Raw genomic sequence first — 56,039 nt, forward strand, 5'->3', positions numbered from 1 at the left:
CCCGGAAGCTAAGCCCTCCAGCGCCGATGGTACTGCACTCGTGAGGGTGTGGGAGAGTAGGACGCCGCCGAACAATCATTCCTGAAGGGGTCCCGGATACGTCCGGGACCCCTTCAGGCATTTCCGGGGAGCGATCACCGACCCGAAGCTACTCCCGGGTAGATAAGTCTCGTCCCGCGTGGCACCATCTCCTGCCATGTCGGGAACTTCGGACAGCGGCACCGCGAACAACGGGGCCTCGGTTGTGTTACTCGAGGACGGCACGCTCCTGAACGTCGTCCAGGCCGGAGCGGTGGATGCCCCGGTCACGGTGCTCTTCACGCACGGCTACGCGCTGGACCACCGCACCTGGGGCAGGCAGTTCGAGCTGCTGCCCGCGGTGCTCGACCAGCAGGTCCGGCTGATCTCCTACGACCACCGCGGGCACGGCAAGTCCGGGGAAGCGACCGAGGAGACTGCCACCGTCGAGCAGCTCGGAGACGACCTGGCGCAGGTCATCGAGCAGCTGACCCCAGCATCGACGGTTGTGCTCGTGGGTCATTCGATGGGCGGCATGGCGATCATGGCCCTCGCGGAGCGCAGGCAGCGGCTGTTCGGGCAGCGGGTCGGCGGTGTGGCATTCGTGTCCACGTCGGCGGGCGGGGCCGCGGAGGTGCAGCTCGGACTGCCGACGCTGGCCGGGAAACTCGTGCAGGAACTGGAGAACGTGTTCGGGCCCTTGGTGCGCAAGGTCCGTGAGCGCATCGAGCCCGTCAAGACCGCCGGGCTGCGATGGTGGCTCTTCGGCGACGGCCCGCGCGACGAGGACGTGGCGATCACCGCCGAGATGGTGTGGTCGCAGTGGCCGGAGACAGTCGCGCTGTTCCGCCCCGCGTTCGACCGGCACGACCGGACCGCGGCCCTCACTGTCATCCAGGGCAAGCCCGTCGTGGTGATGGCGGGGGAGAAGGACAAGCTCTGCCCCGCCTCGCACGTGTCGAAGATCGCCGAGATCTGCGGCGGAGGCGAGGAAGTGGTGATGCGGGGCGCCGGGCACATGCTCCCGCTGGAGCGCGCGGAGGACGTGACCGCGCAGATCGCCGACCTCGTCCGCCGCGCGAGCTCCTAGTTCACGAGCGGGTCACGAGCGCTCGGCCAGCCACTCGCGGACGACGATGCGGGCGTCGTGCACCTGGCTCTTCACCGTGCCGACCGGCACGGCCATGTGCTCGGCGATCTCGGCGTAGGTCAGCCGGGAGACGTCGCGCAGGACGAACGCCGCCGCGATCCGCGGGCGCTCGGCCTCCAGGCGCTCCAACGCGTCGAGCAGGTCGATCCGCGAGCCGGCGATGACGCTCGTCGTCCTCGGATCGGGCCGCGTCGCGAGGACGGTGTCATCGCTGATCTGCTTGTCGGCGCGGCGTTTGAGCGAGCGGTAGGTGCTCAGCGCGCTGTTGGAGACCACGGTGTGCAGCCAGGTGCTGAACTTGCTGCGCCACTCGAAGCCCGGCAGTTTCTCGGCGACCCGGAGCAGCGCGTCCTGGCACGCCTCCTCGGCGTCCTGGCGGCAGGGCAGGTAGCGGCCGCAGTGCCGGAGCACTCCGGGCTGGATGCTGCGGAGCAGTTCGTCCAGGGCTGAATGGTCGCCGTCGCTGACCCGTCTGGCCAACGCCTCTGCATCCTGATCGCCTAGCATGGCGCTGAGAATATCGAGGAGGCCCGGGATCGACTCAACACCCATGCCCGACCCCGTGAACGGTACTTTGTTCGGCCGCTACCGGGTGTCGGGGCTGCTGGGCACGGGCGCGTTCGCGTCGGTGTGGCGGGCGGAGGACGACGCGCTGGACGCCCCGGTGGCGATCAAGGTCCTCGCCGACAACTGGGCGCGCCACCTGGATGTGCGGGAACGGTTCGTCAGCGAGGCGAAGTTGTTGCGGCTGGCCGATTCCGACCGCATCCTGCGCGTGCTGGACATCGGCGAGCTGCCGGACGGGCGGCCGTACTTCGTGACGGTGCTGGCCGACGGTGGCAGCCTGGAGGACCGCATCGCCGACGGCGAGCTGACCCAGGACGAGGCGCTGGCGGTGCTGGTCGAGGTCGCCGAGGCGGTGTGCGTCCTGCACGAGCTGGACATCGTGCACCGGGACCTCAAGCCCTCGAACGTGCTGATCCACCGCGACCGGGTGCTCCTGGCCGACCTCGGGCTGGCCAAGGCGCTCGCTCAGGGGTCGGGGTTGACGCAGGTGGCCGGATCACCCGGGTACATGGCGCCCGAGCAGGCGCGCGGCGGCGCCGTCGTGGACGAGCGCACCGACGTGTACGGGCTCGGCGCGCTGGCGCACCGGCTCCTGGCGGGCGAGACCGTGGGGGAGTCGGGAACGAAGCTTCAAGGTAGGCTCGGTCGAGCCGTTCGCCGCGCCCTTCAGGCTGATCCTGATCGCCGCTGGCCGAGCGCGCGCGCCTTCGCCGATGAGCTGCGCGCGGTGGCCGGGGGCGAGAAAGCTTTGTCGCGGCGGAGTTTCGTGCTCCCCGGAGTGGCGGCGGTGAGCGTGCTCGGGCTCGTGGCGGCGCTGTTCTACTGGCAGCAGGAGCCGCCGGTGAAACCGGAGGCCGGTTCGCCGACGCCGGTCACGGCGCCGCCGGTGGACCCGGCGCTGTGCCGGGCGAGCGACGTTCGGGTGTTCGACAACGGTGACTCCTTCGAGCCGTTGGAGATGACCCGCAAGGTGATGGAGCTGTACTTCGCCTCGGACAAGCGGCAGTGCAAGATCTTCGGCAGGCTCCAGGACGTGCGGTTCGTGCGGGCGGACGGCACGGTGATCCCGCTGCGCTACGGCGACGGCCAGGGCGAGCCGCACGAGGTGGAGGTCGGCGAGGGCGGCTGGGCCGCGGTGAACCTGGGCTGGTCGGTCGATGCCAAGAACGGCAAGCCCGCGATACCCGCCCGGCTGGAGTTCCGGCTGCCGGGAACGTTGGACCTGGTGTCCTTCCCGTGGCAGAAGGGCCCGGTCGGCGATTTCAGCCAGGTCGAGGTCGGCCCGGTCGTCATGGCAGCCAACTAGTCCGCGTCCTCCAAGCCCCCGCCCGCACTCCGCCCACCAAGTAAACTCTGTCCCATGCCCCACACGCGCCCGTCCACCCCATCCCCCGCGCGCGCCGTCTAGAGAACCCCGTTTCGTACTCATAACGGGAAAAAGAGCGCTCCAAAAACCCGTTTTGAGTACGAAACGGGAGTTTGGGCTGCCCAGGTGATGTTGTGGGGGGTGAGCGCGGGGGGCGTTGCGGGCGTTGGGGGGCACTGGCGGGATGCGGGGTGGTCCCCAACCAACTTCCCGGTCGTGGCATCACAGGGGTGTCAGCATCACCGGCACCTGGGGGAGAAGTTGTGGACCGTCCACTGTGTAGCGCCGTCCGGCTGAGCGAGGGGCAGTGGGAGGGCGGCGCGTTCTCGCGAACGGGTCAGGCGATGCGGCTCAGGCGATGATGCCGGGGAGCATCTGGTTGGGCCGGTAGCGGCGACGGAGCCAGATCTTGCGGGTGCCGTCGGAGAACAGCAGGACCCTGGCCAGCTCCCAACCGGAGAACTCCGCGTGCAGCGCGAGCTGGGTCATGGCCGTCTTGCGGGAGATGCCCGGCGGTAGCCGCAGCGGGCGGTACTCCCAGTCCCCGTCATGAACGACGCTCGATCCCGCGAGCAGATCTTCGTTCACCGATCCGTTGTTGCCCTCGTCGCTCACGGTTGCACCACCTGGATCCCTTCCCGGTCCGCGGACGCGACGAAGACCTTGCCGCTGTCCGGGTCGACGGCGACCGAGTCCGGCTGGCGAACGGTGCGGAAGCGGTGCTTCTCCACCGGTTCGCCGCCCGCGACGTGGAAACCGACGACCTCGTTGCGTTCGGTGAGCGTGATCCACGCGAGATCACGTTTGGCGTCGTAGGCGATCCCGTACGGGGTGCCGGGCACCGGGAACCGCTGCTTCATCAGGAAGGGGCTCGACGAGAAGGCGAGCAGCTCGCCGCCCCTGGTGTCGATCACGAGCGCGCGGCCGAAGCGGTCGGTGACGGCGTTGGTGGCGCCGTCACCCGCCCGGAGCGCGGAGGCGACCCTGCCCTCGGCGACGTTGACTTCGAGGAGCGCGGTGCGGTTGGAGTCCAGTACCAGCGCGTCGTTCTCGGCGCCGCGCAGGACCGCGGTCGGCGCGAAGAAGCCGGTGATCTCGCGGGCGACCTTCCCGCCGTCGAGCACCGCGACGGCGTTGCGGTTCCTGAGCGAGACCACCGTCTGTCCATTCACGACGGTCGCGCCGCTGGGGGCGCCCTCGACGGTGAACTTCTCGGTACCGCCGGTGCGAACGTCGAGGCGCACCAGGGTGTTCGCCGAGGGGATGGCGGCGAAGAGCGCGCCGTCGCCCGCAGGGCTGAGCGCGGTCACCTTGTCCGGAACCGCGACGACTCGCGGCGGCGACTGCGGACTGTCCACGGAGAACAGCCGGATCTCCTTGGCGTCCATGGCGACCGCGAGCGTGCGGGTGGTGGTGTCCAGCGCCAGCACGCGGGCCGGTCCGTCCAGCGGCAGCACGGTTCCGGTGGGGGACGAGCTCGCAGGGGAGGCAGCGGGCAGCGGTGCCACCAGTTCGTCACCGACCAGCAGCGGGTCCGTGGGCGTCCGGTCCGGTGCGCAGGCGCTCAGCGCGAGGGCTCCAATGACGACGGGCACCACTGCCACCGCACGGCGACGCAATCCGACCTCCTCCGGCGAGGCCGGGGTGTACCCGGCCTACATGTACTGGATACCAGGATCCACCACGCCAGGGGGAGGGTCACGCTCGGGCACCCGGTTGGCACAGGGGTGGGACTGAGCCGTGATCATCCGCACCGCGTCCACGATGGCCTGCGGATCTTCCTGGTGGACGTGGTGGCCGAGCGCGTTCGCCCGCCGCAGCACGCCGTTCGTGCTGAGCCGCGCCAGCGCCGTCTGAGCTGCCGTCCAGCCCGCGCCGACCGCGGCCGCCAGTTCCTCCGGCATGTACTCGCTCCAGCCGTTCTGGTCGCGCGTGACGACCATCAACGGAAGATCATCGAGCCCGGGATCTGCCCGTAGCACCGCGTTGTTGTGCTCGGCGGCCTCGTTCTCCAGTCGAACGGCGTCGGCGGTGTCGAATGCGGGAAGCACGTCGGCGTTGGCCGCCCACCAGTCGAGCATTTCCTGTGGCATGAAGCTGTTCTGGTCTTCGTGGGCGGGATCGACGAGCACCAGGCCGCACACGTCCGCGCGGTGGAGCTGCGCGAAGCGACGGGCGTAGTGCGCGCCGAGCGAGTGCCCGACCAGCACATACGGCTTCGGCAGGTCAGTGGCGGCGAGCAGTGCCACCGCGTCGGAGACGATCCGGTCGGCGGTACGCGGCGCGGTGTCGGCGTCGCTGTCGCCGTATCCGGCGCGGTCGTAGGCGATCACCGAGGTGAACTCGCCGATCGCGTCCAGCACGTCGTGCCATTCGGAACTGCTGCTCGCCGAGCCCGTTTCGATGACGACGGTCGGAGTGCCGTTGCGCCTCCAGCGGGCGTGCAGGCGGCGGCCCTGTCGGTCGATATCGACGAGCTTTTCTTCGGTCATGCGGCGAGAATCCGTGGTTGACGTCGCGTCAAGTCAAGCCGTCAAGTCAAGCCGAGGAGGAGTGATGACCTGGTCCACAGCGCGGTTCGCCCGGCTGTGCGGGGTCACTTCGCGGACGCTGCGGCATTACGACGCGATCGGCCTGCTGCGGCCGGTCGCGACCGGCACGGGCGGAGTGCGGCACTACGGCGAGGCGGAGCGCGTCCGGCTGCTGGAGATCCTGCGGCTGCGCGGGATGGGGCTGGACCTGGACACCGTTGCCAGGGTGGTCTCCGGTGCCGCCGACGAGGCCCTTGTGCTGCGGCGGCATCTCGCCTCGTTGACCGCTGAGCGGGAGCGGCTGGCCGCCCTGACCTCGTCGGTGGACGAGGTCGTCGGCGAGCTGGAGCGCAGCGGCGAGTACATGGTGTGGTCGGCGGACTCGGCACGGCAGCGGCGCTACGAGGACGTGATCGCGCGGCGGTTCGGCGCGTTCGAGCCGGTCCTCCCCGATGGCGGGTCTGTGGTGGAGGACCGGCTGGTGGAGCTGATGAAGGCCGGGCACGGCGCGGGCGACCCGGCTGTGCGCGCGGTGATCGCCGACCACCATCGGATGATCACCGCTTTCTGGACGCCGGACGCGGAGTCCTACGCCGCGCTGGGCAGGCTCTACGCGGACGATCCGGAGTTCCGGCGGCGCTACGACTCGTGGCACCCGGGGCTGGCCGAGTTCCTCCGGGACGCGATGGCCGCGTACGTCACCAGGTGACGGGAACGGATTCCGGGCCGCGGTCGGTGGCGGAGAGCGCGCTCCACGGGATCTCGGTGACGGGCGTGGCGAGGCGCAGGCCGGGCAGCTTGGCGGCGAGGGTGCGCAGCGCGGCGTCGATCTCGACCCGGGCGAGGGAGGCGCCGAGGCAGTGGTGTGCTCCGCGGCCGAAGCTCATGTGCGGCAACGCTTTCCGGTTCGGGTCCTGGTTGGCGGCTTCGAGCTTGACGTGGACCTGGTCGCCCTTGGCGATGAGCGTGCCCGCGATCTCGACGTCCTCGTGCGCCCAGCGCGGCATCGGGTTGCCGATGATTCCGCCGAGGCGGTCGATGACCTCGTCGAGCGGGCGCGGTCCTTCCTCGATGAGCTGGATCGCCGCGACGCAGATGGCGTTGCGGGCGGTCTGGTAGCCCGCCAGCACGAGGGTGGCCACCATGCCGATCAGCTCGTTGTCGTCGAGCCGCCCGTTGTCGTCGTCGCGGACCTCGATGAGCCTGCTGAGCAGGTCTTCGCCCGGCTCGTCGCGTTTGGCGGCGATGAGCTTGGCGGAGTAGGCGCCGAACTCGTGCCACGCGGTGCCGTCCCCGGCGTTGACCCGGTCGGCCAGCTCCTGGAAGAGCGCGCGGTCGGCGAGGGTGACGCCGAGCAGTTCGCTGATCACCGCGATGGACAGCGGGGTGGCTAGGTCCTCGACGAGGTCGGCGGTGCGGCCGCGGGCGATCATGGCGTCGACGAGTTCGGCGGCGCGTTCCTCGATGAGTGGGCGCAGGGCCTCGATCGCGCGCGGAGTGAACGCCTTGGTCACCAGGCGGCGCAGGCGGGTGTGGGTGGCGCCGTCCTGGAACAGCGTGTCGTTGCCCGTGCTGTCCATTCCCGCGGGTGCCATGCCGAAGCGCGCGTCGCTGAGCACGGCTGCGGCCGCGTCGTAGGAGGTCACCAGCCACGCGGGCATGCCTTCGGCGGTGGTGACCTTGGCGACCGGGCAGGTGGCGCGGAGTTCGGCGTACCCGGGCGGGGGTGCGGTGGGGTCGGGCTGCGGGAAGGGCAGCTGGCGGGTCATCGGGACCTCCTCGGTGTTACGTTACGACTGCAACGTAAAAGTTCACCGGAAGGATGTCAATACGACCGCAATGTGAAAAGATGCGGCCATGCCGAAGCGGGTCGACCACGCCGAACGCCGGGAACAGCTCGCCGAGGCGCTGCTGCGGATCGTGGCCGACCGCGGCCTTGAGGCGGTGAGCCTGCGACACGTGGGCGCCGAGGCCGGGGTGACCTCCGGCATGGTCCAGCACTACTTCCGCAGCAAGGACGAGCTGATGGCCTTCGCCCTGGAGGTGGTCAGCGAGCGCGTGCAGGCGCGCGCCGCGGCGGCGATGACCGGCGCCGATTCGGCGCGGGCGGAGGTCCGCGCGCTGGTGATCTCACTGCTGCCGCTGGATGAGCCACGTCGGCTGGAGGGGCGGGTGGCACTCGCGTTCGTGTCGTACTCGACGATCCGGCCGGAGCTGGCGGCGGCGCTGCAGCAGAACACCACGGGGATGCGCGAGCACTTCGCCGAGCAGATCCGGCAGGTGTGGACGGAGGAGACCCGGCTCGGCATGACGCCGCTCCAGGCGGCGACCGGCCTGTTGGCCCTGGTGGAGGGTCTGGGCATGCACCTGCTCGGTGAGCACTACGCGCCGGAGGAGGCGGTGAGTGTGCTCGACGCGCACCTGGAGCTGCTGTTCGGTCAGTCCATGCGACGTTCGGGATAGGTGATCGTCGGGGCGCTGACGTCGTCGAGCGCGGCGCGGATCGCCCTGGGGAGTTCGAGGTCTTCTGCGGCGAGGCAGCCCGTGAGCTGGCCGGTGTCCTTGGGGCCGATGACCGGCGCGATCACGCCGGGGCGGTCGCGCACCCACGCCAGGGCCACGCACAGCGGTGACGTGCCCAGCCCGTCCGCGGCCGTCACCACGGCTTGGACGATGCGCGCGGCGCGCTCGGTGCGGTGGTGCTCGACGTAGCGGGAGAAGTTCTGCGAGGCCGCGCGGGAGTCGGCCGGGGTGCCGTTGCGGTACTTGCCGGTCAGCACGCCGCGACCGAGCGGGGCCCAGGGGAGCAGGCCGAGGCCGTGGTGCAGGGCGGCGGGGACCACCTCGCGCTCGACCCCGCGCTCCAGCAGCGAGTACTCGACCTGGGTGGAGATCAGCGGGTGGTGGGCGGGTTTGGCGGCTTGCAGGGTGGCCGCGGTGGCGAGCTGCCAGCCGGAGTAGTTGGAGATGCCCACGTAGCGGACCTTGCCGCTGGCGATCGCCGCGTCCAGGGCGGCGAGGGTCTCCTGGATCGGCGTGGAGGCGTCCCACGCGTGCAGCTGCCAGAGGTCGATGTGGTCGACCTTTAGCCTGGCCAGGGAGCCGTCGAGCGCGGTGAGCAGCGCGCCGCGGGAGGCGCCGCCGCCGAAGGGGCCCTCGGTGCGGCGGGCGACGGCCTTGGTCGCCAGCACGATGTTCTCGCGGGGGACCACGTCGCCGATCAGTCCACCGAGGACGGTCTCGCTCTCGCCGTCGTTGTAGACGTCCGCGGTGTCCACGAAGGAACCGCCCGCGTCGACGAACGCGGTCAGCTGGCTGGCGGCCTCCTCGGCCGGGGTGTCCTGGCCCCAGGTCATGGTGCCCAGTCCCAGTCTGGACACCCGCAGGCCGCTGTGGCCGAGCTGTCGATGCTCCACAAGGGGAGCCTAGACAGTGCGCCCGCCGTGGGCGTGGTTATCCCGCGCGCGGGGCGCGTCTCCCCCTTCAGGTGACGCGGGTCACGTGGACCTTCCCGTCTTGTTACCGGTGAGTAGTGTCACTCCGGTGCGACTTGGACTGAACCTGGGCTACTGGGGCGCCGGCAACGACGCTGACAACCTCGAACTCGCCAAGGAGGCCGACAAGCTCGGCTACTCCGTGGTGTGGGCCGCGGAGGCGTACGGCTCCGACGCGCCGACCGTGCTGTCGTGGGTGGCGGCGCAGACCGAACGCGTCGACGTCGGCAGCGCGGTCATGCAGATTCCCGCGCGCACCCCGGCGATGACGGCGATGACCGCGGCCACGCTGGACACCTTGTCGGGCGGGCGGTTCCGGCTCGGCCTCGGCGTGTCCGGGCCGCAGGTCTCGGAGGGCTGGCACGGCGTGCGCTTCGACAAGCCGCTGGGCCGGACCAGGGAGTACGTCGACGTGGTGCGCTCGGCGCTGCGCCGGGAGCGGCTGACCTACGACGGCGAGCACTACACGCTGCCGCTGCCGGACGGCCCCGGCAAGGCGGTCAAGCTGACCGTGCACCCGGTGCGCGAGGAGATCCCCGTCTACCTCGCCGCGGTCGGGCCGAGGAACCTGGAACTGGCCGGGGAGATCGGCGACGGCTGGCTGGCGATCTTCTTCTCGCCCGAGCACTTCGCCGAGCCCCTGGCGCAGGTGCGCGCCGGGCGGGAGAAGGCGGGCAAGACGCTGGAGGGCTTCGACGTCGTGCCGACCGTCCCGCTGGTGATCGGCGACGACTGGAAGACCTGCGCCGACAGCGTGCGGGCCTACTCGGCGCTCTACATCGGCGGCATGGGCTCCAGGAAGAAGAACTTCTACAAGGAGCTGGCCACCCGGATGGGGTACGGCGCCGCGGCACAGGAAATTCAGGAGAAGTTCCTCGCCAAGGACTACCTCGGCGCGGCCGCCGCTGTTCCCCTTGAGTTCATCGATCAGACCTCGTTGCTCGGACCCCCCGAGCGGGTCGCCGATCGGATGCAGGCGATGGCCGACGCGGGGGTCACCACCCTGTCCGTCTCCGTGATGTTGCAGGATCACGAGCAGGGCAAGGCGGCTCTGCGTACGGCCGTCGACGCATTGGAGAAGTCAGGGGTCGCGTAAGTGGACTGGGTGCAGGCACTGGTACTGGGCGTTGTTCAAGGACTCACCGAGTTCCTGCCCATCTCGTCCTCCGCCCATCTGCGCATCACCTCGGAGCTGTTCTTCGACAGTGACGCCGGGGCCTCGTTCACCGCTGTCACCCAGCTGGGGACCGAGGCCGCGGTGCTCATCTACTTCGCCAAGGACATCTGGCGGCTGCTGAGCACGTGGTTCCGCGGTTTCACCGACGCGAGCGTCCGGCGCACCGCGGACTACCGGATCGCCTGGTACGTGGTGATCGGCACGCTCCCGATCGGCGTGCTCGGCTACCTGTTCAAGGACGAGATCCGCACCTCGGCGCGCAACCTGTGGCTCGTCGCCACCACCCTGATCGTCTTCGCCGTCCTGCTCGGGCTCGCCGAGCGGTTCGGTCGGCAGCGCCGCACCGTCGAGCAGATGACCATGAAGGACGGCGTGATCATGGGCTGCGCGCAGGCGATGGCCCTGGTCCCCGGCGTGTCCAGGTCCGGGGGCACGATCACCGCGGGTCTGGCCATCGGGCTCACCCGCGAGGCCGCGACCCGGTACTCGTTCCTGCTGGCCATCCCCGCCGTGGTGGCTTCCGGCGTGTTCAGCATCCCCGACGTCTTCGAACGCGGCGGAGCCGGGCTCCAGCCCAGTGTCGCCCAGATGATCGTCGCCACCGCGATCGCGTTCGCCATCGGCTACGCCACCATCGCGTGGCTGCTGCGCTACGTCGCCAAGCACAGCGTGTACGTCTTCGTCTGGTACCGGATCGCGCTCGGCCTGTTCCTGTTCGCGATGCTCGGCGCGGGCGCGATCAACGCGGTGTAAGGACTCCGTAAGGCGCTAACCAGTGCAAATGCGGCGTTCGTCGCGCTAGAAATTCCCTATGCGCCAGTTGTTGCGAAAGCGGTGGGTCCAGGCCGGGTTGGCCGTCGGAGTGGTCGTCCTCGTCGTCGGGCTGTGGTTGTTCCAGCCGTGGCGGCTGTTCACCAGCAGCACCATCGACGAGGCCCTGCCCATGGCACCCGTCGCGTCCGCCCCGCCCACGCCTACGTCCACCACTGCCCCGACGAGCACTGCGTCGTCTTCAAGCACAGTGCCTTCTCCGAGTACCGCGCCGTCTACGAGCGCCGCGCCACCGTCCCAGCCGAAGCCGACCACGGTCGAGCTGGCCTCCGGTGCGTTCGTCACCCAGGAGCACAAGACCACCGGCACCGCGAAGGTGCTGACGCTGGCTGACGGCAACCGGGTGTTGCGTTTGGAGGGACTGGCCACATCGGACGGTCCCGACCTGCACGTGTGGCTCACCGATGCCACCGCTGGCGGGTCCTGGGGCAAGTACGACGACGGCCGCTCCGTGAAGCTCGGCGCCCTCAAGGCCACCCACGGCAACCAGAACTACGCCATCCCGGCCAAGGCCGAGCTGGGCGGGCTGCGCAGCGTCGTCATCTGGTGCGACCGGTTCAACGTGGCCTTCGGCTCCGCGCCGCTGTCTCTCTAGTGTCAGAATGGCTTGTGACCGAACAGATTCACCCCGACCGCGTCCGTCACGCGCTGCGCTCGGTGCGCGCCGCCGCCTACTCCGTCGAGGTCACCTCGGCGGGCACGACGCTCGCCCTGGTGATGTCCGCGAGTCCGGCGGGGCGGCGCAACGCGGCGGAGAAGATCGTCGGCTTGCTCGACGCCGCCGGGCTGCGCCTGGCCACCGATGATCCCGTGGGGGAGTTGACCAACGAGCGGCACGGCTTCCTGGTTGCCAGCGTGGGATCGGCTTGACCTGGGGCCCCTCGCGCGTGCCGAGGGCCTGCCGGACGGGCACGGGAGGAACCCGGCCCTCGCGCGCGAGCGTATGGCACGCGCACCCCAGGTAAAGCCTCCGTTCAGTTGCGCCCCTTAGCTTCCAGACCGGGGTGTCCGTCCACTGTGGACGTCCCAGCGTTATAGCACCAATGGGCAGTCCACCCTGATGTTCCGCAACGGCACTTGATCAGGGTCGATCCACTTCGGCGGGATGAAGCTCGGTATCCCGTGCTCGAAGATGATCACCCAGTCTTGTGCGTGGATCACGTGATGGTGGTACACGCACAGCAGGACGAGGTTGTCGAGATTGGTCGGTCCTCCGTCGATCCAATGCACCACATGGTGAGCTTCCGTCCATGCCGGGGGCCGATCACATCCGGGGAAGGCGCATCCCTTGTCCCGCACCGCGAGTGCTCGTCGTTGGCCGCCAGCTGCGCGGCGAGTAGATCCTTGATTGCTTTGGTATCCAACATGATCACACCTCCCTTCGAGGGATACGCCCATTATATCGGGTTCTCTGAGGGGCACAAATCCGTTGTGCCACAAGGAAAAACCCAGGCGCCACCCCGCCGCAGGCCGCACACGAAACAGTCGGCTTTACCTGGGGAGCGCGTGCCATACGCTCGTCGCGAGGGCCGGGGTTTCATCCCGTGCCCCCGTGAGGCCCAAGGGCACGCGCAAGGGGCCCCAGGTCAAGCCGACCCCCAGGCTGGAAGCCCAGCGCCCCACGCTGGAAGTTCAGCCGACTCCACTGGAAGTCCAGCCACGCAAGCTGGAAGCCCAGCCCCGCTAGAAGTCGCAAGCCGCACAACCGAAACAGTTCGATCGTCGCCTTGCGTTCGGCGCACGGTGAAAAGGGTTGATTCACCCACGCTCGAAGGATTCGATCCGCGCCCATGCTGAAACCCCTGCACGCACTACTCGTGGGCCTGATGCTCGCGGGAACCCTCGCTCCGCCGGTCCAGGCGGACGAGCGCAACGACGCGGTCCGGGTCACCGGGACGAAGTGGCTCCGTGGCGGACAACCGTTCTTCCCGCACGGCTTCAACATGGTGGCACTGGCGACGCCGCGGAAGTGCATCGACGAAGGCAAAGCACCGGGCTGGGCGAAGCGCGCGCACGACACCTTCGCACAGCACGGCGACGCGGAACTTGCTGCGGCCAAAGGTAACTGGAGCGCTGACACGTTGCGATTCCAGGTCAGCCAGGTGGCGTTGGACCCGGAACATCCTTACTACGCGGATGGTTCCTACCTGACGTGGGTGAAGGCGGGTGTGGCCAAGGCGCGTGCGGCTGGGTTCACGGTGGTCCTGTCGATGCAGGATCAGGTGGCGACGTGCGGGGACGTGAACTTCATGCCGTCGCAGCGGACGATCCGGTCCTGGAAGACGCTCGCCCCGAACTTCACGGGTGATCACGGGGTGTTGTTCGAGCTGTTCAACGAGCCGCGCAACGATACGTCGGAGGCGGGCTGGAAGCAGTGGCGCGACGGTGACGGCGCCGCAGTGGTCGGGCACCAGCAGCTCGTGGACACGGTGCGCGGGCTCGGCGCGCGGAATGTCTTGCTGGTCAACGGGGCGGCGTTGGCTGAGCGGTTCGAGGGGATGTGGCCGCACCGGCTGAACGACCCGGTGGGGCAGCTGGCGTATGCGACGCATCCGTACTACTGGCACTTCGCGGCGAACAACACCGTTGAGCGCAATCGAGTGCGCTGGGAGGAGCGGTTCGCGTACGTCCTCGACCGTGGCGCGCCGATGATCGTCACGGAGTGGAACGCGCACCACGACGCGTGCCGGGCCGGGATGCCGGGCATGGTGGAGCCGTTCCTGAGCTATCTGCGGGAGCGCGGGATTCCGTTGCTCACCCACGCTTTCGATGTCGAGGGCACGATGGTGAAGGGGATGCACCCGAACTGGGAACCGACCACTTTGGACGGTTCGCGCTGTGTGAACAACGAGCCGGTGCGCGGGCCGGACGCGGGCGGCAACGTTCGCGATCGCTTCCGGACCTGGTGAGGGGTGACCGTGGCGCGAATCGGTAGGCGCACCCTCATGAAGCTGTCGGCGGTGGCTTTGCTGATGAGGGAAGAGGGAGTCACCAAGCTCCAGCCGGTGATGAACAACGACACGTTCCCGGAGCAGACCGGCGAGACCTACCACGGCGCGAACCTGCACGAGGCGAGCGGGATCGTGGCCAGCCACCAGCATCCCGGGGTGTTCTGGATCATCAGGGACGGCATCGGCAATCCCGATCCAGTGCGCATCGGCTACCGCCGGACCGTCCTCGCGGTGCGGTTCGACCAGGGCTCCGGGAAGCTCGTTCGCTGGCCCGAAGCGGTTGCGCAGACCTCGTGCGACGGCTACGTGAAGTACGTCTACCTCAAGCGCTCCGACGGCACCGCCGTGCCCAACATCGACATCGAGGACGTGGCGCTCGACCCGGCGAAGAAGTGCTTGTGGCTGGGCAATATCGGCAACAACCCGCACCAGGACAAACCGGGGGAGTTGTTCCGCTTCCCCGAGCCCGACCCGTTGCGGGACAACGAAGTCCGCGCTGATCTGGCTTATCGCTACTCGGCATCGGGGATCAACTCCGAGTCACTGTTCCTTGTGGACGGTGTGCCGCACCTGGTGGTGAAGACCGCGCCAAGCGGCTCGACGTTGCGGCAGGGACAGGTGTTGAAGCTCCCGGTTCCCGCCGATCCGGGCGCCGTCGTGGACGCGGTCCCGCTCTCCGTTCTCCAACCGCCCAACGGGATTCCGGAGCGCAACTACAAGCCGACCGGCGCGGATCTGCGTGACGGAAAGCTGTTGGTGGCAATGGCGAACGGTTGGCTCCGCTACGAAGCCGACTCCGCGTTGCACGGGGGCGCGCTGGTGGAGGCGTTGGCCTCCGCTCCGCCGAAGGTGCACCGCTACTGGGAACCCGATCATTCCCTCGTCGCCACCGAAGCCATCGCGTGGACACATCCGCCGCTGGCGGACTCGTTCCTGTCGTTGTCGGAGACCGGGCAGTTCCGGTGAGTCGAGGAGGGAGTGCGGTGAGCCCCATCAGCAGGAGGGCGATGCTGCTCGCCGCGATCGGCAGCGCCGGTCTCCCGTTGAGCGCGAAAGCCGCTGTGGCCAACAGCAATGGCGCGCTGTCGCCGGTGACGATGGCGATGCACCTGCATGCCTCGTTCAGCGAAGGCGTCGGGAGCATGGCCGGCCACCTCGACCAGGCGACGAAGCTCGGCGTGGACGTGGTGTGGTGGACCGACCACGACTTCCGCCTCATGGCGCACGGCTACCGCACCGCGGTCGGCTTCGAGGGCATGGAGGAAACCCAGGACGGCCGCTGGTGGCGGTGGGCCGAAGCCAAGGAGGGCACGCTCAGCGAAGCGTCCGGCCGCTTCGTCACCGAGCCGCGCTCACCCGACGAACCGGGCAAGGCGCTGGCGCTGAACGCGGTGGGCGACGGCACCCTCTGGTACACGGCATCGGCGTGGAACAGCACGTACAACACCTCGCTCGCGGACACCACGCTCAGCCTGGACGTGCTGGCCCAGGAGGTGGGGCCGGACGCGCAGCTGGTGCTGGAGGTCCTCGGGTCGCACCACCCGGCGACGGGCGGGCGTCCGGCGGGGCAGTACCGCGTCGAGTACCGCATCGGGGGCGTGAACAAGCTCCAGCGCTCGGCGAACGGACTGGTCGGAACCGTGCGGATGCCGATACCCAAGGGCGAGTGGACGCGCCTGACGTTCGCTCCGGTGCAGGACATCGCCGCGCTGTGGCCGGATCTGAACGCGGGCGACAACTCGCTGTTCCGGTTGCGGATCGGCGTGCGCTCGGCGAACAGCACACCGGCGGCGTTCGTGGTGGACCGCCTGCGCATCGGCCGAGCCCGGCGCGCGGGTGGCGACGCGCTCGCGCTGCGCCAGGAGATCATGGACCGCAACGCCGAGCGCTTCCCGGACGTGGTCCAGCGGTCGGCGTTGGAGGTCTCGCTGACCCGGCACCTCAACTGGTTCGGCGAGAACGTCGTGCTGCCGGACTACAGCGGCAAACCTCCGGTGAAGGACCCCTCGGAGGCGCTGGCGAAGCAGATGGTCGCGTTCATCCACTCCCACGGCGGGCTGGCCAGCTACAACCACCCGCTCGAAGGCGAGCTGAACACGCCGCAGAAGCTCGCCGCGGCGTTGATCACCAGCGGCAGGCTCGGCGGAGTCGACATCGTGGAGATCGGCTGCGGGATGGCGCTGCCGAAGCTGCTGCACGTGCTGGACGTGTCCGCGCGCAACGCGCTGTTCTTCACCGGGACGGGGGTCTCCGACGACCACGTCGGCAAGGACTGGGTGAACCAGAAGACCAACTGGATCACCGGCGTCTGGGCGGGCTCGTCGGGCACCGCGGACCTGCTCGGCGCGCTGCGGGGCGGGCGGGCGTGGTTCACCGACCCGCGGCGCTGGCGCGGCTCGCTGGAGGCCACGGTCAACGGGGCGAGCGCGATGGGCGGGGTGCTGCTGAGCTCCGCGAAGAAGGTGCCGCTGACGATCACCGTGACCGATGCGCCCGCCGACGGCACGATCGAGCTGGTCAGCGGTGTCGTCGACTACGCGGGCACCGGGCAGCTCGATCCGGCGACGACCAGCCGGAGCGTACGGGTGGCCGAGCTGACCGGCGGGCGGTGGAACCTCGACGTCGAGCCGGGCCGGGGCAGCTTCGTGCGCGCGGTGATGCGCGACGGCTCGGGCGAGGTCGCCGGGGTCGGCAACCCGACGTGGCTGTTGCCCGAGCCACCTGCGGGGGGAGTGCCGCGAGAGCGCGTGCTGCTCGGGTAGCGCGCGGCGTGTCTTAGGCTGATCGGCGTGGCTACCGTGATCCTGCTTCGACATGCGCGTTCCACCGCGAACGGCGCCGGGGTCCTCGCCGGGCGCACGCCGGGGGTCGGGCTGGCCGAGCGCGGCGAGGAGCAGGCGCTGGAGCTGGTCGACCGGCTCGCCGGGGTCCCGGTGGCCGGGCTGGTCCGGTCCCCGCTGCACCGCTGCGTGCAGACGTTGGAGCCGTTGGTGGCCAAGCTCGGCCTCACCCCGGTCGAGGAGCCCCGTCTGTCCGAAGTGGACTACGGCGACTGGACCGGCAAGGGCATCAAGGACCTGCTGGAGGAACCGCTGTGGAAGGTGGTGCAGCAGCACCCCTCCGCGGCGGTCTTCCCCGGCGGTGAGGGCCTCGCGGAGGTCCAGGCGCGCGCGGTGGCGGCGATCCGCGAGCACGACGCGCGGATGACCGCCGAGCACGGCGCGAACGCGGTGTGGATCGCGTGCAGCCACGGCGACGTGATCAAGTCGGTGCTGGCGGACGCGCTCGGCCTGCACCTGGACTCCTTCCAGCGGATCGTCGTCGAGCCGTGCTCGATGTCCGTGGTGACCTACACCGAGACCCGTCCGTACGTGCTGCGCGTCAACGACACCGGCGGAGACCTGTCCAGCCTCGTGCCGCGCGCGGACCCGGAGGCCATGGCGACCGCGCACGCCGCGGTGGGCGGTTCCACCACCTGAGCGCAGGCGAACGCTTGGCTGCTTCAGGCGTTCAGCGGAGCGACGGATAGGCCGGACGGACTCGAGAGTGTGCTCAGGTCGGGTGAGCGCAAAGGAGTCCACTGGTGACAACGTCGTCGGTTCTCATCGCCCTTGAAGACAGCCTCGACGGATCGGTGATCGCCGATCAGCTCAACCGGATCTGCGAGCACCTGCGGGAGGACGGGCACCAGATCGTGCGAGCCGCCACCGCGGAGGACGCGCTGGCCGTGGTGCAGAGCCGCGCCGATCTGACCGCGGTGCTGGTGAACTGGGACCTGCCGGACGACGAGACGAAGCGCGCGCCAGCCGAGGACGTGCTGAAGGCGCTCATGGGGAAGTTCTCGCGGTTGCCGGTGTTCTTGGTGGTCACCGACGCGTCGGTGGAGGAACTGCCGCTGTGGGTCTCCGAGGTCGTGTGCGGCTACGTGTGGCTGTTGGAGGACACGCCGGACTTCATCGCGGGCCGGATCGGCGTCGCGGCGCGGAACTACCTCGAAGCCGTTCTGCCGCCGTTCTTCAAGGAGCTGCGCCGTTTCGAGGACACCCACGAGTACTCCTGGCACACCCCCGCGCACGCGGGCGGGGTGGCGTTCTTGAAGTCACCGGTGGGGCGCGCGTACTTCGACTACTACGGCGAACGGTTGTTCCGAACCGACCTGTCGATCTCCGTGGCGGAGCTGGGCTCGCTGTTCGAGCACACCGGCCCGATCGGGGACTCCGAGCGCAACGCCGCGCGGGTGTTCGGGGCGGACATGACGTACTTCGTGCTGCACGGAGACTCGACGGGGGACCGGCTCGCCTTGCACGCCAGCATCGCCTACGACGAGCTGGTCCTCGTCGACCGCAACTGCCACAAGGCGATCTACCACGGGCTCACGCTCACCGGGGGCCGTCCGGTGTACCTGATCCCCACGCGGAACGGATTTGGCTTGATGGGGCCGATTCCGCCCTCCTCGATGACGTCCTCGGCGGTCGCGGACAGCATCGGCGCGAGCCCGTTCCGCGCGAACGCCGCCGCGCCGGACCCGGTGTACGCCGTGATCACCAACTCCACCTATGACGGCCTGTGCTACGACGCCGTCCGGGTGGCGGAGCTGCTGGGCGCGAGCGTGCCGCGGCTGCACCTGGACGAGGCGTGGTTCGCCTACGCGCGGTTCAACCCGCTCTACGCGCGTCGTTACGGCATGTCCGTGGACCCGGGGACGGTGGACGAGGAGCTGCGGCCGACGGTGCTGACCACGCAGTCCACGCACAAGCTGCTCGCCGCGCTGTCGCAGTGCGCCATGGTGCACGTGAAGAACTCGCCGAAGTCACCCGTGGAGCACCGGCAGTTCAACGAGAGCTTCATGATGCACGCGACGACCTCGCCGTCCTATCCGATGATCGCCGGGCTCGACGTCGCGGTGGGCATGATGGACGGGCCGAGCGGTTTGTGGCTCACCGACGAGGCGATCACCGAGGCCATCCGGTTCCGCCAGGCCGTCGTGCGCATCGGCCGCCGCATCGCAGCGGCGGGGGACCGGCCGGAGTGGTTCTTCGGGGTCTGGCAACCCGACCGGGTGACCGATCCGAGCACCGGCACCGACTACGCCTTCGCCGACGCGCCGGTGGAGCTGCTGCGCACCGAGCCGTCGTGCTGGACGCTCGCGCCCGGCGCGGACTGGCACGGCTTCGACGGCATGGAGGACGGCTACTGCCTGCTCGACCCGATCAAGGTCACCCTGGTGTGCCCCGGCGTGGACGCCTGCGGCCGCACCTCCGACCTGGGCATCCCGGCGCGCATCCTCACCGCCTACCTGGAGACCCGGCGCATCGTCGTGGAGAAGACCGACGCTTACACGTGCCTGATCCTGTTCTCGATGGGTATCACGAAGGGCAAGTGGGGCACTCTGCTCGACGCGTTGACCGACTTCAAGAACCTCTACGACGCTTCGGCGCCGGTCGCGGAGGTGCTGCCCGACCTCGTGAAGAGCCTCCCCGCGCGCTACGGCCACATGACGTTGCCGCAGCTGTGCGCGGAGATGCACGCGCAACTGCGCGGCTCGGAGCTGACCACGTTGCTGGACGACGCTTTCACCCACGCGCCCGAGGCCGTGCTGACCCCGGCGCAGACCTATCAGCGGCTGCTGCGCGGCGGGACCGAGCCCGTGCGGCTCGCCGAGCTGGCCGGGCGCACCGTGGCCACGCAGGTCGTGACGACGCCGCCGGGCATCCCCGTGCTCATGCCGGGGGAGAACGCGGGCGAGCACGACAGTCCGACGCTGCGCTACCTGCGGGTGCTGGAGGAGTTCGACCGCCGCTTCCCCGGCTTCCCCAGTGAGACCCACGGCGTGCACCGCGACGACGACGGCGACTACTGGATCACCTGTCTGCGCTGAGTCGGTCCCAGCCAGGGTTCGCCCGTCTTCAAGTACCCCCGACCCCGGCTGCTGAGGTCGTTAACCGCACCCAACCCTCACCGGGGTTGGGTGCGGTTAACGACCGTTCAGGCGGGGGTTCGGTGTACTTGAAGACCGTCCGACGTGGGCTGGGGCGGGGGTCAGTACTTCCAGTCGGCGCCCACGCCGCGGTACTGCTCCACGGGGATGGGTTGGGCGTCGGGGAGCATGCGGTCGGTGTAGAAGCGGCCGTGCAGGTGGTCCACCTCGTGCTGGACCAGGCGGGCCACCCCCTGGTTGAAGATCGTGATGCGGCGGGTGCCGTCGAGGTCCTGGTGCTCCACGTGCACGGTCAGCGGCCGGGGCACCATGCCGCGCACGTCGAAGAAGCTCAGGCAGCCCTCGTACTGCTCGTCGACCTCGTCGGAGGACTCGATCACCCTCGGGTTGAACAGGGTGATCACGTCCGCGCCCGCTGGCGGGCAGATCATCGCCGCGGCCCGGTCGATGCCGATCTGGTTCGCGGCGATGCCCATGCCCTTGCCGAAGACGTGCGCCCGCGCCACCCGCTTGGCGGCCGCCTGTAACTCCGAGACCACCCGCCGGGCGTCCTCGGCGTCGGCGGGCAGCGTGAACGGACGGGCGGGGCGCCGCAGCAGCGGCTCGTCGTGCTGGATCACGCCGAGCGAGCGCATCGTCTCGCTGGGCTTGGACTGTTTGGCCGCCGCCTCGGCGGGCCTGCGCCGGAAATGCCACTCCAACCGGTACCGAGCGTTCATCGGCGGGTCCTCCGTCGCCCAGGAGTAGATCCGTCGGTCTCCCTCGTGGTGGTCGGAGATGGCGGTGCGGAACGGCATCGAGTCCGCGGTCATCGACGTGTGCAGGCCCCACACCGAGGGGCCCAGCTCGGCGGGGAAGTCCAGCCGGATCGACAGCCGCTTCGTCGGCAGCCGCACGGCCCGCTGGAACCAGTTGCCCCACTTGTCGTCGCCGACCGCGTAGGTGTACTCGATCCACGTGCTCTCGCCCGGGTACAGCGGGAAGTGCCCGCTGTCGTTGGCGAAGAGCAACCACACCTCCTTGATCGCGTCCCGGTCGTGCTGCGGCACGAAGTGCATCGGCTCCGCCCGGTCCTCGCCCCACCACGCGTGGAGGTCTATTTCCTCCCACGTCAGCGGCTGGTCGCGGTAGAGCCGGTTGGACTGGTCCGGGCGGCCGGGGAAGCGGTCCACCGAAATGCGGATCAGGTAGCGGGTGATCGGATCAGCGCCGTTGTTGAACAGCTTGCGGCGCATCGTCGCCCGGTAGGTGTGGCCGTCGTAGTGCAGCTCGGCGTGGTCGTGCTCGACGACCAGGCTCCCGTGCGTCGGGTCGACCAGGTACTCCGGCGGCGACGGGGTCCTCGGGTGCGGTGGCTGGTGCCCCCGTGCCTGCTCGTAGCCCCGCCAGGCGCGGCGCAGCGCACCGCCCGCGCCCAGCGCGATGTCGGCGGCCTTGGCGAACTCCCGCGACGCGCGCTCGTGACCGCTCTCCACCTTGGACACGTAGGAGCGGCTGTAGCCCATGGCCTCGGCCAGCGCGGTCTTGGACAGCCCGCGCACGTCGCGCCAGCGGCGGAACTCCTCGACGAACGCGTCGTGGGGGAGTGCGAGGCCGGGCGCCAAGTCCTGATCTTCGGTCATCTCGCCTCCGTCTCGCACCGTGAGTGAGCGTGAGCGCTGCGTGAGTCCCTCTCAGCCTAGATCCAAACAGCGCCTCCGTGGTGTCCTCGTTTCCGAAGGGACAGCACGGGATCTGGACAAGTGAGGGAACTGCCTGACGGTGGTTCCGGATCGGAAGTGAACCGTGATCACCACGAGCACACGGGCCCGCTCGGCCCGCCGACTGGCCAGCCTGCTGGCGGCCCGCACCGGGGTGCACGTGGTCGTTCGCTACGACAGGCCGCTGCGGCGGTACTGGGTGGTGTGGTCGAACGGCCCGGACGAGGCCCGCATGCGGACCATCGCCCTGGCCAACGCGACCGTTGTCCCTGACCTTGATCTTGGCGAGCTCCTGTGGCACCGCAGTGTGTCCTAGGCCCCGGAAACCGCGGTGCCACGGTGAATCGCCAAGCAGAGGTGATCAGGGGGTTTCGGCGCCTGCGAACGCCGTATCGGGAAGGAACCCCCTGATCACCTCAGAGCACTACCGGCCTCGCCGCGACGGGGCAGCAGGGTCGCCACGGCGATGACGAGGAACGCCACCACCCCGCAGATCGTGTACAGGCTGTGGATGAAGTCGAGCGTGGAGAACGCGGCGTCGCTCTCGGGCACGCCCCACCAGATCACGCCCACGGAGCCGGGTGGCTCCTTGGCGTAGGGGTCGGGCCAGCACGCGGTCACCAGCACCAGGCTCACCGCGGCGGCGGCGTAGGTCCGTCGCGGTCCGGTGGGGCGCATCGCCTGGCTGATCAGCAGCACCAGGAACGGCGCGACCCACACCCAGTGGTGGTGCCAGGAGATCGGCGAGACCAGCAGCGCGGTCAGCGCCGTCATCAGCAGGCCGGGCAGTTCGAGGCCGCGGCGGCCGAACCGGGTCGCGACGAGGAGCCCGACGACACCGAAGACCGCAGACAGCGCGAGCCGGGTGACGTGCAGCGCGGGCTGGTCGAACTCGAACGCCTGACCGACCATGCCGTTGATGGACTGGTTGCCGTGCCAGAACAGGTAGGCGCCCATCCGCGAGCTGTCGGCGAAGCCGCCCGTCCAGAACTGCGCGGACTGCACGGGCAGGAACGCGGTGCCGATGGCGATCGTCGCGGCGAAGGTGCCCAGCGCGGTCAGCCCGGCCCGGACCCGCCCGGTGAGCAGCAGGTAGAGGATGAACACGCCGGGGATGAGCTTGACCGAGGCTGCCAGGCCGAGCGCCACGCCCTTGAACCGGTTCTCCTTCGGCAGCGCGAAGTCCAGCACCACCAGGCCCATCAGCAGCGCGTTGACCTGGCCGAAGGAGATGTTGGACTGGATCGGCTCCAGGTGCAGGGCCACCGCGCCGACCGCCAGCGTCAGCGCGAGGCGCCCGCGCGAGGCCGCGAACCCGGCGATCCCCCACGCGCACCAGATCGCCACGAGCACCGCGACCACGCTCAGCCCGGTCATCACCCACGGCACGCTGCCCATCGGCAACAGCGTCATGGCCGACGCGAACAGCGCGGCGAACGGGGAGTAGAGGAACGGCAGCCCCGCGTGGTTCTTGGTGTAGAGCTCGGTGTTGTCCCACAGTTCTTGGCCCGCGCTGTAGTAGACGCCGAGGTCGACCATGTGGGCGCGGTGCACCGGCCAGGTGAGCATGTCCGAGACGCGCAGGTAGAGCGAGAGCGCGAACAGCGCCACCGCCCCCACCAGCAGCCAGGACGGACAGGGCAATCGCCGCCGTGCTGGTGCCGGTTCGTCGTCTCGGGTGTCCGGCTCGGCCGGGCTGGTGCGCATCGGTGACCTTCCTGAAGGGGCGGGCGCATTCTCCCGCCGTCGCCCCCACGAGACCGATCGACCCCCCACCCAGTGGTCACATCACACCACGAAGGGCTTGAGATGCGTCGGTTCGTGAACCTTCGTCACGAGTCCGGCCGCGGCGACCTCGGCCCGGAACGCCGCCGGGCCCGCCGTGTTGACCGTCGCGGGCAGGTCGGGGGAGTCGAGCGGGGTGAGCATGTCGTCGTGATGGCTGGCCACCGTCAACGGCGGTGACCCGAGCGCCCTGATCAGCCGTGAGGGGTAGGCGTGGATCGGCTTCCACGAGGTCATGCTGGCGACCAGGACGTCCGGGGTGAGCCCGGCCAGCTCCCGCTCCGCGTAGTTGGTCGCGCCGAACAACAGCACCTCCCGCGACGTCCCGAAGGAGACCTGGAAGGCGAAGGTCTCGCCCTCGACCAGCTCGCCGAGCGTCCTGGGCCTGCGCGGCCGGTCGGTCAGCTCGCCGGGCAGCAGGTACGCGTGGTCGCCGGTCATCGAGTGCAGGCTGGGCACCGCCTGCACGCTCAGCCCGCCGAACTCCAGGTTCTCCCCGCCGCGGACGACGATCATCCGTTTCCGCGGCACGCCGCAGGCTTCGAGGAGGAACGAGGTGCCGCGCCCGCACACGACGCGCGCGCCGGGGAAGCGGGTCAGCAGGTGTGGCACGTCGGCCGAGTGGTCCCAGTGCCCGTGGCTGACCATGATCAGCTCGGGTGCCTCGGTGATCGTCCGGTCCACCAGGGCGGGCCGCGTCGCGAGGGGCGCGCGCTCGTCGATGGCCGAGCTGCCGGGAAGCCGGTACTCCATGCGGCTCAGGTACGGGTCGAAGAGCACCCGCCTGCCGTTCATGATCAGCTCCCAGCCGGCGACGCCGAGCCAGCGCAGGGTCACGCCGGGCCCGCTGAGCGGTTTCGGGTCGGCCGCCGCGCTGCCCGCCACGCTCGCGGTCAGGGCCGCGACGCCCGCGCCCCGGAACAGTCCACGTCTACTGACATGACTTGTGCACATGGCCCGAGCAGAACAGCGCGAAGTGGATCAAGTCCAACACCAATATCAGGACGATGCCGATATCGGATCGGATATCGTTGCTGTTCGTGGACCTGGTGCGGCATCTGCGGTACTTCCTGGCGGTGGCCGAGGAGCTGCACTTCGGCCGCGCCGCGCGCCGCCTGCACATGTCCCAGCCGCCGCTGTCGCAGCGCATCCAGCGCCTGGAGCACGAGCTGGGTGTGCGGCTGTTCGATCGCGCCGCCCGGCAGGTCCGGCTCACCGACGCGGGCGCGGCACTGCTGGTCGAGGCCCGCGAAGTCCTCGGGAGGGTCGATCACCTGCACACCGTCGCCGACCGGCTGCGGCGCGGGGAAGCGGGCGTGCTGCGCGGAGGCATGCTGCCCGACCTGCCCGGAGACGTGGTGGCCAGCCTCGTGTCCGAGTTCCGCGATCGCTGCCCCGACGTCCGGCTCACGCTGCGGGAGCTGACCACCGCCGAGCAGCTGCGCGCGCTGGCCGACCGCACGTTGGACGTGGGAGTGCTGCGGCATCCCTTTGACGCGCCGTGGCTGGACCAGGGCGAAGTGCTGAGCCAGCCGCTCGGGGTGCTGTGCCCACCGGGATGGCCACCGGGTCCGCTGCGGCTGGCCGACCTCGCCGGGCAGGAGTTGGTGATCTTCCCGAGGACGACCGCGCCCGCGTTGCACGACGAGCTGCTGTCCACGTGCGCACGGCACGGCTTCACCCCACGCGTGGTGCACGAGGCGGCCACCCCCGGTTTCGCGCTCGGCCTGGTGCTGGCGGGCGGAGCCGTCGCGCTGCACCACCTCGACTCCCCGGCTCCGCACCCGGACGTGCGGTGCCTCCCGCTCGTCGGCGCACCGCTGGCGTGGCGGACCTCGCCGGTGTGGCCACGCGGCAAGCACACTCCCGCGGTGGCCGCGTTCGCGGAGATCCTCACGGCACGCCTCACGCCCGCCGAACTCGCGCCCCGCCCACCCCTCCACCCCCGGCCCACCACGGAGTACCTGCCATGACGATCGAGAAGCGGGTGGCGGAGTGCTTCGCCGACGCCGGGGTGACGGGGTGGCTGCACGCCCGCGAGATCGACGGGGCCCGCGAGGTCGCGGTCGGCGCCGACACACCCGTGGTGCTGGCCAGCGTCTTCAAGCTCCCGCTGCTCGTCGCGGTGTTCCGGGCGGCGGAGACGGGTGAGGTGGATCCAGCCGGTCGAGTGACGCTCGACCCGGGGGAGCGCAGCGGCGGGCCGACCGGGATCGGCGCGATGTTCGACCAGGTCAGCATGTCCGTGCGGGATCTGGCGCTGCTCGCGATGTCGGTGTCGGACAACGCCGCGGCCGACGCGCTGGTGGACCTCGTCGGGTTCGAGGCGATCAACCACGTGACCGAGTCCCTCGGGCTGACCACCACATGCGTGGTGCAACGGAGCCGGGAGCTGACGGAGTCGATGGTGCGCGACGCCGGGGTCGCCGACGCGGCCGAGCTCGCGCCGCTGCTGACCGACCGCCGGGTGCTGCGGACGCTGAGCGCGTTGCGGCCGGAGAGCACCAATCGCAGCACGCCCCGCGAGATGACCGCGCTGCTCACCGCGCTGTGGCGGGACAAGGTGGCTTCGCCGGAGTCGTGCGCGGCGATGCGGCGGCTGCTCGGGTTGCAGGTGTGGCCACACCGGCTCGCGTCCGGGTTCCCCTTCGACGACGTCCGTGTCGCGGGCAAGACCGGCACGCTGCCGACGCTGCGCAACGAAGTAGGGGTTGTCGAGTACCCCGACGGGGGGCGCTACGCCGTGGCCGCGTTCACCTCCAGCGTGCGCACGTCGTTCACGCTGCCCGCCGCGGACGCCGTCATCGGCACCGCCGCGCGCCTCGCCGTAGATCACCTGCGCGCTGGTTAGCCCGCGCCCTGCAAGCCTCCCCAGCACTCCTTACACCAAGTAAACTCTGTCCCATGCCCCACACGCGCCCGTCCACCCCATCCCCCGCGGGCGCCGTCTAGAGAACCCCGTTTCGTACTCATAACGGGAAAAAGAGCGCTCCAAAAACCCGACAAGAGTACGAAACGGGTGTTTTGGGCTGCGCTGCTGATGTTCTGGGGGGCGTCACGATCGGTGGTAACCACGTACAGGACGCGGGGTTAGGTGATTGGCTAGACAAGGGTTGAATAGGGGTGAGAGTTACCACCTTGATCGACCCCGGCCTGCGCGGGAGTGGCTACGATCCCCGGCATGACGCTGCCCGAGCTGTCCCTTGCCACCGACTTTCCAGCGGTGAGCCGAGAGGACTGGCGCGCGCTGGTCGCAGGCGTGCTGCGGAAGTCCGGTGTGGACACTGAAGGGCTGGAGCGGCCCGAGGATCGCTTCGCACGGACCACTTATGACGGGATCACCGTCGCCCCGCTCTACACCACGGACGACCCCGCTCCCTCGGCCGGAGTGCCGGGGCTCGCGCCGTTCGTGCGCGGCGGCCAGGTGCGGCGCGACGGCTGGGATGTTCGGCAGCGGCACGGCTCGTCCGACGCGAAGGCGACCAACGACGCGGTCCTGGCGGACCTGGAGAACGGCGTCACCTCGCTGTGGCTGACCGTCGGCGAGCAGGGCCTGCCCATCCACAAGCTCGACGAGGCGCTGAACGGTGTCTACCTCGACCTCGCCGGTGTCGTCCTGGACGCGGGGGCCGACGCCGCCCGCGCCGCCGACGCGTTCCTCGCGCTGGCCGAGGACCCGAGCGGCAACCTGGGCTTCGATCCCCTGGGGCATGAGGCGAAGACCGGCGAGGCGGGTGATCTCGCGGAGGTCGCCGCCTACGCGAACCGCGCGCCGAACTTGCGGACGATCGTCGTCGACGCGTTGCCGTACCACGACGCGGGCGGCAGCGATGCGGAAGAACTGGGCTGCTCCCTGGCCGCGGCGGTGGCCTATCTCCGCGCGCTCGCCGACGCGGGACTGTCCATTGAGGACGCTTTCCGGCAGATCGAGTTCCGCTACGCCGCCACCGCCGACCAGTTCCTGACCATCGCGAAATTCCGCGCCGCACGGCGGTTGTGGGCTCGCGTGGGTGAGGTTTCGGGCGCTCCGGATGAACCGCAGCGGCAGCACGCGGTCACCTCGTCGGCGATGATGACCGCTCGCGATCCGTGGGTGAACATGCTGCGCACGACGCTCGCGACCTTCGCCGCGGGCGTCGGCGGCGCGGATTCCGTGACGGTGCAGCCATTTGACGCGTGTCTCGGCCTGCCGGACGACTTCTCCCGGCGCATCGCCCGCAACACGCAGTCCTTGCTGTTGGAGGAGTCCCACGTCGCGCGCGTGCTCGACCCGGCGGGCGGCTCCTACTACGTGGAGAAGCTGACCGACGAGCTCGCCAACGCCGCGTGGACGTGGTTCACCGAGATCGAGCGCGCGGGCGGGTTCGTCGCCGCGCTGCGCTCGGGCATGTTCGCCGAACGCCTCGACGCGACGTGGGCCAAGCGCCTCAAGCGGATCGCCCACCGCAAGGACGCGATCACCGGCGTCAGCGAGTTCCCCAACCTCGGTGAGAAGCTGCCTGTTCGCCCGCCCGCGCCGGCGGTGCCCGGTGGCGGTCTGCCCAGACGTCGCTACGCCGAGCCCTTCGAGCAGCTGCGCGACGCCGCCGACGCCGCACCGGTCCGGCCGCGGGTGTTCCTGGCGACGATCGGCACGGTCGCCGCCTACACCGCGCGGGCGACCTTCGCGGGCAACCTGTTCCAGGCCGGTGGCATCGAGACGCCCGCCGCCGGGCCGGGCACCGACCCCGCCGCCATCGCCAAGTCCTTTGTGGACAGTGGCGCGACGGTGGCCTGCCTGTGCGGGCACGACAAGGACTACGCCGAGCACGCCGAACCCGTCGCTCGCGCGCTGAAGGAGGCGGGCGCGCACACCGTGCTGCTCGCCGGGAAACCGGGGGAACGGGAGGGAGTCGACGGTTATGTGTACGCGGGCTGCGACGCCCTCGAAGTCCTCCGCATCACCCTGAGCCAGGCAGGAGCCCTCTGATGGCGCCGCACATCCCGGACTTCGGCAACCTCGACCTCGGCGGCGGCCCCGCGCCGGGGGCCCAGCAGTGGCGGGACCGGCTCGGCCAGGACCCCGCCGAGCTGCTCTGGGAAACGCCGGAAGGCATCCCGGTCCAGCCGCTCTACACGGCCGAAGACCTTGCCGGACTTGACTTCCTGAACACCTACCCGGGTGCGACGCCGTACCTGCGCGGGCCGTACCCGACGATGTACGTCAACCAGCCCTGGACGATCCGCCAGTACGCGGGCTTCTCCACCGCCGAGGAGTCCAACGCCTTCTACCGCCGCAACCTCGCGGCCGGGCAGAAGGGCCTGTCGGTCGCCTTCGACCTGGCCACCCACCGCGGCTACGACTCCGACCACCCGCGCGTGCCCGGCGACGTCGGCATGGCGGGCGTGGCGATCGACTCGATCTACGACATGCGGCAGCTCTTCGACGGCATCCCGCTGGACAGGATGAGCGTGTCGATGACCATGAACGGCGCGGTCCTGCCCGTGCTGGCGCTCTACATCGTCGCCGCCGAGGAACAGGGGGTGGCGCCGGAGAAGCTGACCGGGACCATCCAGAACGACATCCTCAAGGAGTTCATGGTCCGCAACACCTACATCTACCCGCCGCAGCCGTCGATGCGGGTCATCTCCGACATCTTCGCGTTCACCTCGCAGAAGATGCCGAAGTACAACTCGATCTCCATCTCCGGCTACCACATCCAGGAAGCCGGGGCGACCGCCGACCTGGAGCTGGCCTACACGCTCGCCGACGGCGTGGAATACCTGCGCGCCGGGCGCGAGGCCGGACTCGACATCGACGCCTTCGCGCCGCGCCTGTCCTTCTTCTGGGCGATCGGCATGAACTTCTTCATGGAGGTCGCCAAGCTCCGCGCGGCACGGCTGCTGTGGGCGAAGCTGGTCAACCAGTTCGAGCCGAAGAACAGCAAGTCGCTGTCGCTGCGCACGCACAGCCAGACCTCGGGCTGGTCGCTGACCGCGCAGGACGTGTTCAACAACGTCGCGCGCACCTGCGTGGAGGCCATGGCGGCCACCCAGGGGCACACGCAGTCCTTGCACACCAACGCTTTGGACGAGGCGCTGGCGCTGCCGACGGACTTCTCCGCGCGCATCGCCCGCAACACCCAGCTGCTGCTCCAGCAGGAGTCCGGGACCACCCGGGTGATCGACCCGTGGGGTGGCAGCGCGTACGTCGAACGGCTGACCTACGACCTCGCCCGCCGCGCGTGGAGCCACATCCAGGAGGTCGAGGCCGCGGGCGGCATGGCCAAGGCGATCGATGAGGGCCTCCCGAAGCTGCGCGTCGAGGAGGCCGCCGCGCGCACGCAGGCCCGCATCGACTCCGGGCGCCAGCCGGTGATCGGCGTGAACAAGTACCGCGTCGACGCCGACGAGGCCATCGAGGTGCTCAAGGTCGACAACAAGGGCGTGCTCGCCCAGCAGATCGACAAGCTGCGCAGGCTGCGCGAGGAACGCGACGAGCAGGTCTGCCAGGAGGCGCTGACCGCGCTGACCAAGGCCGCCGACGCCGCGATCTCCGGCAGCCGGGGGCCGGGGCTGGACCAGAACCTGCTCGCCATGGCCATCGACGCCGCGCGGGCCAAGGCCACGGTCGGGGAGATCTCCGACGCGCTGGAGAAGGTCTACGGTCGGCACGCGGGCCAGATCCGCACCATCTCCGGGGTCTACCGGCAGGAGGCCGGGGAAGTGAGCAACATCGAGAGGACGCGCCGCGCCGCCGAGGAGTTCGAGCGGGCGGAGGGCCGCAGGCCGCGCATCCTGGTCGCGAAGATGGGCCAGGACGGGCACGACCGCGGCCAGAAGGTGATCGCGACGGCCTTCGCCGACCTCGGCTTCGACGTGGACGTGGGCCCGCTGTTCCAGACCCCCGCCGAGGTCGCCGCGCAGGCGATCGAGGCGGACGTGCACATCGTCGGCGTCTCCTCGCTGGCCGCCGGGCACCTCACCCTGGTGCCCGCGCTGCGCGAGGAGCTGGCCGGCCTGGGCCGCGAGGACATCATGATCGTGGTCGGCGGGGTGATCCCGCCCGGCGACTTCGACGAGCTGCGCGCGGCGGGCGCCACCGCGATCTTCCCGCCCGGCACGGTGATCGCCGACGCCGCGCTGGACCTGCTCGCCCAGCTCTCCGAGCTGCACGGGCACGCCGCCTGATGCCTCCGCAACCGGTCGACGTCGGTCAGTACGCCGACGGGGTCCTCGCGGGCTCGCGGGCGTGGGTCGCGCGGGCGATCACGCTCGTGGAGTCCCGCAGAGCCGATCACCGCGCCGCCGCGCAGGAGCTGCTGACCGAGCTGCTGCCGCACTCCGGGAAGGCCCGCAGGGTGGGCATCACCGGCGTGCCGGGCGCGGGCAAGTCGACCTTCATCGACACCCTCGGCAGCTCGCTGACGGCGGCCGGGCACCAGGTCGCGGTGCTCGCGGTGGACCCGTCCTCGACGCGCAGCGGCGGCAGCATCCTCGGCGACAAGACCCGGATGGCCCGCCTCGCCGTCGATCCCCGCGCCTTCGTCCGGCCCTCGCCGACCGCGGGCACGCTCGGCGGCGTCGCCAAGGCCACCCGCGAGACGATCGTGGTGATGGAGGCCGCCGGGTACGACGTCGTCCTGGTGGAGACCGTGGGCGTCGGCCAGTCCGAGGTCACCGTCGCCGACATGGTGGACACGTTCCTTCTGCTCACCCTCGCCCGCACCGGGGACCAGCTGCAAGGGATCAAGAAGGGCGTCCTGGAGCTGGCCGACGTGATCGCGGTGAACAAGGCAGACGGCGAGCACGCGCGCGAGGCGAAGAAGGCATCCCGCGAGCTGGCCGGAGCGCTCCGGCTGCTGCGCATGGGCGAGGACGGCTGGGACACGCCCGTGCTGACGTGCAGCGCGCTGGAGAACACCGGCGTCGACGACGTGTGGGCGAAAATCGTCCAGCACCGCGACCAGCTGTCGGCCTCCGGAGCGCTGGCCGCGTTGCGGCGCAGGCAACTCCTGGGCTGGACGTGGACCATGGTCCGGGACCAGCTGCTCCAGGACCTCGCCGACCACCCCAAGGTCCGCGAGCTCGGCCCCGCGCTGGACAAGCAGGTCGCCGAAGGCACGCTCACCCCCGCACTGGCCGCCCAACAAATCCTGGCCGCCTTCCACACGCCGTAGTTGTGTACCCAATGTGGCATTTGTTTCGTCAGACGTAACGAATGCCACATTGGGTACATCACCGTCCACTGTGGACACGTGGTGGAGGTGAGTGGAGATCCGCCCAGCCCCCTTTCCGACGTTGCGTTTTCGCGCGGCGTCACGTGATGCTTGAAATGGGGGGTCCCCAGGGGCGGGCGAAAGCCACCCTCGCCCGCTTCGCGTGGGGCGGGCCGATGACGGATCGCAACCTCGGCGTGGTGTGAGCGGGTGATCATTCCCGATACGCTCCGGAGTCGCTCTGAGTAGTGGGATGGCCACTCAGCGCCGAGAGGAGCCCGATGAGTGACACCGAGGGGGCGCTGCCCGCAGGCTTCGAGGTCGTCGAGCTGATCGACGAGGACCCCGTCGCCTCCACCTACCTCGTGCGCGGTCCCCGGCGGGAGGCCGTGCTGACCGTGGCGCGTTCGCGCGTGGCCGACGAGGAGCGGGCGGAGTGCCTGCGGTGGGCCGACGCGCTCACCATCGCCGCGGCCTCGCCGAACATCGCCGACGTGATCTCCGCGGGGCTGACCCGCGACGGGCGGCCACACCTGGTGTGCGGCACGGGGGAGACGTTGTCCGCGCGGATCTTCGACAGCAGGGCGCTGTCGTTGTGGACCGCGCAGGGCTACGGCGTCGGAATCGCCGACGCGCTCGCGGCGGCGCACGCGGCCGGGCTCACGCACGGAGCGGTCCAGCCCGGCACCATCCTGGTGATCGACGACGGCGCGGTGCTCGCCGGGTTCGGGACCACGGCTCCGGGGCTGACCGTGCCGGGCGTGGTGGACGTGTACACCGCGCCTGAGCACATCGCCGCGGTCTCGGTCGGGCGCGCTGGGACGAGCGAGGCCGCGGACATCTACAGCCTCGGCGTGACCCTGTACGTCGTCCTCGGCGGCACCGTGCCGTGGCAGGACGCGCCGATGGACCTCGCGCTCCGCGGCGAGCCGCTGCCGGGGCTTCCGGACGTGTCGGCGGAATTGCTCGACCTGCTGCGGGCGGCCGTGTCCGTGGACAACGCCGCGAGGCCCACGGCGGCGCAGCTGCGGGACTGGCTGATCGGGCTCGACCTCCAGGAAGTCGACCGCGCCGCGCCGGTCGCGCCGAGCCTGCTGGGCGGGCGGGGCAGCGGGCGCGTGGGGAAGCGGAGTGCCGCGTTGATCACGGCGGTCGGCGGGACGCTCGGCGTCGTCGGCGGAGTTGTCAGCGCGGGCGGAGCGGGCTCGGGTGCCGTTGTGGCGGCTTCTGGGACCGGAGCTGCGACGGCAACGGCTGCTGGAACCGGAGCCGTGACGGGTGCGGCCGCGACCGGGACAGCGGCGGGCGTGGCGACCGGCGGCGTGGCGGTCACGAAGGTGGTCGTCGTGAGCGTGGTCGTGGCGGCGGTCGGCGTCGGCGGCGGGTACGTAGGGAAGCAGATCTACGACGACGCGACCTGCAACCTCGTCGTGGGGGACAAGCAGTACACGCAGGTGCTCAGCGATGGCGCGGACCTGGTCAACCAAGCCGGGTACGAGTTCACGCTGCGCCTGGGAGAGCGCATCACCACCGGCGGAGCCACCGACCCGGCGGCGAAGGAAGTGCGTTTTTCCTTGCCCGCCAATGAGGAGGGGCGCCTTGTCGGCGGGAAGTTCTACGCCGGGGCCGCGGAGAAATGGACCGAGGTCGACCCTGCCTCCGACAAGGGAAAGCTCCTGGCGGCCGCCGCGGCGCCGACCGAGGCGGTGAAAGCCGTGCTGCCGAGGGTGGCCACGATCAACCGGAACGGCTGCGACTTCGACGGCACGATCACTCAGGAGGGCAAGCAGCCGATCCCGTTCACGGCGAGCGTCGAAAAGGACAAGGGCCGCCTGGTCTCCTTCGTGTCGGGCGAAGTCGAAACCAGGTTCAGCAACTTCGAAGTCCCCGTCGATGTCACCGCGCCCTCCGTGGCGCCGAGGATCGTGCAGGGTATTTGGGAGCGCAAGAGGGAAGGTGGCTACGTCAATCGGCTTCTCGTGACCCGCTCGTTCGTGCGCATCGTGGCGATATCGCCATCAGGAACGGCAGGGGATGCCCGTTCCGGTTGCATCAAACAGGGGCAGTTCGATCCGATGGTGCCAAGACTCCACGTGAATTTGGAGTGCGACGCCCTCCTCGCGCCAGGCAGGCTGTTCTCCGTGACCATCAGGGCAGAAGGGGACAGCCACGTCGTCGTCGACGGGTTCATAAGCCTCGCGGGGACCTACACCCTGGTCGAGCGGTGACGCGGCTGCCCGATCCCGAGCTGTCCCGGGCGGTGCTGATCGGGACGAGCCGGTTCGACCACCCCGGACTCGGCGACCTGCCCGCGGTGCGCAACAACCTGGCAGACCTGGCGGCGATCCTCACCTCGGCGACGGGGACTGGGCTCAAGCACTGCGCGGTGCTCGCCGACGAGGCCGACATCGCCGCGATCGGGGTGCGGCTGGCCGAGGCGGCGGAGCGGGCCGAGGACCTCCTGCTGGTCTACTACGCCGGGCACGGGCTGGTCGACGGGCGCGGCGAGCTGCACCTGACCGTCCCGTCGACCCATCCGGAGCGGCTCGGCTGGACGAGCCTGCCGTTCGCCATGCTCCGGGAGACGCTGGCCGACGCCGGCGCGAAGAACCGGGTGCTGATCCTGGACTGCTGCTTCTCCGGGCGCGCGGTCAGCGAGTTCATGTCCGCGGACGCGGTGCCCGGTCAGCTGGAGATCGACGGCACGTACACGCTGACCGCGACCCCGGCGAACAAGGTGGCCATGGCCCCGGTCGGAGCCACCCACACGCTCTTCACCGGCGAGCTGATCACCTTGCTGGCCAAGGGGATCGAGGACGGGCCGGAGCTGCTGAGCCTCGGCGAGATCTACCAGCGGCTGCTGCGGATCTACACCAGACGCAACCTGCCGAAGCCCCAGCAGGGCAGCACGCGGACCACGGAGCTGCTGGCGCTGTCGGTCAACCGCGCGCTGCACCCGGACGAGCCCGACGCCGCCGCGCTGCGCTACGCCGCACTGGTCGCCGACCGCACGAAGACCCTCGGCCCCGACCACCCGGGCACGCTGAAGGCGCGGGAACAGCACGCGTACTGGCTCGGCCGGACCGGTGCCGTCGCGGAAGCCGCCCGCCTGCACGCCGCCCTGCTGGCCGACCGCACCCGAGTCGCCAGGAAACCGCGCCGCACGAGCCGCTGATCCGGGCGTGGCGATGGAGTCCGAATTCGGTGTCCCAATGCGGGTGGTCCGCGTGTCGCGGTGAGCACGGCCATTGGCACCCTTATGGTGAGCGGTTGCCGGTGCCACCGCTGACGCAGGGTGTCCAGGCAATTCCAGGCAGGTGCCGCGGTGAATGGTTCGCAACGGGATTGCCCCGTAGTTGGTCAGGTATTTACAGGCGCAAAGTTCGCTTAACCCGATGGGGATATGAATGCCCGGGGACGACTTGATAGCGTTGCGGCCAACACTTGTTCAGTCACTTTCCTGTGAGGCGCACTCATGGCACAACGCACTATCGTCCAGCTCATCGACGACTTGGACGGCAGCACCAGCAGTGACATTTCCCGCGTGGAGTTCGGCCTCGACGGTCTCACCTACGAGATCGACCTGAACGAGTCGAACTCGGCCGCGCTGCGGGACAAGCTCACCCCCTTTGTCGAGGCCGCCCGCCGCATCGGTGGCCGCGCCAAGTCGGGCACCGGCCGTCGCGCCGCGGGGGAGGGGCGCAGCAAGGAGGAGACCAAGGCGATCCGGGACTGGGCCAAGGCCAACGGGCACGAGGTCTCCGACCGGGGCCGCATTCCGGGCAACGTGATCGAGGCGTTCGAGGCTTCACGCGCCTGACCTGGGCAAAGCCCGCCGCCGACGAGCGGCGGGCTTTCTTCGGCCGACAAAATTTTACTAGCTCGATGACTTCAGTGTCGAGTGAAATCAACCCTCCTGGAAACCAAGAGCAAAAAGCGCGAGGATGCGGCGGTGATGAGGGAGTGAGGCGGCCGGTCACGCGGGTCGTATGCGCGTGGTGCGGGCTGGAGCGCACACGCCTCGTGCAGTCGGGAATGCCCCTCTGGTGGTGCTCGGACGCGTGCAGGCGGGCGTCGAGGCGGGGGCCTGCGGCCGAGCCGGGGCAGCGCGCGGAGCTGGGACGGGATCGCAGGCGCCGGGAACGGCTGGAGCGGTTCCACGCGATCTTCGACCGCATCACGCCGCTGTCGCCTCTGTCCTATGTGGACGCCCGGTTGCTGATGGCCGAGCTCAGTGGCGACAAGCTGTGGTTCCTGCACCCGAAGGCCGCCTACCGCTCGGCGTCGCGGCAGTGGCACCCCGACATCGGCGGTGACGCGAAGGTCTTCCGTCTGCTCCAGGCGGTGAACGAGACCGTCGAGCGCGGCCCGCACTAGGGGGCCGCGCTCGACGGGAACGGCTCAGAACTCGCCGACGTCGGTGATGTAGATGACCGCGGTTCCCTCTTCGTCGGAGCCCGTCAGGTCGACCTCGGCGGTGATGCCCCAGTCGCGGTTGCCGTCCGGATCGTCGAAGGTCTGCCGGACGAGCCAGCGCTCCGGTTCCTCGGTGATCATCAGCATCTCCGGGCCGCGGGCGTTCGCGCCGGTACCGATCTCGTCGTACTCCTCGAAGTACGCCTCAAGGGCGTCGCGCCACGCGTCGGCGTCCCAGCCCGCGTGCTTGTCCAGCTCGCCCAGCTCGTAGGAGTTGCGGCGGGCGGCGAGTTCGACGCGGCGGAACAGCTGGTTGCGCACGAGCACCTTGAAGGCGCGCGCGTTGGCGGTGACCGGGGGCGGACCTGTGTCCACCTGCTGATCCGGGCGGACTTCGCCTTCTTCGTCTTCGGGGTTGCGCAGCCGTTCCCACTCGTCCAGGAGGCTGGAGTCGACCTGGCGGACCAGTTCGCCGAGCCATTCGATGATGTCGGTCAGCTCGTCGGTCTTGGCCTCGTCGGGCACGGTGTGCCGCAGCGCCTTGTAGACGTCGGCGAGGTAGCGCAGCACCAGGCCCTCGGAGCGGGCGACCTGGTAGAAGGACACGTACTCGACGAAGGTCATCGCGCGCTCGTACATGTCGCGGACGACGGACTTCGGGTGCAGCTCGTGGTCGGCGACCCAGGGGTGGCCGCGGCGGTACATGTTGTAGGCGGCTTCGAGGAGCTCGGCCAGCGGCTTGGGGTAGGTGACGTCCTCCAGCAGCGCCATCCGTTCCTCGTACTCGATGCCCTCGGCCTTCATCCTGCCGACGGCCTCGCCGCGCGCCTTGAACTGCTGCTGGGACAGGATCGGGCGCGGGTTCTCCACGATGGACTCGATCACCGAGACCACGTCGAGGGCGTAGGAGTCGGACTCGCGGTCGAGCAGGTCGATGGCGGCGAGCGCGAGCGGGGACAGCGGCTGGTTGAGCGCGAAGTCGAACTGGAGGTCGACGGTGAGCCGGACGCGGCGGCCTTCCTCGTCGGGTTCGTCGAGCTGTTCGACGACGCCCGCGGCGAGCAGGCCGCGGTACATGGCGATGGCGCGGCGGATGAGCTTGCGCTGGGTGGGGCGGTCCTCGTGGTTGTCCTCGAGGAGGTGGCGCATGGCGGTGAAGGCGTCGCCCGGCCGGTTGATCACGTTGAGCAGCATGGCGTGGCTGACCTTGAAGGTGGAGGTCAGCGGTTCGGGCTCGGCGGTGATCTGGCGTTCGTAGGTGGGTTTGCCCCAGGAGACGAAGCCTTCGGGTGCCTTCTTGCGGACGATCTTGCGCTTCTTCTTGGGGTCGTCGCCCGCCTTGGCGATGGCGCGTTCGTTCTCGATGTCGTGGTCGGGGGCCTGGACGACGACGGTGCCCGCGGTGTCGTAGCCCGCGCGGCCGGCGCGGCCGGCGATCTGGTGGAACTCGCGGGCTTTGAGGTGGCGGGTGCGGACGCCGTCGTACTTGCTGAGCGCGGTGAGCACGACGGTGCGGATGGGCACGTTGATGCCGACGCCGAGGGTGTCGGTGCCGCAGATGATCTTGAGGAGGCCGGCCTGGGCGAGTTGTTCGACGAGGCGGCGGTACTTGGGGAGCATGCCCGCGTGGTGCACGCCGATGCCGTGCCGGACCAGGCGGGAGAGGGTTTTGCCGAAGCCCGCGGTGAACCGGAAGTTGCCGATGAGGTCGGCGATGGCGGCCTTCTCGGCCTTGGTGCAGACGTTGATGCTCATCAGGGCCTGGGCGCGTTCGAGGGCGGCGGCCTGGCTGAAGTGCACGACGTAGACGGGGGCGCCCTGGGTGGCGAGGAGTTCTTCCAGGGTTTCCTGGAGGGGGGTCATGGCGTAGCGGTAGTGCAGGGGGATGGGGCGTTCGGTGTTGGCGACGACGGCGGTGGGCCTGCCGGTGCGGCGGTTGAGGTCGGTCTCGAAGCGCCGGACGTCGCCGAGGGTGGCGGACATGAGGATGAACTGGGCGCGGGGGAGTTCGAGGAGGGGGACCTGCCAGGCCCAGCCGCGGTCGGGTTCGGAGTAGAAGTGGAACTCGTCCATGACGACCTGGCCGACGTCGGCGTCCGCGCCGTCGCGGAGGGCGATGTTGGCCAGGATCTCCGCGGTGCAGCAGATGATGGGGGCGTCGGAGTTGACGCTGGAGTCTCCGGTGAGCATGCCGACGTTGGCGGGGCCGAAGGTCTCGCACAGGGCGAAGAACTTCTCCGAGACCAGGGCTTTGATGGGCGCGGTGTAGAAGCTGCGCTGCCCGTTGGCCATGGCGGTGAAGTGGGCGCCGACGGCGACGAGGCTCTTGCCCGAGCCGGTGGGGGTGCTGAGGATGAGGTTGGCGCCGGAGACGATCTCGATGACGGCTTCCTGCTGGGCCGGGTAGAGCTCGATGCCCTGTTCGGTGGTCCAGGTGGTGAAGGCGTCGAAGAGCGCGTCGGGGTCGGCGCTGCCGGGGAGCTGGTCGGTGAGCGTCATGGTGTCTCGATCGTGCCTGGTCGATTGTCCAGCGGTGACGGCGGGTCGAAGATCGCGTCCGCTGCTCGTATCTGTGTATGTTGATGTGGTGATTTGTCCCAAGTGTCAGAACGTGATGCAGACCGTGGATCGCCAGGGCGTCCACATCGAGCAGTGCACCGGCTGCCGGGGCATTTTCCTCGATCGTGGGGAGCTGGAGCAGATCGCCCAGGCTGAGCAGCGGTACTACAGCGCCGCGCCTCCGCCCTATGCCGGTGGGCACCCTGGTCACCACGACTCGCCGAAGCCCTATCGCGGGCACCATGACTCGCCGAAGCCGTACCGGGGTGGGCACCACGACTCGCCCGCGCCGTACCGGGGCGGTGGCTACGGTCACCACGATTCGCCGCGGCCGTACGGGCACAAGAAGAAGAAGAGTTTCTTCGACCAGTTGTTCGACTGATGTGAACTTGTTGATCTGCCCGGCGTGCGGGGCTCGGACGGAGGTCCCGCGCGTCGAGGGTGCCCCGCCGGTGGTGGTCTGTGCGGACTGCGGTCATCGGCGGGGTTTTCACCGGTTGCCGTTGCTGTGCTTGACCGGGCCGAGTGGCACGGGGAAGTCGACGGTGTGCCGGGAGTTGGCCGCGCGCCTGTCGGAGCACGTGGTGGTGCTGGAGCAGGACGTGCTGTGGGTCGAGTGGTTGCGGGATCCGGCCGAGGAGCACCGGGCGTTCCGGTCGACGTGGCTGCGGGTGATCTCGATGATCCAGCAGAACGGGCGGCCGGTGGTGTTGTGCGGGACGGTGGTGCCGCCGGAGTTCGAGCCGTTGCCGGAGCGGGTGTTGTTCTCGGATGTTCACTACCTGGCGTTGATGTGCGAGCCGGGGGTGTTGGCGGAGCGGTTGCGGCGGCGGCCCGCGTGGCGCGGGTGGTCGGAGCCGCGGATCGCCGAGACGTTGGAGTACGCGCAGTGGCTGCGTGAGGAGGGTGCGGCGTTGTCGCCGCCGGTGGGGTTGCTGGACACCACGGATGTTCCGGTTTCGGAGACCGTGGACGCGGTGTGCGCGTGGGTGACAAAGACCTTGGGGTTGGTCGAGGCGCGTTAGCCGGTCGCCCGCATAGGGTCGTGCGCATGAGCACTCACTTCGACGTCGTGGTTCTGGGCGCTGGCCCGGGTGGGTACGTGGCCGCGATCCGGTCTGCCCAGCTGGGGCTGCGGACGGCGATCATCGAGGAGCGGTACTGGGGCGGGGTCTGCCTCAACGTGGGCTGCATTCCCTCGAAGGCGCTGTTGCGCAACGCCGAGCTGGCGCACCTGTTCCAGCATGAGGCGAAGTCCTATGGCATCCGGGTGGACGGGCAGGTGTCCTTCGACTACTCGGCGGCGTTCCAGCGCAGCCGGAAGGTGGCGGACGGGCGCGTCAAGGGCGTGCACTACCTGATGAAGAAGAACTCGATCACGCAGTTCACCGGTCGGGGTGAGTTCCTGGACGCGAACTCGATCAAGGTCGGCGACGAGGTGGTGGGCTTCGACCACTGCGTCATCGCCGCGGGTGCGGTGACGCGGTTGTTGCCCGGGACGGCGTTGGGGCCGCGGGTGGTGACCTATGAGGAGCAGATCCTCAGCGAGCGGTTGCCGGAGAGCATCGTGATCGCGGGTGCGGGCGCCATCGGCGTCGAGTTCGCGTATGTGCTGCACAACTACGGTGTCAAGGTCACGATCGTGGAGTTCGCCGATCGGGTGGTGCCGTTGGAGGACGCCGAGGTGTCGGCGGAGCTGGCGAAGCGGTACCGGCGGCTGGGCATCGAGGTGCTGACGTCGACGAAGGTGGAGTCCATTGAGGACACCGGCCGGGATGTGCGGGTCACGGTGTCCACTGAGGACGGTCAGCGGGTGCTGGAGGCCGACAAGGTCCTGCAGGCGATCGGGTTCGTGCCGCGGGTGGAGGGCTACGGCCTGGAGCGGACCGGGGTGCGGTTGACCGAGCGGGGCGCGATCGACATCGACGGGCGGTGCCGGACGAGCGTGCCGCACATCTTCGCGATCGGGGATGTGACGGCGAAGCTGATGCTGGCGCACGCGGCGGAGTCGATGGGGGTGATCGCGGCGGAGACCATCGCGGACACCGAGACGATGGAGCTGGACTACGTGATGATCCCGCGGGCCACGTACTGCCAGCCGCAGATCGCGAGTTTCGGGTGGACCGAGGCGCAGGCGCGGGAGCGCGGTTTCGACGTGAAGGTGGCGAAGTTCCCGTTCACCGCCAACGGGAAGGCGCACGGGCTGGGTGACGCGGCGGGCTTCGTGAAGATCATCAGTGATGCGGCGCACGGGGAGCTGCTGGGCGCGCACCTGATCGGGCCGGAGGTGACGGAGCTGTTGCCGGAGCTGACGCTGGCGCAGCAGTGGGATCTGACCGTGCACGAGGTGGCGCGGAACGTGCACGCGCACCCGACGCTGGGCGAGGCGGTGAAGGAGGCGATCCACGGCCTGGCCGGTCACATGATCAACATGTGAGGCGGGAGGGGTCCCGGGGCGGCTGTCCTATCGTGCTGGGGTGCCTCACGTGCTCAAGTTCGTTCTGGGATTCGCCTACCTCCAGGTGACGGCCGGTGCCGTCCTGGTGGTGACCGGCGTGGTCGAGGTCTTCGAGCGCCTGGGCCACGGTCAACGCGTCAGTGACGGGGTCGTCACGGGGATGACCGTGATCGGGGCGGTGGTCGCCGCGCTGCTGTGGGCGGCGATCGGGGTGACGCGCGGCCGGGAGTGGGGGCGGCAGTTCCTGATCGCGATGGAGGCGCTGGTGGGCCTGATCTCGCTGATCGGGGTGGTCAACGGCGAGCCGCTGGTGATTATCTTGCTGGCGATGGCGGGGTTCATGGTCTACGCGCTGTGCACCGCGTTCGTCAGGTCGTGGTTCGCGTATAAGGCGTACCACCGCCAGTTCTGAGGCTGCTAAGGTCGGTGCGTGCAGCGCGCTTTTGTGACGACGACGCCGGAATCCGTCCCGGCGCGCTGACCGTTGTCTGAAACGAAGCCCCGGGGCGAGTGCCCCGGGGTTTTTTCTCTGTGGTCACTCGCCTCTTTGTCCGCGAGGAGACCGCGATGCACGACCACCGCAAGCTCGGCCGTGAGCTGGACCTGTTCGACTCCGATCCGTTGGTCGGGGCGGGGTTGCCGTACTGGCTGCCGGACGGGGCGGCGGTGCGGCACGCCTTGGAGGAGTTCGTCCGTGGCCTGGAGCGGCGGGCCGGGTACCGGCACGTGTACTCGCCGGTGCTGGGCAAGCGGGAGCTGTACGAGCTGTCCGGGCACTGGTCGCACTACAGCGAGGACATGTTCCCGCCGATGGATCTCGGTGGTGAGCAGGTGGTGCTGCGGCCGAGCCTGTGCCCGCACCACGCGGTGATGTTCCGGGCGCGGCCGCACAGCTACCGGGATCTGCCGTTGCGGATGGCGGAGCTGGGCGGGATGTTCCGGGCCGAGCTCTCGGGTGTGCTCGGTGGGCTGAGCCGGGTGCGGGCGATCCAGCTCAACGACGCGCACGTGTTCTGCGCCCCGGACCAGGTCGCCGAGGAGGCGCGGGCGGCGTTGGAGCTGGTCCGGGAGGCGCACGCGGTGTTGGGGATCAAGCCGGTGCGGTACCGGTTGTCGTTGCCCGGCGCGGGCGGGAAGTACGTGGTCGATCCGGAGTTGTGGCGGCGGGCGGAGGCGGTGCTGCGCGAGGTTCTGTCCGATGTGGACTATGAGGCGGTGGAGGGCGAGGCGGCGTTCTACGGGCCCAAGATCGACATCCAGATCGCCGACGGCGCGGGGCGGGAGTCGACCCTGTCGACCGTGCAGGTGGACTTCCACCAGCCGCGGCGGTTCGGCCTGTCTTACGTGGGCCCGGACGGGGCGAAGCACCGGCCCGTGATGGTGCACCGCAGCATCATTGGCAGCCTCGAACGGGTGGTCGCGCACCTGATCGAGGTGCACGGCGGTGCTTTTCCGGCGTGGTTGGCGCCGACCCAGGTCGTGGTGCTGCCGGTGTCTGCGGCCGAGGTGCCGGATGCCGTCGAGTTCGCCCGGTCCACTGACTTGCGGATGGTGGTCGCGGGGCCGGAGCGGGGCAGTCTCGGTGCGCGGGTGCGGGCGGCGCGGCTGGTGCCGTTCCAGGTGGTGATCGGGGCGCGGGAGGCCGCGGCGGGTCAGGCGTCCGTGCGGTCGCGCGACGGCGAGAGATGGGATGCCGCGCCGGTCGCGGAGGTGCTGGCGCGGATCAGCTCAGCTGCCCGGCCCGGTGCAGGTGGTCGAAGATGATCTGGTCGACCGGGGCGACGCGGTCGCGGTCGGTGTAGCCGAGCCAGGTGATCTCCTCGATCTCGCTGCTCGGCGCGAGTACGCCGGTGAACTTGGCGGTGTAGCAGGTCATCCGGACTTCGACGCCCGGCGGGTGGCCGTGCGCCTGGGCCTGGAAGGTGCCCACGTGCACGGCGCTGGTGGGGTCGATGGTGACGGTCAGCTCCTCGGCGATCTCGCGCATCAGGGTCTGGATGTCGGTTTCGCCGGGATCGCGTTTGCCGCCGGGGAGGTAGAAGGTGTCCTTGCCGCGGGAGCGGGTGGACAGGACGCGTTCCGCTTCGAGGTGGATCCATGCGATCTTGTCGATGGTCATGCCCGCGATGGTAGGGACGGTGGACGGATGTCGGTGGTCGGCGCGCTGCAACTGGGTTCTTGTCTTTCCACTGCGGCAACTGTGGAGAAGGTCCTCGGTTACGAGGAGCGGCTGCGGGACTCCGGTGCGGCGCTGGTGGTGCTGCCGGAGGCGCTGCTCGGCGGCTACCCGAAGGGCTCGTCGTTCGGCACGCGCGTCGGGTACCGGTTGCCGGAGGGGCGGGCGGAGTTCGCGGAGTACTTCGCCCGCGCCGTCGACGTGCCGGGCCCGGAGATCGCCGAGCTGGCCGGGTTGTCCGCGCGCACCGGGGTGTCGCTGGTGGCCGGGGTGATCGAGCGGGCGGGCTCGACGCTGTACTGCACGGCGGTGTTCCTCGACCCGGCGGCGGGGTTGGTGGCCAAGCACCGCAAGCTGATGCCGACCGCGGCCGAGCGGTTGATCTGGGGCCAGGGCGACGGGTCGACGCTGCCGGTGGTGCCGACCGGGGTGGGCTTGGCGGGCGCGGTGATCTGCTGGGAGAACTACATGCCGTTGCTGCGGACGGCCATGTACGCCAAGGGGGTCCAGGTGTGGTGTGCGCCCACTGTGGACGATCGCGAGGTGTGGCAGTCCACGATGCGGCACATCGCCGTGGAGGGGCGGTGCTTCGTGGTGGGCGCGTGCCAGTACCAGGCCGCTCAGGCGGATGTGCCGGGTTCGCGGATCAACGGCGGCAGCGTGGTCGTGGGCCCGCTAGGTGAGGTGCTGGCGGGGCCGTTGACGGGGGAGGAGGGGTTGATCACCGCCTCCGTCGACGTCGCGTCGCTGGCGGGTGCCCGCTACGACTTCGACGTGACCGGCCACTACGCGCGCCCCGACGTTTTCACGCTCGCCGTCGACGAGACCCCGCGCTCCGCGGTGACGTTCAGGTCGCGGTGAACGTGTTGATCATGGTTGTTCCCCGCCGTCGACGGGGATGGCGACGCGGGTGACGAACTGCGCGGGCTCGGTGGTCCGCGGATCGGACAGGTAGGTCTCGCGGACCGGGCCCCGCGGTGTGTGGCCGTGCTCGTGAATCCACGCGAAAACCGCGTGGTAGGTCAGGGAAAGCTCCTCGAAGGGTCCACTGTGGATGATCACTGCGGCCGGGGTGGCCGGGAGGGTTTCGATCAGCACTCCGGGCGGTGACACCGGGGTCTGCACCGCGGCGGCGATCTCCAGCGTGGGTGTGAGGTCGACCGGGAACAGTCCGAGCGCCGGGCCCTGGACCTCGCCGACCGCGGTCATCAGGCGGGTGACGCAGTCGCCGTAGGTGCGGCCGATGTCCTCCGGCGTGCAGCTCCCGCGCTGCACGGCGAGGCGCAGCGCGGGTTCGTGGGAGAGGCTGATGTCCTTGCGCCCCAGTCCTTCCTTCATCAGCCTTTCGACACCGTGGAGCGCGGCGCGCTTGCGGCGGAGTTCGGCGTCGATGCGGTCGCGTTCACCGCGCAGCACGCGTTCGCGGGTCTCGTCGTCGCCCGCGAGGAGGTCGGCGATCGCCGGGAGTGGCACGTCGAGCGTGCGCAGCAGCCCGATCGTCAGCGCCGTGCGCGTCTGGTCGCGGGTGTAGTAGCGGTAGCCGGTGCTCGGGTCGACGTGGGCCGGGTGCAGCAGGCCGAGGTCGTCGTAGTGCCGCAGCTGCTTGACGCTGAGGCGGCAGAGCCGGGCGAAGCGGCCGATCGGGAACAGCTCGTCGGGCATGCGAGCAGTCTTCCCTCTCCCTTCACGATCGGCACACGTGAGTGGAACTCCACCCAACCCGCACTCCGCCCTTGCTCTCCACCCCCTCCCCGCAGCACCCTGAACCGGGGGCCCTTTCCCGTTTCGTACTCAAAGCCGCGAATTGGAGCGCTCTAAAGCCCGTTAAGAGTACGAAACGGGAGAACTCTGGGTAGGTCGGAGTGCTAGCGGGCGCGGAGGCGTTGGAGTTCGGCGAGGGTGCTCTCGCGGGTGGCGGCGATGAACTCGCGGAGCGCGCGGATGTGCTCGACGGGGACGTCGGCGAGGTCCTCGCGGGTGCGCGCGGCCAGGCCCGCGTAGTAGGCGTCGGCGCGGCGCAGGCCCTCCTCGGTGGGTTCGATGAGCACGCGGCGGCGGTCCTTGGGGTCGGGGACGCGGCGGACGCAGCCCGCGGCGTCGAGGCGGTCGACCATCCGGGAGGCCGCTCCGGGGCTGAGACCGACCCGCTCGGCGAGGACCCCGGGGGTGGCGGGGCCGTGGTGGTTGAGCGCGTGCAGGCAGTGCAGGTCCGAGGTGACCACGCCCATCCGGTCCGCGATCAGCGCGTTGAGCTGCACCAGGGCCACCGCCCAGTCCGGCATCGCGTCGATCACCTCGGTGATGAGCTCGTCCTTGTTCGTCATGTTGACACGACCCGATCGTCCAAATATGTTGCGTCACGCAATGTGTGCGTCATGCAATAAGTGTGCGGCGCCGGTCAAGTATCCCAGGAGGCTCGGTGGCCCTGGCGGTCATCCTGGTCGCGGCGTTCATGGACCTCATCGACGTCACGATCCTCAACGTGGTGCTCCCGGCCATCGAGGCCGACCTCGGCGCCACCCCCGCCCAGCTGCAGTGGATGGTCGGCGGCTACGCGCTCGCCCTCGCGGTCGGCCTGATCACCGGGGCCCGCCTCGGCGACCTGCTCGGGCACCGCCGGGTGTTCGTCGCCGGGCTCGCCGGGTTCGCGCTGGCCTCCGCGCTGTGCGGGCTCGCGGGCAGCGCGGGCGCCCTGATCGGGGCGCGCGTGCTCCAGGGGCTGCTCGCGGCGGTGATGATCCCCCAGGTCCTGACCCAGATCCAGCTCATGTACCCGCCGCGGCGCCGGGCCGCGCCGATGGCCGCCTTCACCGCGCTGTCCGGGCTCGCCGCCACCCTCGGCCCGATCCTCGGTCCGGCGCTGCTGGCCTGGGACCTGGGCGGGCTGGGCTGGCGGCTGGTGTTCTGGGTGAACGTGCCGATCGGACTGTTCGCCGCGGTCGCCGCCCGACGCCTGCTCCCGAAGGACCGGCCGGGAGCCGCACGGCGCCTTGACCTCGCGGGCCTGGTGCTCTCGGCGACGGGGCTGTTCCTGGTGCTCTACCCGCTCAACCACAACGGGCACTGGGAGCTGCTCGCCGCCGGAGCCGTGGTCCTGGCCGTGTTCGTCGTCCACGAACGCCGCGTCGCCGACCCGCTGGTGGACCTGTCGCTGCTGCGCGTCCGCTCCGTCTCCGGAGGACTGCTGCTCCAGCTGCTGTTCTTCGTGCCCACCATGGGGTTCTTCCTGGTGTACATGCTCCACCTGCAGAACGCGGCCGGGTTCGGCCCCACGCGGGCCGGTCTGATGATGCTGCCCTGGTCGGTCGCGGTCCCCGTGTTCGCCGGGCTCGCCGTCGCGGTGCTCATGCCCAGGATCGGCCGCGTCACCGTCCAAATAGGACTCATCGTGCTCGCGGCCGGGTTCGCGGTCATCGCCGCGCACCCGGAGGCGGTGTGGGGCCCGATCGTCGGCGGAGCCGGGATGGGCCTGATCATCGCCCCGCTCGCCCAGCTCACCCTCGGCGAGGTGCCCGAGACCGCGGCCGGATCGGCTTCCGGGCTCTACAACACCGTCGCTCAGCTCGCCGCGTCGCTCGGGGTCGCGATCATCGGCAGCCACTACGCGAGCACCTCCTCGCTCGCCTCCTCGCTCTGGCTGGGCGTCGCGCTGCTCGCGGTCGCCTTCGCAGCCACGTTCCTCCTGCCGCGCCGCGCCCCCGCCCGAGAGGTCATCCATGCCTGAGCAGGTCACCTATGTGCCCGCGCACGGTGCTTTCGCCTTGTGGGGAGCCGAAACCGCGGGGCGCCGCGTCACCTGCCGCCTCGCGGTCCCGCAGGGCGACCGCGTCGTGCCCGCTGACGTCGAGGTGAGCCTCGTCGAACCGGAGGCGCTGCCCGGCACCACCGCGTCGGCGCGGGCCTGGCGCGAAGCGGTCCGGCTGGTCGAGGAAGGCGCGGGCGACGACGCCTTCGCCGAGCTGGCCGAGCACATGCCGCCCGCCGCACACGCGATCCTCAACGCCGAGGAGACCGCGATCAGCTCGGCCGCCGCACTGCTTGACCGCTACCGTCGAGCAGCCGCGGCGCGCGCCAAGCTCGGGGCCATCAACGCCGAGCTGCGCCCGTACCAGGTGGACGGCGTGGCCTGGCTGCACTCCGTGCCGGGCGGGGGAGTGCTCGCCGACGAGATGGGCCTTGGCAAGACCCTCCAGGCGATCTGCCTGCTGGCCACCCGCGACGGACCGCACCTGGTGGTCTGCCCGACCTCGCTGGTCGGGAACTGGCGGCGGGAGCTCGCCCGCTTCGCGCCGGACACGCCCGTGCTCACCCACCACGGACCCAACCGGGAACTGCCCCTGCCGGTGCCGCCCCGCACGGTCGTGATCACCAGCTACAGCGTGCTCCGCTCCGACGACGAACTCGGCGCCGTCGACTGGGACACGGTCGTGCTCGACGAAGCCCAGCAGGTCAAGAACCCCGACACCCGGGCGAGCAAAGCCGCCGCGCGGCTGAGCGCGCGGCGAAGAGTGGCCATGACCGGCACCCCGGTGGAGAACCGGCTCGACGAACTGTGGGCGATCATGTCGCTGACCAACCCCGGACTGCTCGGCACGCGCGCCCGGTTCCGGCAGCGCTTCGGCACTCCCGTCGAACAACGCCGCTCCGCCACGGCCGCGGCCCGGCTCACCGCGCTGATCACGCCACACGTGTTGCGGCGCACCAAATCCGAGGTCGCCACCGACCTGCCGCCGAAGGTGTACTCGACGATCGCGTGCACCCTCACCGGCGAACAGGCCACGCTCTACCGCGACGCCGTCGACCGCGCCTTCACCGACGGGTTCGGTTCGGGCTTCCAACGCCGCGGCCGCGTGCTGGCGCTGCTCACCGCGCTCAAGCAGATCTGCAACCACCCGGCCCAGTACCGGCCCGACGACCTGCCGCTGACCGGGCGCTCCGGGAAGTTCGACCGCGCGACGGAAATGCTCACCGAGATCGTCGAGGACAACGACCGGGCCCTGGTGTTCACCCAGTACCGGGCCATGGGGGAGCTGTTGGCGCGACACCTCGGCGACCAACTCGGCGGACCCGTTCCGTTCCTGCACGGCGGACTCGCCGCGACACAGCGCGACGAGCTCGTGCGCGCCTTCCAACACGACGACGACGCGCCACCGGTGCTCCTGCTGAGCCTGCGCGCCGCCGGATTCGGCCTCAACCTCACCCGCGCCGGACACGTCATGCACTACGACCGCTGGTGGAACCCGGCCGTGGAGGAACAAGCCACCGACCGCGCCCACCGCATCGGCCAGACCCGCCCGCTCACCGTGCACACCCTGGTCACCGGCGGCACCGTCGAAGACCACATCGCCCACCTGCACGAGAACAAGCGCGCGCTCGCCGACGCCGTCACCGGCGCCGAAACCGCACTGGCCGACCTGACAGACGACCAACTCCACGAAGTACTCGACCTCGGAGCCCTGAGTTGACCCAACCCGAGTTCGGCGCCACCCCCTGGGGCAGAGCATGGGTCCGCGCCGTCGAATCCACCGCGGTCACCCGGCCGAACCCGTTGCTGCCCAAGGCACGCAGCCTCGCCCGCAACAACGCAGTCACCGACCTGCACACCGAACCCGGACGCATCACCGCCACTGTCTCCGGGCACACCGTCCACATCGGACTTCCACTGTGGACACAAGCACCGCGGGGCGTCGTCGCCGACCACACCGGTGACCTCCCCGACGAGCTCGCCGACGCACTCGCGGTCGCCGTCCCGCTCGCCGAACAACACACCCACTGCGGCTGCACCGCGCGGACCCCGCACTGCGCGCACGTGCTCGCCACCCTCTACACCCTCGCCCAACGCGTCGACGAACGACCCGTGCTCGCCGTGACCCTGCGGTACCCGCTCACTGCGCCAATCGACCCGGATTGGATTCCCCTTGAGGCGATCGACGTTGCGACCTTCTACGGCGACTGAAACCCTTTCGGCATGTCGGCGAACATCGCGCGTTTCCGTGCCGAGATCCCCGAGGCGGCACTGGCCGACCTGCGGAGGCGGCTGACCGAGACCCGCTGGCCCGAAGCCGAGACCGTCGACGACTGGTCCCAGGGCGTGCCCCTCGGCTACCTCCGCGAACTCTGCGAGTACTGGGCCGACAAGCACGACTGGCGCGCCGCCGAGGCCCGGCTCAACTCCTTCCCCCAGTACCGCACCGACATCGACGGGCTCGGCATCCACTTCCTGCACGTCCGCTCCCCGCACCCGGACGCGACACCCCTGCTGCTCACCCACGGCTGGCCCGGCTCGGTGTTCGAGTTCCTCAAGGTCATCGGCCCGCTGACCAACCCGGCGGACGGGGCCGACGCCTTCCACGTCGTGTGCCCCTCCCTGCCCGGCTACGGTTTCAGCGACAAGCCGTGGAAGAGCGGGTGGACCGTCCACCGCATCGCCACCGCCTGGCTCGAGCTCATGGACCGCCTCGGCTACACCCGCTTCGGCGCGCAGGGCGGGGACTGGGGCACCAGCATCACCACGAGCATCGCCCAGCAGGCGCCCCAGCGAGTCATCGGCATCCACCTCGCCCCGCCGCTCGCCCCGCCCGACCCGGCCACTCTCGACGAGCTCACCGACGCCGAACACGCCGCCATCGACGACCTCAAGCGCTCCCAGAAGACGGAGGACGGCTACTCCGTCCAGCAGGGCACCAAGCCGCAGACCCTCGGCTACGCGCTCACCGACTCCCCGGCCGGGCAGTGTGCCTGGATCTTGGAGAAGTTCCGCACCTGGACCGACTGCGACGGCGAACCCGAACGCGCACTCACCCGCGACGAGATGCTCGACAACATCACCCTGTACTGGCTCACCGGCACCGCGGCCTCCTCAGCGCGCCTGTACTGGGAGAGCATCGCCGAGATCCAGCGGACCTTCACCGAACCCACACCGTCCACAGTGGACGTCCCAGTGGGTGCGGCGATCTTTCCAGGGGAGATGCTGCGCCCCTCCCGGCGCTGGGCCGAACGGCGGTTCACCGACATCCGCCAGTGGAGCGAAATGCCCCGCGGCGGCCACTTCGGCGCCTTCGAGCAGCCGGAGCTCTTCGTCGACGACGTCCGCTCCTTCTTCCGCCTTCTCCGCTGAACCCCGCGCGCCGCACTACCGCCCGCACTACACTCACACCCATGCGCCCCACCCCGCGCCCCCTCTCAACGTGGGCCGGTGTGGTCCAAACCAATCCCGTTTCGTACTCATAGCGGGGAAGAGAGCGCTCTCAAATCCGGCTAAGAGTACGAAACGGGAAAAGACGGCTGCGCTCATGAGGAGGGTGGGGTGGTGGGGAGGGCTCGCCGCTGACGGGAGGGCCTAGCCCACGACGGGGAGAACGGCGCGGAATGCGCGGAGCAGGGGGCGGTCGTCGTCGCGGCGCCACGCCAGGGCGAGCGTGGACGGGCTCAGCCCGCGCACAGGGCGTGTGACGATCCCGTCGCGCGTCACTAGCACCGCGTTCCCCTCCGCCACCAAGCACACGCCCAGCCCCGAGGTCAACGCCTCCACCGTCTCCTCGGTCGACGCGATCTCCCCGCCGATCACCGCGGGCAGCCCGCCGCGCGCGTCCACGGCCAGCCAGTGATCGCGCGCCGGGCCGCTGGCCTTGGGCAGCGCGAGGAACGGCTCGTCCAACAGGTCGGCGAAGTCGATCTCCTCCCGCGCCGCCAGCGGATGCGTCTGCGGCAGCGCGACGAGCCGGGGCTCCACCGCGACCGGCACCCACTCGAAGCGCTCGGGCTCGGTCAACGGCAGCCACACGAACGCCGCGTCGGTGCGCTGCCGGTCCTCCGCGTCCAGCCCGGCCGTGATGTCCTCCCAGCCGACCTGCTTCAGCACCAGGCGCACACCCGGCGCGGCCTCGGCGAAACGCGCGCGGATCGCGGGCAGCAGACCCCGGCCCAGTCCGGTGCTCATCCCGATCACGAGGGTTGCCGACGAATCCGCCGCCACTGACGCGAGCACGTCCTCGGCGCTGCTCCACGCCGCCAGGACCTCGCACGCGGCGGGCAGCAACGCGCACCCGGCCGGGGTGAGCTGGACACCGCGGCGGCCGCGCACGAACAACGGCGTCCGCAACTGCGCCTCCAACGCCCGGATCTGCTTGGACAGCGCGGGCTGGCTGACATAGAGCGCCTCGGCCGCCTCGGTGAAGTGCAGGTGCTCGGCGACGGCGACGAAGTAACGCAACTCCCGCAGGTGCACGTCCATGCCCATTGGTTATCACGGCAGGTCTTGGACGGGAAACGTCGTTCGACCGCACAGTTGTGCAGACCCACCGACGAGGAGGAACCGTGAGCAACAACAGGGTGTGGCTGGTGACCGGCGCGGGAAGCGGCTTCGGGCGCGCGATCGTCGAGGACGCCATCGCCGCGGGCGACATCGTCGTCGCCACCGCCCGACGGCCCGAGGCGCTGGAGGACCTGGTCTCCGCGCACGTGGACCAGGTCGAAGCCCTCGCGCTGGACGTCACCGACCCCGACGCGATCGCCGCGGTCGTCGCCGACGTGCAGGCCCGCTACGGCCGGATCGACGTGCTGGTCAACAACGCCGGACGCGGACAGGTCGGCGCCGCGGAGGAAACCACGGAGGCGGAACTGCGGGCGCTGTTCGACCTGCACGTGTTCGGCCCCGCGGCCCTGGTGCGCGCGGTCCTGCCGGGCATGCGCGCCCGGCGCGGCGGAGCGATCGTGCAGATGTCGTCGATGGGCGGCCAGGTCGCCTTCCCCGGCTTCTCCGCTTACTGCGCAACGAAATTCGCGCTGGAGGGCTTCTCCGTCGCCCTGGCCGCCGAGGTCGCGCCACTGGGCGTCAAGGTCCTGATCGTCGAGCCCGGCGCGTTCCGGACCTCCTTCTCCGGCTCCGGCCTGGTGGAGAGCGCCGAACTACCCGACTACCGCGACACCGTCGGCCCGACCCGTACGATGATCAAGAGCATCGACGGCACGCAGCCGGGTGACCCGGCCAGGGCCGCGGCGGCGATCCGCACCGCGCTCGACGCCGAGACCACGCCGCTGCGGCTGCCGCTGGGCGAGGACGCCGTCGACGCCGTGCTGGAACACCTGCGTTCGACCGGCGAGGAACTGCGGGAGTGGGAGAAGGTGGCCCGCTCCACCGCGTTCTGAGCCAACGCCGAGGTGCCTGGCGCGTCCTAGGAGAAAAGCAGGCACAACCGACGAGGTGGTGATCACGTGCTCATCGATCAGGGCCTGCCCTGGTTGTGCGCGCGAGTGGTGGGTGGCTGCGGTGCGCCACCGATGACGGGGCACCGGGGGCACCGGTGGCTCGAACGGGGACACGCGGCGGTGGCAGCGCCGAGGTCACTAGGGTTGATCACGTGAAGTGGCGACGTGGTGGCTGGGAGCGGGTGCCCGCTCCGTCCTCAGCAGCAGAGACCTCCGTGGTGAACCCGCAGCGCCCGCCGACGATGAAGATCGCGGTGCCGGACCGGGTCCTGGCCCTGCAGCCGGGGGCGGTCGACCTCGACTTCGGGGTGTCCGGGGCGCGGTGGCTGATGCTCGGCGGCGGGATCTCCGGATTCGTCGCCGTGGTCTGCGCCGCCATCCTCACCGATGGCGAGACGCACCCGTGGATCTGGTTGTGGCAGATCGTCTCCGGCGCGGCGTTCCTGTGGTTCGTCAGCAGCGCCCGCGCCTCGCTGCGCGGCCGCGGCCTGATCGTGGACCGGCGGGCGCTGTGGTGGCGGGCCGAGGGAACGCTGCACGCCGTGCCGTGGCGGGAGATCGGCGCGGTCGGGATCAGCTCCCGCCCGCTGCTGGACCGCGCCAGCGTGGTGCGCCCGGACCAGCGCATCGGCCTGGAGGTGTTCCCGGCCGACCCGGCGTTCCCGGCGCGCTACCCGCAGCTGGACCGGTGGCGGGTCGACGAGCCCCCGCCGCGCGAGGGCCTGCCCGCCACCCGGTACCGGTTCCCGTTGCCGCCCGCGGGCAGGCTGCCCGGCAAGGTCGAGGACGCGGTGCAGGACGTGGCCGCCAACGCCTGGGTCGGCCGCTACCGCATCGAGTCGCCGGTCTCGGCGTGACCACCTGATCCGGAGCGGATCAGCGCCCGAGCTTGTCCGCCGCCTCGCGCTGGCGGCGGGCAACCTCGTCGGTGAACCCCACGATGGCCCGCAGCGTGTCGTCGTCGTAGTCGGCGCACAGCTCGGCCACCGTGTCGAGGTAGTCCTTGAGCAGCGCGTTCGCGCCGTGCCGCCGGTCCCGGTGCACCTCGACCAGCAGCCGCCTGCGGTCCTGCGGGTGCGGGGTCCGGCGCGCGAAGCCCTTCTCCTCCAACCGGTTGATCAGCCCGGTGATCGACGCGGGCGCCAGCCCGCACCGCCGGGACAGCTCCCCGGGGGTCAGCGCGCCGCTGTTCTCCAGCAGTTCCAACGCCTTCTCCTCGACGGGGGAGAGCCCCTGCTTGTCGGCGACGGCGGAGTGGAGGGTCACCGCGGCGGCGGTGAGCCGCCTGCCCGCGGCGAGGACCTGATCTACGAGCTCGTCCCGACTGTTGGCCACGATCATGATCATATCGACATATTCGTTCGGCGAACGAAATTAAAGCGCAACCGGTTGCGCGTGCGCGCGGCGCGGAGTTGGGGGTGGTTTGAGACGGCTTCAGGGTGGGTCGGGGGTACTTGAAGACGGGGGAACCAGCAGTGCTGGTAATGATAATCGGTGTCGGATAGGGTGGTCGGGTTCCGTGGTGGAGGGGAGTGCGCAGTGATCGTTCCCGGGGTGGTCTCGGTGACCTTCCGGCAGTTGTCCGTTCCCGAGATCGTGCGGCTGACCGCCGACGCCGGGCTCCGCGCGATCACCTGGGGCGGCGACGTCCACGTGCCGGTCGGCGACCTCGCCGCCGCCGAGCGCGCCCGGTCACTGACCGGCGACGCGGGGCTGATCGTGGAGGGCTACGGCTCCTACTACAAGGCCGGGGAGTCCGAGCCCGCCGCGTTCGCCGACGCCCTGCGCACCGCCGTCGCGCTAGGCGCGCCAGTGATCCGGGTGTGGGCGGGTGTGACCGGAGCCGCCGACACCGACCCCGCCCGCCGCGCCGCCGTGACCGAGGACCTGCGGCGGTGCGCCGACCTCGCCGCCGTGCACGGCACCCGGGTCGCGGTGGAGTACCACGTGGAGACGCTGACCGACGACATCGACTCCGCCACGCGGTTGTTCGACGAGGTCGACGCGCTCGTGCCGTACTGGCAGCCCAAGGAAACCCCCGAGGTGGACGCGTGCGTGAAAGAGGTGCGGTCGCTGCTGCCGAAGCTGCGTACCGTGCACGCTTTCTCGTGGGGCCCGGACGGGTTCACCGAGCGGTTGCCGCTCGCCGACCGCGCCGACCTGTGGCGGCCGGTACTCGCTGAGCTGAACGCGGACGGGCAGGACCGGTTCGTGTTGCTGGAGTTCGTTCCCGACGACTCCGTCGAACAGTTCCGAAGCGACGCCGCGGCGCTGCTGGGTTGGTCCGCTTCCGGCATTTGATCCGGTTCGGCGTGAAGTAGGCTTCACCATTCCCGCGCGGGGGATGAGCGTGCCGCCGGACGCGCTCGGCCCAGCGGCGGCGACCTGCCGACGGCGCTGGTGGCGGGGTGCGCCGCAGCCTGAAAACAACAGTTTGACTTGTGGGTAAATATCCCTGGTTACTCGCTCCGATAATCTCCATATCTATTGCAGTTGTGTGCACGGACATTTTCTGAGTATACGATCCCCATGTCGCAATAAAAGAGCTTTGCGGGTGGGCGATCTTGTTCCGACTTCTCGGTCGCCTTACTCGGTGCTGTGTCCAAGCCATCACTGCGTATGAACTAGCGAGGTTATCCGTGAGCGCAGTACACATCGCCCAGACGAAGCCGGTAGCCTCGAAGGACGTCGAGGCCAACCTCACGCAGCTGGAGTACCTGGCGCTGAACAGCTCCATGAACCTGGCTGACGGCCACGCCCGCCAGCTCCTCACCCCGACCCAGGCGGCGATCATCGACGACCTGCCGTCGATCTTCCGGGAGTCCGAGACGACCCCCGTCGAGGAGCTGGAGATCCGCGCCCACCAGGCGTTCTTCGGGGTGCTCGGGCAGCACTCCTATCCCGGGTCGGACGGGCGCGTGCTGGCCTGCTACTCGTCCTCGGTCGCGATGGAGATCCTGTCGCGCTCGCTGGTGACCAGGATCGACCGGATGGCGCTGGTCCACCCGACCTTCGACAACATCCCGGACATCCTGCGCGGCGTCGGCATCGAGCTCCTCCCGCTGGAGGAGGACGTGCTGCACGGCGGCGACCTCGGCCCCGGGCTGCTGGGCTCCGTCGGCGCCGTCTTCGTCACCACGCCGAACAACCCCACCGGCCGCGTCGTGCCCGAGGACCGCCTGCGCCGCCTCGCCGAGGAGTGCCGCGAGCACGACGTCGTGCTCTGCCTGGACACCTCCTTCCGCGGCTTCGACATCTCCGCGCAGTACGACCACTACGCGGTGCTGGAGGCCAGCGGCTGCCGCTGGGCGGTCGTGGAGGACACCGGCAAGCTGTGGCCGACCCTGGACCTCAAGATCGGCTGGCTGGTCACCTCGGCCAACCTGGGCCTGCCCACCGGCAAGATCTACTCCGACATCCTGCTCGGGGTCTCGCCGATGATCCTCACCCTGGTGCGGCGCTTCGCCGAGGACGCGGCCGACGGCGGCCTGGCCGACCTGCAGAAGTTCATCCAGAA

53 protein-coding genes and 1 rRNA gene (1 of these 54 running past the window's edge) are annotated in these 56,039 nt (G+C 70.0%); 38 read left to right on the plus strand and 16 right to left on the minus strand.

All coding sequences use genetic code 11. From position 1 onward, the window contains the following. Together rrf and NLX83_RS26305 are read left to right on the plus strand one after the other, a co-directional pair. A 5S ribosomal RNA gene (gene rrf / locus NLX83_RS42430) occupies window positions 1-73 on the plus strand; the annotation flags it as partial. A 123-nt stretch (window positions 74-196) separates the two neighbouring features. Continuing rightward, window positions 197-1,108 (plus strand): alpha/beta fold hydrolase, encoded by a 912-nt coding sequence (locus tag NLX83_RS26305; RefSeq protein ID WP_254237857.1) that lies wholly within the window; start codon window positions 197-199, stop codon window positions 1,106-1,108. 12 nt (window positions 1,109-1,120) lie between these two features. Here the strand turns inward: NLX83_RS26305 and NLX83_RS26310 are convergent, their stop codons facing one another. Beyond that, window positions 1,121-1,675: an RNA polymerase sigma factor gene (locus NLX83_RS26310; protein WP_254237858.1), complete on the minus strand. Its 555-nt coding sequence runs from the start codon at window positions 1,673-1,675 to the stop codon at window positions 1,121-1,123. A 43-nt stretch (window positions 1,676-1,718) separates the two neighbouring features. Between NLX83_RS26310 and NLX83_RS26315 the strand changes: the two genes are divergently transcribed. Further along, entirely contained in the window at window positions 1,719-3,041 is a 1,323-nt protein-coding gene (locus NLX83_RS26315; RefSeq protein ID WP_254237859.1) for a serine/threonine-protein kinase, read from the plus strand. Window positions 3,042-3,452: 411 nt separating this feature from the next. Here the strand turns inward: NLX83_RS26315 and NLX83_RS26320 are convergent, their stop codons facing one another. Genes NLX83_RS26320 through NLX83_RS26330 form a run of 3 tightly spaced genes read right to left on the minus strand, consistent with a single transcriptional unit; the run spans window position 3,453 to window position 5,593 of the window. Continuing rightward, window positions 3,453-3,716 carry a DUF5703 family protein gene (locus NLX83_RS26320; RefSeq protein WP_374118814.1) on the minus strand — a complete coding sequence of 88 codons (264 nt, stop codon included), beginning with the start codon at window positions 3,714-3,716 and terminating at the stop codon, window positions 3,453-3,455. After that, window positions 3,713-4,696: a YncE family protein gene (locus NLX83_RS26325; protein WP_254237860.1), complete on the minus strand. Its 984-nt coding sequence runs from the start codon at window positions 4,694-4,696 to the stop codon at window positions 3,713-3,715. Before NLX83_RS26325 ends, NLX83_RS26320 begins: the two co-directional genes overlap by 4 nt. A 60-nt stretch (window positions 4,697-4,756) precedes the next feature. After that, a complete protein-coding gene (locus NLX83_RS26330; protein ID WP_254237861.1) occupies window positions 4,757-5,593 on the minus strand; it encodes an alpha/beta fold hydrolase in 837 nt (278 codons plus the stop codon). Between the two features lie 64 nt (window positions 5,594-5,657). Here NLX83_RS26330 and NLX83_RS26335 point away from each other — a divergent pair, with 64 nt between their 5' ends. Beyond that, entirely contained in the window at window positions 5,658-6,341 is a 684-nt protein-coding gene (locus tag NLX83_RS26335; RefSeq protein ID WP_254237862.1) for a MerR family transcriptional regulator, read from the plus strand. Here NLX83_RS26335 and NLX83_RS26340 read toward each other — a convergent pair. Further along, window positions 6,331-7,401 (minus strand): cytochrome P450, encoded by a 1,071-nt coding sequence (locus NLX83_RS26340; RefSeq protein ID WP_254237863.1) that lies wholly within the window; start codon window positions 7,399-7,401, stop codon window positions 6,331-6,333. The genes NLX83_RS26335 and NLX83_RS26340 overlap by 11 nt on opposite strands. 88 nt (window positions 7,402-7,489) lie before the next feature. On the opposite strand from NLX83_RS26340, the gene NLX83_RS26345 reads away from it, so the two are divergent. Next, window positions 7,490-8,095 (plus strand): TetR/AcrR family transcriptional regulator, encoded by a 606-nt coding sequence (locus NLX83_RS26345; RefSeq protein ID WP_254237864.1) that lies wholly within the window; start codon window positions 7,490-7,492, stop codon window positions 8,093-8,095. On the opposite strand, the gene NLX83_RS26350 is transcribed toward NLX83_RS26345, so the two are convergent. Continuing rightward, window positions 8,071-9,048, minus strand: a complete 978-nt coding sequence (locus NLX83_RS26350) for an aldo/keto reductase (protein ID WP_254237865.1) — start codon at window positions 9,046-9,048, stop codon at window positions 8,071-8,073. The genes NLX83_RS26345 and NLX83_RS26350 overlap by 25 nt on opposite strands. Before the next feature lie 127 nt (window positions 9,049-9,175). Here NLX83_RS26350 and NLX83_RS26355 point away from each other — a divergent pair, with 127 nt between their 5' ends. From NLX83_RS26355 to NLX83_RS26370, 4 genes are read left to right on the plus strand one after another with little or no spacing between them, the layout of a single operon-like run. Continuing rightward, on the plus strand, window positions 9,176-10,222 hold the full coding sequence (locus NLX83_RS26355; RefSeq protein ID WP_254237866.1) for an LLM class F420-dependent oxidoreductase: 1,047 nt from the start codon (window positions 9,176-9,178) through the stop codon (window positions 10,220-10,222). After that, a complete protein-coding gene (locus NLX83_RS26360) occupies window positions 10,223-11,056 on the plus strand; it encodes an undecaprenyl-diphosphate phosphatase (RefSeq protein ID WP_254237867.1) in 834 nt (277 codons plus the stop codon). Window positions 11,057-11,114: 58 nt separating this feature from the next. Continuing rightward, window positions 11,115-11,729, plus strand: a complete 615-nt coding sequence (locus NLX83_RS26365) for a DM13 domain-containing protein (RefSeq protein WP_254237868.1) — start codon at window positions 11,115-11,117, stop codon at window positions 11,727-11,729. A 14-nt stretch (window positions 11,730-11,743) separates the two neighbouring features. Next, window positions 11,744-12,004, plus strand: coding sequence for a hypothetical protein (locus NLX83_RS26370; RefSeq protein ID WP_254237869.1), 261 nt, complete (start codon window positions 11,744-11,746; stop codon window positions 12,002-12,004). A gap of 162 nt (window positions 12,005-12,166) precedes the next feature. On the opposite strand, the gene NLX83_RS41220 is transcribed toward NLX83_RS26370, so the two are convergent. Beyond that, window positions 12,167-12,532 (minus strand): HNH endonuclease signature motif containing protein, encoded by a 366-nt coding sequence (locus NLX83_RS41220; protein WP_256564461.1) that lies wholly within the window; start codon window positions 12,530-12,532, stop codon window positions 12,167-12,169. A 392-nt stretch (window positions 12,533-12,924) separates the two neighbouring features. Here NLX83_RS41220 and NLX83_RS26380 point away from each other — a divergent pair, with 392 nt between their 5' ends. The 5 genes from NLX83_RS26380 (at window position 12,925) to NLX83_RS26400 (ending at window position 19,963) form a co-directional block, all read left to right on the plus strand. Then, window positions 12,925-14,043 (plus strand): glycoside hydrolase family 5 protein, encoded by a 1,119-nt coding sequence (locus tag NLX83_RS26380; protein ID WP_254237871.1) that lies wholly within the window; start codon window positions 12,925-12,927, stop codon window positions 14,041-14,043. A gap of 51 nt (window positions 14,044-14,094) precedes the next feature. Next, on the plus strand, window positions 14,095-15,051 hold the full coding sequence (locus NLX83_RS26385; protein ID WP_254237872.1) for a hypothetical protein: 957 nt from the start codon (window positions 14,095-14,097) through the stop codon (window positions 15,049-15,051). Between the two features lie 17 nt (window positions 15,052-15,068). After that, entirely contained in the window at window positions 15,069-16,847 is a 1,779-nt protein-coding gene (locus NLX83_RS26390; RefSeq protein ID WP_254237873.1) for a hypothetical protein, read from the plus strand. 27 nt (window positions 16,848-16,874) lie between these two features. Beyond that, window positions 16,875-17,564, plus strand: a complete 690-nt coding sequence (locus NLX83_RS26395; protein WP_254237874.1) for a histidine phosphatase family protein — start codon at window positions 16,875-16,877, stop codon at window positions 17,562-17,564. 104 nt (window positions 17,565-17,668) lie between these two features. Further along, complete coding sequence (locus NLX83_RS26400) at window positions 17,669-19,963, plus strand: Orn/Lys/Arg decarboxylase N-terminal domain-containing protein (RefSeq protein WP_254237875.1); 2,295 nt, start codon at window positions 17,669-17,671, stop codon at window positions 19,961-19,963. A 161-nt stretch (window positions 19,964-20,124) separates the two neighbouring features. On the opposite strand, the gene NLX83_RS26405 is transcribed toward NLX83_RS26400, so the two are convergent. After that, window positions 20,125-21,645, minus strand: coding sequence for a peptide deformylase (locus NLX83_RS26405; RefSeq protein WP_254237876.1), 1,521 nt, complete (start codon window positions 21,643-21,645; stop codon window positions 20,125-20,127). A gap of 163 nt (window positions 21,646-21,808) precedes the next feature. Here NLX83_RS26405 and NLX83_RS26410 point away from each other — a divergent pair, with 163 nt between their 5' ends. Then, window positions 21,809-22,039 carry a hypothetical protein gene (locus NLX83_RS26410; RefSeq protein WP_254237877.1) on the plus strand — a complete coding sequence of 77 codons (231 nt, stop codon included), beginning with the start codon at window positions 21,809-21,811 and terminating at the stop codon, window positions 22,037-22,039. A gap of 95 nt (window positions 22,040-22,134) precedes the next feature. On the opposite strand, the gene NLX83_RS26415 is transcribed toward NLX83_RS26410, so the two are convergent. Beyond that, window positions 22,135-23,430: a glycosyltransferase 87 family protein gene (locus tag NLX83_RS26415; protein WP_254237878.1), complete on the minus strand. Its 1,296-nt coding sequence runs from the start codon at window positions 23,428-23,430 to the stop codon at window positions 22,135-22,137. A gap of 81 nt (window positions 23,431-23,511) precedes the next feature. Continuing rightward, a complete protein-coding gene (locus NLX83_RS26420) occupies window positions 23,512-24,462 on the minus strand; it encodes an MBL fold metallo-hydrolase (protein ID WP_254237879.1) in 951 nt (316 codons plus the stop codon). A 53-nt stretch (window positions 24,463-24,515) separates the two neighbouring features. On the opposite strand from NLX83_RS26420, the gene NLX83_RS26430 reads away from it, so the two are divergent. The 9 genes from NLX83_RS26430 (at window position 24,516) to NLX83_RS26470 (ending at window position 36,083) form a co-directional block, all read left to right on the plus strand. Next, complete coding sequence (locus NLX83_RS26430; RefSeq protein ID WP_256564462.1) at window positions 24,516-25,481, plus strand: LysR family transcriptional regulator; 966 nt, start codon at window positions 24,516-24,518, stop codon at window positions 25,479-25,481. Continuing rightward, on the plus strand, window positions 25,478-26,359 hold the full coding sequence (locus tag NLX83_RS26435; RefSeq protein ID WP_254237880.1) for a serine hydrolase: 882 nt from the start codon (window positions 25,478-25,480) through the stop codon (window positions 26,357-26,359). Before NLX83_RS26430 ends, NLX83_RS26435 begins: the two co-directional genes overlap by 4 nt. 330 nt (window positions 26,360-26,689) lie before the next feature. Continuing rightward, complete coding sequence (locus NLX83_RS26440; RefSeq protein ID WP_254237881.1) at window positions 26,690-28,477, plus strand: methylmalonyl-CoA mutase family protein; 1,788 nt, start codon at window positions 26,690-26,692, stop codon at window positions 28,475-28,477. Beyond that, window positions 28,477-30,678 carry a methylmalonyl-CoA mutase gene (scpA, locus tag NLX83_RS26445; RefSeq protein ID WP_254237882.1) on the plus strand — a complete coding sequence of 734 codons (2,202 nt, stop codon included), beginning with the start codon at window positions 28,477-28,479 and terminating at the stop codon, window positions 30,676-30,678. Before NLX83_RS26440 ends, scpA begins: the two co-directional genes overlap by 1 nt. Continuing rightward, entirely contained in the window at window positions 30,678-31,667 is a 990-nt protein-coding gene (meaB, locus tag NLX83_RS26450) for a methylmalonyl Co-A mutase-associated GTPase MeaB (protein ID WP_254237883.1), read from the plus strand. Before scpA ends, meaB begins: the two co-directional genes overlap by 1 nt. Window positions 31,668-31,987: 320 nt before the next feature. After that, window positions 31,988-33,934 carry a protein kinase domain-containing protein gene (locus tag NLX83_RS26455; protein WP_254237884.1) on the plus strand — a complete coding sequence of 649 codons (1,947 nt, stop codon included), beginning with the start codon at window positions 31,988-31,990 and terminating at the stop codon, window positions 33,932-33,934. Continuing rightward, window positions 33,931-34,881, plus strand: a complete 951-nt coding sequence (locus tag NLX83_RS26460; RefSeq protein ID WP_254237885.1) for a caspase family protein — start codon at window positions 33,931-33,933, stop codon at window positions 34,879-34,881. Before NLX83_RS26455 ends, NLX83_RS26460 begins: the two co-directional genes overlap by 4 nt. A 300-nt stretch (window positions 34,882-35,181) precedes the next feature. Further along, entirely contained in the window at window positions 35,182-35,526 is a 345-nt protein-coding gene (locus NLX83_RS26465) for a histone-like nucleoid-structuring protein Lsr2 (protein WP_254237886.1), read from the plus strand. 215 nt (window positions 35,527-35,741) lie between these two features. After that, the gene (locus NLX83_RS26470) at window positions 35,742-36,083 is read left to right on the plus strand and encodes a hypothetical protein (protein ID WP_254237887.1); all 342 of its coding nucleotides are present in this window, start codon (window positions 35,742-35,744) and stop codon (window positions 36,081-36,083) included. Between the two features lie 24 nt (window positions 36,084-36,107). Here the strand turns inward: NLX83_RS26470 and NLX83_RS26475 are convergent, their stop codons facing one another. After that, window positions 36,108-38,621: a DEAD/DEAH box helicase gene (locus tag NLX83_RS26475; RefSeq protein ID WP_254237888.1), complete on the minus strand. Its 2,514-nt coding sequence runs from the start codon at window positions 38,619-38,621 to the stop codon at window positions 36,108-36,110. Window positions 38,622-38,709: 88 nt separating this feature from the next. On the opposite strand from NLX83_RS26475, the gene NLX83_RS26480 reads away from it, so the two are divergent. The 5 genes from NLX83_RS26480 to thrS all read left to right on the plus strand — a co-directional run bounded on the left by NLX83_RS26480 (window position 38,710) and on the right by thrS (window position 42,903). Beyond that, the gene (locus NLX83_RS26480) at window positions 38,710-39,063 is read left to right on the plus strand and encodes a TFIIB-type zinc ribbon-containing protein (RefSeq protein WP_308209379.1); all 354 of its coding nucleotides are present in this window, start codon (window positions 38,710-38,712) and stop codon (window positions 39,061-39,063) included. Between the two features lie 13 nt (window positions 39,064-39,076). Continuing rightward, complete coding sequence (locus NLX83_RS26485) at window positions 39,077-39,706, plus strand: AAA family ATPase (RefSeq protein WP_254238144.1); 630 nt, start codon at window positions 39,077-39,079, stop codon at window positions 39,704-39,706. A gap of 26 nt (window positions 39,707-39,732) precedes the next feature. Next, a complete protein-coding gene (lpdA, locus tag NLX83_RS26490) occupies window positions 39,733-41,118 on the plus strand; it encodes a dihydrolipoyl dehydrogenase (RefSeq protein WP_254237889.1) in 1,386 nt (461 codons plus the stop codon). 49 nt (window positions 41,119-41,167) lie between these two features. After that, the gene (locus NLX83_RS26495) at window positions 41,168-41,551 is read left to right on the plus strand and encodes a hypothetical protein (protein ID WP_254237890.1); all 384 of its coding nucleotides are present in this window, start codon (window positions 41,168-41,170) and stop codon (window positions 41,549-41,551) included. A 155-nt stretch (window positions 41,552-41,706) separates the two neighbouring features. Next, the gene (gene thrS / locus NLX83_RS26500) at window positions 41,707-42,903 is read left to right on the plus strand and encodes a threonine--tRNA ligase (protein ID WP_254238145.1); all 1,197 of its coding nucleotides are present in this window, start codon (window positions 41,707-41,709) and stop codon (window positions 42,901-42,903) included. Here the strand turns inward: thrS and NLX83_RS26505 are convergent. Continuing rightward, a complete protein-coding gene (locus tag NLX83_RS26505) occupies window positions 42,863-43,258 on the minus strand; it encodes an NUDIX hydrolase (protein ID WP_254237891.1) in 396 nt (131 codons plus the stop codon). The genes thrS and NLX83_RS26505 overlap by 41 nt on opposite strands. Window positions 43,259-43,285: 27 nt before the next feature. On the opposite strand from NLX83_RS26505, the gene NLX83_RS26510 reads away from it, so the two are divergent. Beyond that, window positions 43,286-44,176 (plus strand): carbon-nitrogen hydrolase family protein, encoded by an 891-nt coding sequence (locus tag NLX83_RS26510; RefSeq protein ID WP_254237892.1) that lies wholly within the window; start codon window positions 43,286-43,288, stop codon window positions 44,174-44,176. Between the two features lie 9 nt (window positions 44,177-44,185). Here the strand turns inward: NLX83_RS26510 and NLX83_RS26515 are convergent, their stop codons facing one another. Next, entirely contained in the window at window positions 44,186-44,977 is a 792-nt protein-coding gene (locus NLX83_RS26515; protein ID WP_254237893.1) for a MerR family transcriptional regulator, read from the minus strand. Window positions 44,978-45,180: 203 nt separating this feature from the next. After that, on the minus strand, window positions 45,181-45,639 hold the full coding sequence (locus NLX83_RS26520; RefSeq protein ID WP_254237894.1) for a MarR family winged helix-turn-helix transcriptional regulator: 459 nt from the start codon (window positions 45,637-45,639) through the stop codon (window positions 45,181-45,183). Between the two features lie 95 nt (window positions 45,640-45,734). Here NLX83_RS26520 and NLX83_RS26525 point away from each other — a divergent pair, with 95 nt between their 5' ends. From NLX83_RS26525 to NLX83_RS26540, 4 genes are read left to right on the plus strand one after another with little or no spacing between them, the layout of a single operon-like run. Continuing rightward, entirely contained in the window at window positions 45,735-47,039 is a 1,305-nt protein-coding gene (locus NLX83_RS26525) for a DHA2 family efflux MFS transporter permease subunit (RefSeq protein ID WP_254237895.1), read from the plus strand. Then, window positions 47,032-48,780, plus strand: coding sequence for a DEAD/DEAH box helicase (locus NLX83_RS26530; RefSeq protein ID WP_254237896.1), 1,749 nt, complete (start codon window positions 47,032-47,034; stop codon window positions 48,778-48,780). Before NLX83_RS26525 ends, NLX83_RS26530 begins: the two co-directional genes overlap by 8 nt. Beyond that, the gene (locus tag NLX83_RS26535; RefSeq protein WP_254237897.1) at window positions 48,777-49,271 is read left to right on the plus strand and encodes an SWIM zinc finger family protein; all 495 of its coding nucleotides are present in this window, start codon (window positions 48,777-48,779) and stop codon (window positions 49,269-49,271) included. The genes NLX83_RS26530 and NLX83_RS26535 overlap by 4 nt, the downstream gene beginning before the upstream one ends. Before the next feature lie 12 nt (window positions 49,272-49,283). Continuing rightward, entirely contained in the window at window positions 49,284-50,432 is a 1,149-nt protein-coding gene (locus NLX83_RS26540; RefSeq protein WP_254237898.1) for an epoxide hydrolase family protein, read from the plus strand. 222 nt (window positions 50,433-50,654) lie between these two features. Here NLX83_RS26540 and NLX83_RS26545 read toward each other — a convergent pair whose 3' ends face one another. Further along, complete coding sequence (locus NLX83_RS26545; protein WP_254237899.1) at window positions 50,655-51,548, minus strand: LysR family transcriptional regulator; 894 nt, start codon at window positions 51,546-51,548, stop codon at window positions 50,655-50,657. An 83-nt stretch (window positions 51,549-51,631) separates the two neighbouring features. Between NLX83_RS26545 and NLX83_RS26550 the strand changes: the two genes are divergently transcribed. Together NLX83_RS26550 and NLX83_RS26555 are read left to right on the plus strand one after the other, a co-directional pair. Then, a complete protein-coding gene (locus NLX83_RS26550) occupies window positions 51,632-52,462 on the plus strand; it encodes an oxidoreductase (protein ID WP_254237900.1) in 831 nt (276 codons plus the stop codon). Window positions 52,463-52,674: 212 nt separating this feature from the next. After that, window positions 52,675-53,379, plus strand: coding sequence for a hypothetical protein (locus tag NLX83_RS26555; protein ID WP_254237901.1), 705 nt, complete (start codon window positions 52,675-52,677; stop codon window positions 53,377-53,379). Window positions 53,380-53,398: 19 nt separating this feature from the next. Here the strand turns inward: NLX83_RS26555 and NLX83_RS26560 are convergent, their stop codons facing one another. Continuing rightward, entirely contained in the window at window positions 53,399-53,857 is a 459-nt protein-coding gene (locus NLX83_RS26560) for a MarR family winged helix-turn-helix transcriptional regulator (RefSeq protein ID WP_254237902.1), read from the minus strand. Window positions 53,858-54,061: 204 nt separating this feature from the next. Here NLX83_RS26560 and NLX83_RS26565 point away from each other — a divergent pair, with 204 nt between their 5' ends. Further along, a complete protein-coding gene (locus tag NLX83_RS26565) occupies window positions 54,062-54,823 on the plus strand; it encodes a sugar phosphate isomerase/epimerase family protein (protein ID WP_254237903.1) in 762 nt (253 codons plus the stop codon). Window positions 54,824-55,161: 338 nt separating this feature from the next. Next, window positions 55,162-56,039 carry the 5' portion of an enduracididine biosynthesis enzyme MppP gene (gene mppP / locus NLX83_RS26570; protein ID WP_254237904.1) on the plus strand. It continues 283 nt past the right edge of the window, so 878 of the gene's 1,161 nt are visible here — the first part of the coding sequence; the start codon lies at window positions 55,162-55,164; the stop codon falls past the right edge of the window.

Source organism: Allokutzneria sp. A3M-2-11 16 (assembly GCF_024213555.1).
In the GTDB taxonomy this organism is placed as follows: domain Bacteria; phylum Actinomycetota; class Actinomycetes; order Mycobacteriales; family Pseudonocardiaceae; genus Allokutzneria.

Excerpts from the sequence above, each read along its gene's own strand:
- NLX83_RS26520 (WP_254237894.1), bottom strand. The coding sequence starts at position 45,639 with ATGACGAACAAGGACGAGCTCATCACCGAGGTGATCGACGCGATGCCG.
- NLX83_RS26335 (WP_254237862.1), top strand. The coding sequence starts at position 5,658 with ATGACCTGGTCCACAGCGCGGTTCGCCCGGCTGTGCGGGGTCACTTCG.
- NLX83_RS26465 (WP_254237886.1), top strand. The coding sequence starts at position 35,182 with ATGGCACAACGCACTATCGTCCAGCTCATCGACGACTTGGACGGCAGC.
- NLX83_RS26415 (WP_254237878.1), bottom strand. The coding sequence starts at position 23,430 with ATGCGCACCAGCCCGGCCGAGCCGGACACCCGAGACGACGAACCGGCA.
- NLX83_RS26420 (WP_254237879.1), bottom strand. The coding sequence starts at position 24,462 with ATGTGCACAAGTCATGTCAGTAGACGTGGACTGTTCCGGGGCGCGGGC.
- NLX83_RS26530 (WP_254237896.1), top strand. The coding sequence starts at position 47,032 with ATGCCTGAGCAGGTCACCTATGTGCCCGCGCACGGTGCTTTCGCCTTG.
- NLX83_RS26515 (WP_254237893.1), bottom strand. The coding sequence starts at position 44,977 with ATGCCCGACGAGCTGTTCCCGATCGGCCGCTTCGCCCGGCTCTGCCGC.
- NLX83_RS26545 (WP_254237899.1), bottom strand. The coding sequence starts at position 51,548 with ATGGACGTGCACCTGCGGGAGTTGCGTTACTTCGTCGCCGTCGCCGAG.
- NLX83_RS26315 (WP_254237859.1), top strand. The coding sequence starts at position 1,719 with ATGCCCGACCCCGTGAACGGTACTTTGTTCGGCCGCTACCGGGTGTCG.
- NLX83_RS26330 (WP_254237861.1), bottom strand. The coding sequence starts at position 5,593 with ATGACCGAAGAAAAGCTCGTCGATATCGACCGACAGGGCCGCCGCCTG.
- NLX83_RS26405 (WP_254237876.1), bottom strand. The coding sequence starts at position 21,645 with ATGACCGAAGATCAGGACTTGGCGCCCGGCCTCGCACTCCCCCACGAC.
- NLX83_RS26305 (WP_254237857.1), top strand. The coding sequence starts at position 197 with ATGTCGGGAACTTCGGACAGCGGCACCGCGAACAACGGGGCCTCGGTT.
- NLX83_RS26310 (WP_254237858.1), bottom strand. The coding sequence starts at position 1,675 with ATGCTAGGCGATCAGGATGCAGAGGCGTTGGCCAGACGGGTCAGCGAC.
- NLX83_RS26540 (WP_254237898.1), top strand. The coding sequence starts at position 49,284 with ATGTCGGCGAACATCGCGCGTTTCCGTGCCGAGATCCCCGAGGCGGCA.
- NLX83_RS26340 (WP_254237863.1), bottom strand. The coding sequence starts at position 7,401 with ATGACCCGCCAGCTGCCCTTCCCGCAGCCCGACCCCACCGCACCCCCG.
- meaB (WP_254237883.1), top strand. The coding sequence starts at position 30,678 with ATGCCTCCGCAACCGGTCGACGTCGGTCAGTACGCCGACGGGGTCCTC.
- NLX83_RS26365 (WP_254237868.1), top strand. The coding sequence starts at position 11,115 with ATGCGCCAGTTGTTGCGAAAGCGGTGGGTCCAGGCCGGGTTGGCCGTC.
- NLX83_RS26510 (WP_254237892.1), top strand. The coding sequence starts at position 43,286 with ATGTCGGTGGTCGGCGCGCTGCAACTGGGTTCTTGTCTTTCCACTGCG.
- thrS (WP_254238145.1), top strand. The coding sequence starts at position 41,707 with ATGCACGACCACCGCAAGCTCGGCCGTGAGCTGGACCTGTTCGACTCC.
- NLX83_RS26505 (WP_254237891.1), bottom strand. The coding sequence starts at position 43,258 with ATGACCATCGACAAGATCGCATGGATCCACCTCGAAGCGGAACGCGTC.
- NLX83_RS41220 (WP_256564461.1), bottom strand. The coding sequence starts at position 12,532 with ATGGGCGTATCCCTCGAAGGGAGGTGTGATCATGTTGGATACCAAAGC.
- NLX83_RS26430 (WP_256564462.1), top strand. The coding sequence starts at position 24,516 with ATGCCGATATCGGATCGGATATCGTTGCTGTTCGTGGACCTGGTGCGG.
- NLX83_RS26475 (WP_254237888.1), bottom strand. The coding sequence starts at position 38,621 with ATGACGCTCACCGACCAGCTCCCCGGCAGCGCCGACCCCGACGCGCTC.
- NLX83_RS26380 (WP_254237871.1), top strand. The coding sequence starts at position 12,925 with ATGCTGAAACCCCTGCACGCACTACTCGTGGGCCTGATGCTCGCGGGA.
- NLX83_RS26470 (WP_254237887.1), top strand. The coding sequence starts at position 35,742 with ATGCCCCTCTGGTGGTGCTCGGACGCGTGCAGGCGGGCGTCGAGGCGG.
- lpdA (WP_254237889.1), top strand. The coding sequence starts at position 39,733 with ATGAGCACTCACTTCGACGTCGTGGTTCTGGGCGCTGGCCCGGGTGGG.
- scpA (WP_254237882.1), top strand. The coding sequence starts at position 28,477 with ATGGCGCCGCACATCCCGGACTTCGGCAACCTCGACCTCGGCGGCGGC.
- NLX83_RS26440 (WP_254237881.1), top strand. The coding sequence starts at position 26,690 with ATGACGCTGCCCGAGCTGTCCCTTGCCACCGACTTTCCAGCGGTGAGC.
- NLX83_RS26435 (WP_254237880.1), top strand. The coding sequence starts at position 25,478 with ATGACGATCGAGAAGCGGGTGGCGGAGTGCTTCGCCGACGCCGGGGTG.
- NLX83_RS26345 (WP_254237864.1), top strand. The coding sequence starts at position 7,490 with ATGCCGAAGCGGGTCGACCACGCCGAACGCCGGGAACAGCTCGCCGAG.
- NLX83_RS26455 (WP_254237884.1), top strand. The coding sequence starts at position 31,988 with ATGAGTGACACCGAGGGGGCGCTGCCCGCAGGCTTCGAGGTCGTCGAG.